This window comes from Pseudanabaena sp. CCNP1317 (genome assembly GCF_034931345.1).
In the GTDB taxonomy this organism is placed as follows: Bacteria; Cyanobacteriota; Cyanobacteriia; order Pseudanabaenales; family Pseudanabaenaceae; genus Pseudanabaena; species Pseudanabaena galeata.
In genome coordinates, this window is the sequence record NZ_JAYGIF010000061.1 from 1 (window position 1) to 57,671 (window position 57,671).

At 42.6% G+C, this 57,671-nt stretch carries 45 protein-coding genes and 1 riboswitch (1 of these 46 running past the window's edge); of the genes, 25 read left to right on the forward strand and 20 right to left on the reverse strand.

What is annotated here, in order from left to right; genetic code table 11:
- Positions 1–112: 112 nt before the first annotated feature.
- From VB775_RS13320 to VB775_RS13330, 3 genes are all read right to left on the reverse strand, one after another.
- Positions 113–295: a hypothetical protein gene (locus VB775_RS13320; RefSeq protein ID WP_281009266.1), complete on the reverse strand. Its 183-nt coding sequence runs from the start codon at positions 293–295 to the stop codon at positions 113–115.
- Positions 296–408: 113 nt separating this feature from the next.
- Complete coding sequence (locus tag VB775_RS13325) at positions 409–981, reverse strand: Uma2 family endonuclease (RefSeq protein ID WP_281009265.1); 573 nt, start codon at positions 979–981, stop codon at positions 409–411.
- A 163-nt stretch (positions 982–1,144) separates the two neighbouring features.
- Positions 1,145–1,741, reverse strand: a complete 597-nt coding sequence (locus VB775_RS13330) for a hypothetical protein (protein WP_281009264.1) — start codon at positions 1,739–1,741, stop codon at positions 1,145–1,147.
- Between the two features lie 226 nt (positions 1,742–1,967).
- Here VB775_RS13330 and ffh point away from each other — a divergent pair, with 226 nt between their 5' ends.
- The 5 genes from ffh to VB775_RS13355 all read left to right on the forward strand — a co-directional run bounded on the left by ffh (position 1,968) and on the right by VB775_RS13355 (position 7,703).
- Entirely contained in the window at positions 1,968–3,401 is a 1,434-nt protein-coding gene (gene ffh, locus VB775_RS13335; protein WP_281009263.1) for a signal recognition particle protein, read from the forward strand.
- A 215-nt stretch (positions 3,402–3,616) separates the two neighbouring features.
- The gene (locus VB775_RS13340) at positions 3,617–4,489 is read left to right on the forward strand and encodes an isoaspartyl peptidase/L-asparaginase (RefSeq protein WP_281009262.1); all 873 of its coding nucleotides are present in this window, start codon (positions 3,617–3,619) and stop codon (positions 4,487–4,489) included.
- A gap of 84 nt (positions 4,490–4,573) precedes the next feature.
- The gene (locus VB775_RS13345) at positions 4,574–5,590 is read left to right on the forward strand and encodes an NAD(P)/FAD-dependent oxidoreductase (RefSeq protein ID WP_281009261.1); all 1,017 of its coding nucleotides are present in this window, start codon (positions 4,574–4,576) and stop codon (positions 5,588–5,590) included.
- Between the two features lie 117 nt (positions 5,591–5,707).
- A complete protein-coding gene (locus VB775_RS13350; protein WP_281009260.1) occupies positions 5,708–7,021 on the forward strand; it encodes an adenylosuccinate synthase in 1,314 nt (437 codons plus the stop codon).
- Positions 7,022–7,151: 130 nt separating this feature from the next.
- Complete coding sequence (locus VB775_RS13355; RefSeq protein ID WP_281009259.1) at positions 7,152–7,703, forward strand: 50S ribosomal protein L25/general stress protein Ctc; 552 nt, start codon at positions 7,152–7,154, stop codon at positions 7,701–7,703.
- Between the two features lie 199 nt (positions 7,704–7,902).
- Here VB775_RS13355 and VB775_RS13360 read toward each other — a convergent pair whose 3' ends face one another.
- Together VB775_RS13360 and VB775_RS13365 are read right to left on the reverse strand one after the other, a co-directional pair.
- Positions 7,903–8,532: a Crp/Fnr family transcriptional regulator gene (locus tag VB775_RS13360; protein WP_281009258.1), complete on the reverse strand. Its 630-nt coding sequence runs from the start codon at positions 8,530–8,532 to the stop codon at positions 7,903–7,905.
- A gap of 424 nt (positions 8,533–8,956) precedes the next feature.
- A complete protein-coding gene (locus VB775_RS13365; protein ID WP_281009257.1) occupies positions 8,957–10,039 on the reverse strand; it encodes a metallophosphoesterase family protein in 1,083 nt (360 codons plus the stop codon).
- Positions 10,040–10,270: 231 nt separating this feature from the next.
- Here VB775_RS13365 and mutS point away from each other — a divergent pair, with 231 nt between their 5' ends.
- The 5 genes from mutS (at position 10,271) to cobG (ending at position 18,578) form a co-directional block, all read left to right on the forward strand.
- Positions 10,271–12,958, forward strand: coding sequence for a DNA mismatch repair protein MutS (gene mutS / locus VB775_RS13370; protein WP_281009256.1), 2,688 nt, complete (start codon positions 10,271–10,273; stop codon positions 12,956–12,958).
- Between the two features lie 459 nt (positions 12,959–13,417).
- Positions 13,418–14,677: a late competence development ComFB family protein gene (locus tag VB775_RS13375; RefSeq protein WP_281009255.1), complete on the forward strand. Its 1,260-nt coding sequence runs from the start codon at positions 13,418–13,420 to the stop codon at positions 14,675–14,677.
- Positions 14,678–14,921: 244 nt separating this feature from the next.
- A riboswitch (cobalamin riboswitch) is annotated at positions 14,922–15,144 on the forward strand.
- 22 nt (positions 15,145–15,166) lie between these two features.
- A complete protein-coding gene (locus VB775_RS13380; RefSeq protein WP_281009254.1) occupies positions 15,167–15,841 on the forward strand; it encodes a HupE/UreJ family protein in 675 nt (224 codons plus the stop codon).
- A gap of 90 nt (positions 15,842–15,931) precedes the next feature.
- The gene (gene cobW / locus VB775_RS13385; protein ID WP_281009253.1) at positions 15,932–16,972 is read left to right on the forward strand and encodes a cobalamin biosynthesis protein CobW; all 1,041 of its coding nucleotides are present in this window, start codon (positions 15,932–15,934) and stop codon (positions 16,970–16,972) included.
- A gap of 127 nt (positions 16,973–17,099) precedes the next feature.
- Entirely contained in the window at positions 17,100–18,578 is a 1,479-nt protein-coding gene (gene cobG / locus VB775_RS13390; RefSeq protein WP_281009252.1) for a precorrin-3B synthase, read from the forward strand.
- Between the two features lie 314 nt (positions 18,579–18,892).
- On the opposite strand, the gene gyrB is transcribed toward cobG, so the two are convergent.
- Positions 18,893–22,132 carry a DNA topoisomerase (ATP-hydrolyzing) subunit B gene (gene gyrB / locus VB775_RS13395; protein WP_281009251.1) on the reverse strand — a complete coding sequence of 1,080 codons (3,240 nt, stop codon included), beginning with the start codon at positions 22,130–22,132 and terminating at the stop codon, positions 18,893–18,895.
- Positions 22,133–22,438: 306 nt separating this feature from the next.
- Between gyrB and ruvC the strand changes: the two genes are divergently transcribed.
- Together ruvC and VB775_RS13405 are read left to right on the forward strand one after the other, a co-directional pair.
- Positions 22,439–22,906, forward strand: coding sequence for a crossover junction endodeoxyribonuclease RuvC (ruvC, locus tag VB775_RS13400; protein WP_281009250.1), 468 nt, complete (start codon positions 22,439–22,441; stop codon positions 22,904–22,906).
- Between the two features lie 221 nt (positions 22,907–23,127).
- Complete coding sequence (locus VB775_RS13405; protein WP_281009249.1) at positions 23,128–23,715, forward strand: cold shock domain-containing protein; 588 nt, start codon at positions 23,128–23,130, stop codon at positions 23,713–23,715.
- A gap of 27 nt (positions 23,716–23,742) precedes the next feature.
- Here the strand turns inward: VB775_RS13405 and VB775_RS13410 are convergent, their stop codons facing one another.
- Positions 23,743–24,750 (reverse strand): glycosyltransferase, encoded by a 1,008-nt coding sequence (locus tag VB775_RS13410; RefSeq protein WP_281009248.1) that lies wholly within the window; start codon positions 24,748–24,750, stop codon positions 23,743–23,745.
- Positions 24,751–24,780: 30 nt separating this feature from the next.
- Here VB775_RS13410 and VB775_RS13415 point away from each other — a divergent pair, with 30 nt between their 5' ends.
- The 4 genes from VB775_RS13415 to VB775_RS13430 all read left to right on the forward strand — a co-directional run bounded on the left by VB775_RS13415 (position 24,781) and on the right by VB775_RS13430 (position 30,842).
- The gene (locus VB775_RS13415; protein WP_281009247.1) at positions 24,781–25,365 is read left to right on the forward strand and encodes a hypothetical protein; all 585 of its coding nucleotides are present in this window, start codon (positions 24,781–24,783) and stop codon (positions 25,363–25,365) included.
- A gap of 94 nt (positions 25,366–25,459) precedes the next feature.
- Positions 25,460–27,409 (forward strand): ABC-F family ATP-binding cassette domain-containing protein, encoded by a 1,950-nt coding sequence (locus VB775_RS13420; RefSeq protein WP_190578363.1) that lies wholly within the window; start codon positions 25,460–25,462, stop codon positions 27,407–27,409.
- Positions 27,410–27,486: 77 nt separating this feature from the next.
- Positions 27,487–29,976, forward strand: a complete 2,490-nt coding sequence (locus tag VB775_RS13425; protein WP_281009246.1) for an MASE1 domain-containing protein — start codon at positions 27,487–27,489, stop codon at positions 29,974–29,976.
- Positions 29,977–30,011: 35 nt separating this feature from the next.
- The gene (locus tag VB775_RS13430) at positions 30,012–30,842 is read left to right on the forward strand and encodes a response regulator (protein ID WP_281009245.1); all 831 of its coding nucleotides are present in this window, start codon (positions 30,012–30,014) and stop codon (positions 30,840–30,842) included.
- Between the two features lie 300 nt (positions 30,843–31,142).
- Here the strand turns inward: VB775_RS13430 and VB775_RS13435 are convergent, their stop codons facing one another.
- Positions 31,143–32,201: a thiamine phosphate synthase gene (locus VB775_RS13435; protein WP_281009244.1), complete on the reverse strand. Its 1,059-nt coding sequence runs from the start codon at positions 32,199–32,201 to the stop codon at positions 31,143–31,145.
- A gap of 241 nt (positions 32,202–32,442) precedes the next feature.
- Positions 32,443–34,125, reverse strand: coding sequence for a DUF6930 domain-containing protein (locus VB775_RS13440; protein WP_281009243.1), 1,683 nt, complete (start codon positions 34,123–34,125; stop codon positions 32,443–32,445).
- 319 nt (positions 34,126–34,444) lie between these two features.
- Between VB775_RS13440 and VB775_RS13445 the strand changes: the two genes are divergently transcribed.
- From VB775_RS13445 to VB775_RS13455, 3 genes are all read left to right on the forward strand, one after another.
- Positions 34,445–34,651 carry a hypothetical protein gene (locus VB775_RS13445; RefSeq protein WP_199310483.1) on the forward strand — a complete coding sequence of 69 codons (207 nt, stop codon included), beginning with the start codon at positions 34,445–34,447 and terminating at the stop codon, positions 34,649–34,651.
- A gap of 217 nt (positions 34,652–34,868) precedes the next feature.
- Entirely contained in the window at positions 34,869–35,525 is a 657-nt protein-coding gene (gene plsY / locus VB775_RS13450) for a glycerol-3-phosphate 1-O-acyltransferase PlsY (RefSeq protein WP_281009242.1), read from the forward strand.
- Between the two features lie 204 nt (positions 35,526–35,729).
- A complete protein-coding gene (locus VB775_RS13455) occupies positions 35,730–36,119 on the forward strand; it encodes a transposase family protein (protein WP_281009241.1) in 390 nt (129 codons plus the stop codon).
- A 379-nt stretch (positions 36,120–36,498) separates the two neighbouring features.
- On the opposite strand, the gene rnhA is transcribed toward VB775_RS13455, so the two are convergent.
- The gene (gene rnhA / locus VB775_RS13460; protein WP_281009240.1) at positions 36,499–37,413 is read right to left on the reverse strand and encodes a ribonuclease HI; all 915 of its coding nucleotides are present in this window, start codon (positions 37,411–37,413) and stop codon (positions 36,499–36,501) included.
- 380 nt (positions 37,414–37,793) lie between these two features.
- Positions 37,794–38,435: a response regulator gene (locus tag VB775_RS13465; protein ID WP_281009239.1), complete on the reverse strand. Its 642-nt coding sequence runs from the start codon at positions 38,433–38,435 to the stop codon at positions 37,794–37,796.
- Positions 38,436–38,863: 428 nt separating this feature from the next.
- On the opposite strand from VB775_RS13465, the gene VB775_RS13470 reads away from it, so the two are divergent.
- The 3 genes from VB775_RS13470 (at position 38,864) to VB775_RS13480 (ending at position 41,864) form a co-directional block, all read left to right on the forward strand.
- Positions 38,864–39,232, forward strand: coding sequence for a response regulator transcription factor (locus VB775_RS13470; protein WP_281009238.1), 369 nt, complete (start codon positions 38,864–38,866; stop codon positions 39,230–39,232).
- A 224-nt stretch (positions 39,233–39,456) separates the two neighbouring features.
- On the forward strand, positions 39,457–40,794 hold the full coding sequence (locus VB775_RS13475) for a glutamate-5-semialdehyde dehydrogenase (RefSeq protein ID WP_281009237.1): 1,338 nt from the start codon (positions 39,457–39,459) through the stop codon (positions 40,792–40,794).
- 248 nt (positions 40,795–41,042) lie between these two features.
- Positions 41,043–41,864 (forward strand): hypothetical protein, encoded by an 822-nt coding sequence (locus tag VB775_RS13480; RefSeq protein WP_281009236.1) that lies wholly within the window; start codon positions 41,043–41,045, stop codon positions 41,862–41,864.
- 144 nt (positions 41,865–42,008) lie between these two features.
- On the opposite strand, the gene VB775_RS13485 is transcribed toward VB775_RS13480, so the two are convergent.
- Together VB775_RS13485 and VB775_RS13490 are read right to left on the reverse strand one after the other, a co-directional pair.
- Positions 42,009–43,145 (reverse strand): glycosyltransferase, encoded by a 1,137-nt coding sequence (locus tag VB775_RS13485; protein WP_281009235.1) that lies wholly within the window; start codon positions 43,143–43,145, stop codon positions 42,009–42,011.
- A 316-nt stretch (positions 43,146–43,461) separates the two neighbouring features.
- A complete protein-coding gene (locus VB775_RS13490; protein ID WP_281009234.1) occupies positions 43,462–43,974 on the reverse strand; it encodes a Dps family protein in 513 nt (170 codons plus the stop codon).
- A 666-nt stretch (positions 43,975–44,640) separates the two neighbouring features.
- Here VB775_RS13490 and VB775_RS13495 point away from each other — a divergent pair.
- Positions 44,641–48,714 carry a GAF domain-containing protein gene (locus VB775_RS13495; protein ID WP_281009233.1) on the forward strand — a complete coding sequence of 1,358 codons (4,074 nt, stop codon included), beginning with the start codon at positions 44,641–44,643 and terminating at the stop codon, positions 48,712–48,714.
- Between the two features lie 344 nt (positions 48,715–49,058).
- Here VB775_RS13495 and VB775_RS13500 read toward each other — a convergent pair whose 3' ends face one another.
- The gene (locus VB775_RS13500; RefSeq protein WP_281009232.1) at positions 49,059–50,285 is read right to left on the reverse strand and encodes a chromate transporter; all 1,227 of its coding nucleotides are present in this window, start codon (positions 50,283–50,285) and stop codon (positions 49,059–49,061) included.
- A gap of 165 nt (positions 50,286–50,450) precedes the next feature.
- Between VB775_RS13500 and VB775_RS13505 the strand changes: the two genes are divergently transcribed.
- Positions 50,451–51,026: a gamma-glutamylcyclotransferase gene (locus VB775_RS13505; protein WP_281009231.1), complete on the forward strand. Its 576-nt coding sequence runs from the start codon at positions 50,451–50,453 to the stop codon at positions 51,024–51,026.
- Positions 51,027–51,098: 72 nt separating this feature from the next.
- On the opposite strand, the gene VB775_RS13510 is transcribed toward VB775_RS13505, so the two are convergent.
- The 3 genes from VB775_RS13510 to bfr (VB775_RS13520) all read right to left on the reverse strand — a co-directional run bounded on the left by VB775_RS13510 (position 51,099) and on the right by bfr (VB775_RS13520) (position 52,959).
- Entirely contained in the window at positions 51,099–51,614 is a 516-nt protein-coding gene (locus VB775_RS13510; protein WP_281009230.1) for an MEKHLA domain-containing protein, read from the reverse strand.
- Between the two features lie 347 nt (positions 51,615–51,961).
- Positions 51,962–52,429: a bacterioferritin gene (gene bfr / locus VB775_RS13515; protein ID WP_281009229.1), complete on the reverse strand. Its 468-nt coding sequence runs from the start codon at positions 52,427–52,429 to the stop codon at positions 51,962–51,964.
- A 65-nt stretch (positions 52,430–52,494) separates the two neighbouring features.
- Positions 52,495–52,959, reverse strand: a complete 465-nt coding sequence (bfr, locus tag VB775_RS13520; protein ID WP_281009228.1) for a bacterioferritin — start codon at positions 52,957–52,959, stop codon at positions 52,495–52,497.
- A 274-nt stretch (positions 52,960–53,233) separates the two neighbouring features.
- On the opposite strand from bfr (VB775_RS13520), the gene VB775_RS13525 reads away from it, so the two are divergent.
- Positions 53,234–53,425 (forward strand): (2Fe-2S)-binding protein, encoded by a 192-nt coding sequence (locus VB775_RS13525; RefSeq protein ID WP_281009227.1) that lies wholly within the window; start codon positions 53,234–53,236, stop codon positions 53,423–53,425.
- A gap of 98 nt (positions 53,426–53,523) precedes the next feature.
- Here the strand turns inward: VB775_RS13525 and VB775_RS13530 are convergent, their stop codons facing one another.
- The 3 genes from VB775_RS13530 to VB775_RS13540 all read right to left on the reverse strand — a co-directional run.
- Entirely contained in the window at positions 53,524–54,282 is a 759-nt protein-coding gene (locus VB775_RS13530; RefSeq protein ID WP_281009226.1) for a pentapeptide repeat-containing protein, read from the reverse strand.
- A gap of 180 nt (positions 54,283–54,462) precedes the next feature.
- Positions 54,463–55,380, reverse strand: coding sequence for an NAD(+) kinase (locus tag VB775_RS13535; RefSeq protein ID WP_281009225.1), 918 nt, complete (start codon positions 55,378–55,380; stop codon positions 54,463–54,465).
- A gap of 321 nt (positions 55,381–55,701) precedes the next feature.
- Positions 55,702–57,671, reverse strand: partial view of an McrB family protein gene (locus tag VB775_RS13540; protein WP_281009224.1) — the 3' portion only. Its footprint extends 61 nt past the window's final position; only the last 1,970 of its 2,031 coding nucleotides appear in the window; its start codon lies beyond the right edge, outside the window; its stop codon occupies positions 55,702–55,704.

Consider the following 57,671-nt stretch of genomic DNA (forward strand, 5'->3'; position numbering starts at 1 on the left):
ATTGTAAGTTCGATTTTTACTTTTGTGCCTTCTACACTTATTAACTTTGCCGACATTTTCTTTCTTGATCTCCTTCGTTATTCTTTCATTGTTCTACAATCTTCGTATTATGTCAAGGTCGCACCCCTGAGAAATAGAGTCGCCCTGCATAGTCCACCTCACGACCCATTGCCAAATCAACATGACCGATTAGGCTATTTCCCACTTTAGCACTAGCCCTACGGATAAATATAGTCCCAGATTGGGTGACAAAGTTATAGACACCCGATGCTGTGCGAATTTCTTGATTTGACATTATCTCTATCCATTTGCCATCACGGTAAACCAATCGCGATCTTTGAATAACTTTGGGCAAATCCTCTGGAAATAAATTAGAAAATTTTGCTGACAGAATTTTTGCTCCTAAACCTATTTGTATCTATCAGCCAAAGCCAACATTGCATCTAACTGAGAATCCATCAACAGACATTGTTCCAAATGCCCAATATCCAAATCAGGCAAACATAAACTATGGGAACTCTCCACATAATCCCCATCCTGCAAGCAAAAAATACTAATCTTCCCATCTTCCCAAAACCAAACTTCAGGAACCTCTAGCAATTGATATTTTCTAAGCTTAGCGACATTACCACTCGTCACCACCACCTCAATACACAAATCCGAAATCTCTTTTTCTGTATCAAAGTTATAGGACAAATCTGCTTGAAATTTGGTGCGTCCTTGCAATGACTGCGTATATGCGCCAGTAGACACAAACCGAATGCGCTTGAGCGTGAAATATGAAATTAGCAATGCCCCAAGCAAACTACAGATCATTTCATGCAGTCGTCCAATACCCACAATTTCTAACACTCCCTCACAATAAATCAGGCGCACACCATCAATATCCGCAAAAGCAGATTCTAAGGCTTGAAACTTTTCCCACGTTACGAACTGCCTAACAATATGTTCGTTATTAGACTTAGCTAAAGCTTGGATCATGGCTTGTAGACTCACCGCTTAACGTCATGATTTTAGCTTAAATTTTTAGATACTGTGAGGCGATTTCTTGATTGTTAAGGGATATATATCTCCCTTAGTCATTTGTAGACCGAAGCGTTGATATTGAGAAAATATTTAAGACGACAATCTCATGTGACAGCTTTTAAGTTATTGCCTTTATTGACTCAACATCAGGTAGACTGTCCGTCTCAGCACTTCTGACTAATTTGCGAATACGTGCAACCTCAGCAAAATATTGCTCTATTTGCTTTTCTTCATTATCTCCAAAAGTTTTAGGGCTATCGAGCAATCTTCTATACAAATCATAAAACTCTGATTCTCCAAGCCGAAAAGCTTTCATTCCTTCTGCTACTTTTAGACCTCGGTGAAAACTTAGTGACAGAGCCACATGACTAGAAATTGTCACTAGAAGCCATTTTGCATTTGAATTTCCATCTTGTGGTGTAATTGCGCCAATCAATGGCACTGCCCAAGACGAAAGAATTGTCCAAACAACACAGTAGTAATGAAAAGATGTATAAATTACTGCTTTTTTCTTCCAAAATCTCAGCGTTCCTTGAATTCTTGTAAAATGTTGTTCAAGCTGCTTTCTTGTGTGTTCAGAAAAGTAATCGGAATCACTGAAAGACGATCCTCCAGGATGTAAAGGAACTTTTCCAATAAGATTACGAATAGAAGGGATCAAAGTTACACTTGCTAATGAAACATAGACACAAATCGCTGCAATCCAGTAATCCATGAAGACTCCAAAAGAATATATTTTAGTGTCTTAGTTTAGCAAGGAATTGTGTATTGAATTTGCGTTGCTATATGCTATGTCAATAGAGAATGGTCATTACTAACGCAAAGTCTAGAGTAAGGTTTACCCATTTTACCAACGCAATTTCCTCAGATTAAGGATCAATGTCACGGTGGTGAATGTAAATTAGTAGGTAGAACCAAAAACAGCAAAAGCAAAACTAGATATGTTTGATGAAATCGCCGATAAATTTGAGGCGGCTTGGAAAAAGTTACGCGGACAGGACAAAATCTCTGACTCCAATATCCAAGGCGCGATTCGCGAAGTACGCAGGGCGCTATTAGAGGCAGATGTCAACCTACAAGTTGTCAAAGAATTTGTCGAAGAAATCTCCAAACAGGCACAAGGCGCTGACGTGATCGCAGGGGTACGCCCCGATCAGCAATTTATCAAGATTGTCTATGACGAATTGGTAAGGACGATGGGCGAGGCAAATGTGCCACTTGCCGAATCTGCCAATGCCCCCACTGTAATTTTGATGGCAGGTTTGCAGGGTACGGGTAAAACTACTGCTACTGCCAAATTAGCTTTGCATTTACGCAAACTAGAGCGCACTACCTTACTCGTAGCCACTGACGTATATCGTCCTGCGGCGATCGACCAGTTGCTCACCCTCGGCAAGCAAATCAATGTGCCAGTCTTTGAAATGGGTGCTGATGCTGACCCTGTAGAGATTGCCCGTCAAGGATTGGCAAAGGCGAAGGAATTAGGCGTTAATACCGTGATCGTCGATACGGCGGGACGCTTGCAGATCGATCGCGACATGATGGATGAACTCAAGCGCGTCAAGGATGCGATTAATCCCGATGAAGTGCTGCTGGTTGTCGATGCGATGACAGGGCAAGAGGCGGCAACATTAACTCGTACATTCCATGATGAGATTGGGGTTACAGGCGCAATCTTGACCAAGATGGATGGCGATACTCGTGGTGGTGCAGCGCTATCGGTGCGACAAATTTCGGGACAGCCGATTAAATTTATCGGTGTCGGTGAAAAAGTTGAGGCGTTGCAACCCTTCTATCCTGAGCGTATGGCTTCGCGGATTTTGGGCATGGGCGATGTGCTGACGCTAGTTGAGAAAGCGCAAGAAGAAATTGATCTTACTGATGCCGCGCAGCTTCAAGAGAAAATTCTGAGCGCTAAGTTTGACTTTGACGACTTCCTAAAGAATACCCGCATGATGAAAAACATGGGTTCCTTCGGTGGAATGTTGAAGATGCTGCCTGGCATGAAAATCAATGATGCCCAAATCCAAGAGGCTGAAAAGCAACTCAAGCGTTGTGAATCGATGATTTCTTCGATGACTAAACAGGAGCGCAAAGATCCCGACCTAATTGCTAAAAGTCCGAGCCGCAAACAACGAATTGCGAACGGCGCTGGTTATAAACTTCAGGATGTGACTAAGCTCGTTGCAGATTTCCAAAAGATGAGAGCCTTGATGCAACAAATGGGACAAGGCAAAATGCCCAACTTCCCTGGAATGCCCAACATGGGCGGCGGCGGATTCCCTGGAATGGGTGGTATGGGCAACCAAGCCCCATCAGGTAATCCTGTTTATGGCAAGAAGAAAAAAAAGAAAAAGGGATTTGGCGAGTTGTAGGGGTTTAGCATTTGCGCGACTATCTCCAAACTCTCCACCAAAACCTCAATTCGCAAATGCTCAACCCTCTTTGCTTTAACTGATCAATTATCCCTGCGTTTTGAGATTAAGGGCAAAGCATTCCCAAATTCAAAGGATCTGAAAATTTATCAATTTCTGCGGGAATGCTTTGCCCCTACATAAATGGCTTAATCAATCATCAATTACCAAACTAAATGCAACCAAAAATCATCATTCATGGCGGTGCGGGTAGCACTGTCGAAAGTAAAGGCGGCTATGAACCTGTCCGCAAATCTCTATTTGCGGTTCTGGAAAACGTTTATCCGATGCTCCTTGATGGCGTGAAAGCGATCGATGCTGTCGTCAAGGCTTGTCAAATGCTCGAAGACGATCCGCGATTTAATGCGGGGACTGGATCGGTTTTACAGTCCGATGGTCAAGTGCGGATGAGTGCTTCGATTATGGACGGCGATCGCCAAAGTTTTAGCGGTGTCATCAATACCGCAAGAGTCAAAAATCCCATTGATCTCGCTAAGCATTTGCAGACTAGCGACGATCGCGTTCTCTCTGATTACGGCTCGGCGGAACTCACTCGCGAATTAGGCATTCCGATTTACAATCCCCTCACCGATGAACGTCTTGCCGAATGGGTAGAGGAGCGCAAAACTAACTTCACTCGCAAAATGGCAGATGTGGCGATGGGAACTATCGGCGCAGTGGTCTTGGATCAATATGGCAGCATTTGCGTGGGGACATCCACAGGTGGACGTGGCTTTGAGCGTATTGGTAGAGTTAGCGACTCGGCAACCCCTGCGGGTAACTATGCCACTAAATTTGCTGGTGTAAGCTGTACGGGTGTCGGTGAAGACATTCTTGATGAAGGCTTTGCGACTAGAGTGGTGGTGCGTGTTACTGATGGTATGACACTTCAGCAAGCTGTCGAAAAATCAATCAATGAAGCGAAAAGTCGCGATCGCGATTTTGGTGCAATTTGTCTGGATGCTACGGGGGCGATCGCATGGGGCAAGACCTGTCCCGTATTGTTCGCTGCATACCATGATGGCGAAAAGATGCAAGATACACTTTAAAGTTAAGGTGAGCGTAGCTCACCTTAACTTTAAAATCACGATCAAGATGAGCTAAGCTCTTCAAGAGGCATGAACTGAAACTGTATGAAAGATGTAATTGTGATCGGCGCAGGGATGGCAGGATTAACCTGCGCTCAACAACTAAAGCAAGCGGGGCTAGATGTCACCATTGTTGAGAAGTCAGCAGGTGTGGGCGGACGAATGGCAACTAGACGTTTGCAAGGTACTTGGGTCGATCATGGCGCACAACTCATATCTGTGAAAAGTGACAGTTTCGGGAGATTTGTTCGCAAACTCCAAGAAAAAGGCATTGTTCAAGAGTGGACGCGCAATGTCTATCAACTATCGTCATCTGGCTTGCGTCCTCCTGATGCCGATGCCAGACATGCACGCTATTGCTGCCCAAGAGGAATGACGGCGATCGCCAAATCCCTTGCCATGGAAATTCCGATCATTAACAATGCTCGCATCGTTGGGGTCAGCCACAACGATACCAAATGGCAATTAGTAACTGATCGCCAAGAAACTCTCGAAACTTCGGCGATTATTTCAACCATACCCGCCCCTCAATTTTTACCTTTATTTGAAGAGGTTCTGACCTTAGCACCGAGCTTTCTGCAAGCTGTCCAATCAGTCAAATTTGCCCCCAGTGTGACGATCATGGCTGGTTACAATGCCAGTAACTCAGTGCCATCCGAGTGGCAAGCAATTAGATGTATCGATGATCCCATTCTTGATTGGATTAGCTACGACAGTAGCAAACATGCAGACAAAGCCATACAACCTGTCTTTGTCTTGCAAAGTACTGCCGAATTTGCCAAACAATCAATGGAGGAGCCTGATTTGGAAATCGCGGGTAAGCCTTTGCTCAATCAAGTGGGGAGACTATTGGCAAAATGGCTAGCTAGCCCCGAATGGTGGCAAGTGCATCGTTGGCGCTACGCGCTCGCCGAAGAGTCTTTAGGGGTTTCTTGCCTATCCACAGCGATTCCTTTGGCGCTTGTCTGTGCAGGTGACTGGTGTGCTGGCAAAAATATTGAAGCTGCTTATCATTCAGGTATTGCCGCCGCAGAGTCAGCGATCGAATTACTCAAAGTTTAAACCTAAAAATAAAGGGCGTGCAAAGCACGCCCTTTATTTTTAGAGAAAGTGATTGACAATCAATACAATCTTTTGTGATAATTGGCAATTGTGAGATTTTATTGAGCAGCAAGACTCTTGGCTAATGTAATTGTTATTGGGGCACAGTGGGGTGATGAAGGTAAAGGCAAAATCACCGATTTGCTGAGCCGCTCCGCAGATGTCGTTGTTCGCTACCAAGGCGGTAATAATGCAGGACATACGGTCGTCGTTGGCGATCGCACCTTTAAGCTACACCTGATTCCTTCGGGAATCCTGTATCCCAAAACGGAATGCATCATTGCCAGTGGCACAGTGATCGATCCGAAGGTGCTTCTTGAAGAAGTGGATCGACTCAAAGATTTGGGTATATCAACAGAAAACCTATTTATTGCCGAAACCGCCCATGTGACCATGCCTTACCATCGTGTGTTAGATCGCGCCTCAGAGGATCAGCGAGCCGAACACAAAATTGGTACAACAGGGCGTGGTATCGGACCTACCTATGCTGACAAATCCGAGCGTGTAGGTATTCGGATGATTGACTTAATGGACGAAAAGCGCCTAGCTAAAAAGCTCCGTTGGGCGATCGAACAGAAAAACATTGTTTTACAAAAGCTATATAATTTAGAACCACTTGATGCCGAAGCGATCATTGAAGAATATCGCGGCTATGCCGATCGCCTCCGTCCCCACGTAGTTGATGCTTCGCTCAAGATCGACGCAGCTATCCGTGAACGTCGCAATATTTTGTTTGAAGGCGCACAGGGAACATTGCTTGACCTCGATCATGGCACATATCCCTACGTCACCTCATCAAATCCCGTTGCAGGTGGTGCTTGCATCGGCGCTGGCGTGGGACCAACCTGCATCGATCGCGTGATTGGTGTAGCCAAAGCATACACAACTCGCGTTGGGGAAGGTCCTTTTCCGACCGAGTTGCACGATGAAATTGGCAATCACATCGGCGAGATTGGTGCAGAATTTGGCACAACCACAGGGCGCAAGCGTCGTTGTGGTTGGTTTGACGGCGTAATCGGTCGTTATGCAGTGCGGATCAATGGGCTGGACTGCCTTGCGGTCACCAAGCTTGATGTACTCGACGATCTCGAAGAAATCAAAGTTTGTACCGCCTACGAACTCGATGGCAAAGTTACCCGTGACTTCCCCAGTGACGCACGAGCTTTTGCTAGAGCGATCCCCATCTATGAAACCTTACCTGGATGGAAGCGATCTACTAGCGAATGTAAAACCGTTGAAGAGTTACCCACCGAAGCCAAGGAATATCTTAAGTTTCTAGCTGACTTGACTGGGACTCCGATCGCGATCATCTCTCTAGGCGCAAGCCGAGGACAAACCATTATCGTGGAAGACCCCATTCATGGTCCAAAACGCGGTTTGTTGAGAGCTTAGATTTAGCACTCAGCTTCTAGCTTTTAGCTTTTAGCTTCTGGGTTAAATCTAGGCAATGACAACTACAAATTAAAAGCCAATAGCTAATCGCTAACGGCTAAAAGCCATTAAGCAATCACCAATTACCAAAATGCAACTACAAATTAACGCTACTACTCGTCCCCCAGCCAACAATCGCGCTCTTCGTCGCGGTGGTCAAATCCCTGCGACTGTATATGGACACAAAGGATCTGAGTCAATCTCGATCGCTCTAGATGCTAAAGAAGCAACTACCTTACTTCGCGAAGCTACGATCAATAACACAATGATCGAAGTAAATGTAACCGATGGTGATTTCAAAGGCAAAACACTATTGCGTGAAGTTCAAAATCATCCTTACAAAAACTCTATTTATCACCTTAGCTTTTTTGCGATCGAGGCTCAGTCGAAGATCGAAGTAGACATTCCTTTGCACTTCGTAGGCGTACCTGTAGGCGTAAAAGTTGGCGGTGGCTCCGTGGACACAATCAAGAATTATGTGCGTGTATCTTGCGCTCCAAGCAATATCCCTGAAAGCTTTGAAATCGATATTACCCCTCTGGAAATCGGTAAGGGTGTGCATGTTAGCGAAATTAACTACCCTGAAGGCGTTAAACCTGTAACCGAAAGCACTGCTCTCGTTGTTACCATTCTCAAGAAATAAAAAAAAGGGGCGCTTCGCGCCCTTTTTTTTATTTCTTTAAAAGTTGATAGGCGGCGCTTCGCGCCGCCTATCAACTTTTATACCAAAACAAAAAATGGCGTAGCCATTTTTTGTTTTTAAAACCCTTACTGGGTTTGGTTTTCAATTCACAAAAGTGTTGCTACGCTTTCGTGAATTGGTATTAGAGGGTTTATGATTGCTATACAAGAACGATATGCCGATCGCGATCGACTTTTAACCATCCTTCATCCTGTAATAATTTCATCGCTCTAGTAACAGTGACGCGGGTACTGCTAATCGCACTAGCAAGGTGCTGGTGCGTAAGACGCACAGTCAGGCGAGTTCCACCGTCAACAGGGATGCCAACTTCTTGCTTAAGCAGAAGCAGAATTTGGCGGAGACGCTCTTCTACCCGTTTATTACTAACTAGCGCTAGCAAAGCTTCCGTTTGCTGAAGTCGACGATTGAGATGTTGCAAAATGCCATGATAAAGCTGAGGTGATTGTTCTAGCTCAATTAAGGTAAACCTCATTAAGTCAACATCTGATAGGGAAATCGCTTGATAAGGTTCAAGGTTTGTTAATGGCAAGCCAAAGGGCATTGCTTGTACTGCAAAGCCAACCAAAACTTCATCGCCTGACGGATGCAGGGTATTTAGTTGCACAACACCACGACAAACCACCCATACTTCATGCGGATACATGGGAATAATTTGTCCACTCTTGTAAGTGTGCATGGTACGACCGCGATAAATCTCTTCGAGCGATCGCCGCCAATCGGTTACAGAATGGGTGGAGTTAAGATCAAAACTTGAGAACGTATATGTCATAAAAGCGTGAGGTACACATTAGTGATCCTATGTGCTTCTCGACACTATCGGGTTAAGCCTAGTTTATCTAATCAATAAATTATTCTTAAATTCTTGCAGAATGTGAAGGGGTGCTTTGCACCGCTTCACACTTTATTATTTAATAACTGATGTTACGTGGAAGGAATTCTTGCGATGGCGTAAGTCTAGGGCTGGCACGGGGGCGCAGCCCCTACAAGATCTAAAATTTACAGGTAGGGGCAAGCCCCCCGTGGTTGCCCTGTTAACGTCAGTTCGACGAAAGCGAAAAATGGTAAGAATCGCTAAGCGATTCTTACCATTTTTCGCCATTTGCGGCGTGCGAAGCACGCCGCAAATGGCTATATCGAACTCACGTCCTGTTATGCTAGCAGCAAGAGGTTCATTATCTGAGTTCCATGTAACATCAGTTAAGAACTAGCGTAATGTTGTTGTCTTTGGGTGGAATATCGCTAAATGCTTCAAAATACTCTTTAGCTACTGGCGGAAAGTTAGGAAACTCAAATTTGGCATCACCATCAGCAATATATGCCCAAAAATAACGAAGTTGTGGTGTTAAGGTTTCCGCTAACTCTACAGGCAAATTGAGAGGCGGATGAGTTAGTAATCTCAGAACAAACGGATGGGAATGATTTCCCATCCATTCCCGTGAGAAATGTAATAGATCAGCTTGCTCAGGAATTGACTTGACGCGAAAAGATTCTATTTCTAGGCGATCGCCTGCTGCATCAGAAATGTAATTGAGAACGCGGTAAGGGTGAGGATAGCTCACCAGAGAACCCGTAGTGATGTCATAGAGATCGTAGCGATCGCTATAGGTAACATCCTGCACATGGAGATGCCCAGTAAAGACTAACTTCACATTTGCCTGATGTAAAACTTTGCATAGCCGCTCATTATTGCCCAGCATATAGCGCTTACCGAGAGCATTGCGGGATTGGTCATGCATGTGTTCCAACACATTATGATGAATTGTCACTAAGTTCAATTCATAGTCTTGATTTTCAAGAACCGATTGCAACCAAATTAACTGCTCATCATCGATCCAGCCAATTTGTTGTCCATCAGCATCAAATTGATTAGAGTTCAATCCAATTAGACGAACTTTAGGTAATACTTCGCATTCATAATAAAGTTTATTTGGTTCACTAAGTCCATGCTCAAAGCCAAACTTGGTATAGTGAGGAGAGAATTTATCAAAGGTATCGATTCTTGGTACATCATGGTTTCCCGCAATCACATAGACAGGATAGGGAAGTTTCGCGAGTCGCTCCGATAACCATTGATGGTTCTCTGGTTCTCCATGCTGGGTGAGATCCCCTGGTAAAAGTAGAAAGTCTAAGTCTAGGTTAGCCAGTTGCGACAGCACTTCTTCAAAGGCGGAGATGCTGTACTCAACGAGGTGAAATCGCGCAGGATGTTGCCAAATCGTATGGGGCAATGCGATATGCAAATCGGAGGCGATCGCAAATTTAAACTTAAGTGCCACCTAGATCCAAACCATGAGTAATTACCCTTTGATTATAGAGTATAGCTAGATATAGGCGATCGCAAGATCGCCGTTATATAGCTTTCACCATTTGTATTAGAGACGAGTTGCGGCGCGAAGCGCCGCAACTCGTCTTTTGGGTTTGCGTCTTAACAAGACTGGCGACAGCTATACAAAGACAAAATGCCGTTTACAATGGTTTGGTTACATTGTTTCAAGATCCAAATTTGAATGGCTGAACTAGCTCTATCGTCGGCTCTAGTTAATCGTGCTGCCCTCACACCAATGATGCTGCACTATATCGAAATGAAGGAGCAATATCCCCATGCGGTGATGTTGTATCGATTGGGAGATTTCTTTGAAGCATTTTTTGAGGATGCAGAACTAATTTCGCGGGAATTGGAATTAGTGCTAACGGGGCGTGATGGTGGTAAAGCGATCGGGCGCATCGCCATGGCAGGAATTCCGCACCATGCCCTCGATCGCTATGCTAATCAGTTAGTTGAAAAAGGCTACTCGATCGCCGTTTGCGATCAGATGGAAGCAGCTTCAGAGGCACAAGGTCTAGTAAGGCGCGAAGTTACAAGGGTAATTACCCCCGGAACCGTGATCGAAGAGGGAATGCTGGCGGCGAAAAAAAATAATTTTTTGGTGGCGATCGCTAATGGGGGCGAAAATTGGGGCTTAGCCTATACCGATATTTCCACAGGTGAGTTTTCGGTCACCCAGTTAAATAGCACTGAACATTTAATTCAAGAATTATTACGTTTACAACCTGCGGAAGTTCTTATTCCCATTGATGTTCCTAATCCACAATTGTTTCGTGGTTATAAGGCGGAGAAAACGCAAGCTTTTTGGGAAGGAATTTCCCAAACAAAACAATCGAGTTTACCTGAACCCTATAACGCCTTACCTGAAAGCTTTTGCTACACGCCGCGATCGCAATCTGCCTTTGCCTTAGCTGAAGCCAAACAGAGAATTCTCGATACCTTTAGAGTGCGATCGCTTGAGGGCTTTGGCTGTAAGTCTTTACCTCTAGCAATTAGAGCCGCAGGAGGGATTTTAGAATATCTGGAATCCACTCAAAAAAGCGTAAAAATGCCATTGCAAGGGATTTCCACCTATGCGATCGCTGATTACTTAATTCTGGATAATCAAACACGCCGCAATCTCGAAATTACGCAAACCGTGCGTGACGGCACTTACTATAGTTCACTCCTATGGGCGCTAGACAAAACCACCACGGGCATGGGTAGCCGAGCCTTGCGCCGTTGGCTATTGCAACCACTTAAAGATATCAACGCGATCAATGAACGTCTCGATACAATTACAGAACTCCTAAAGCAACATTCTCTACGCAAGAACTTAAGAAGTTGTCTGAGTCAAATCTATGACATCGAGCGTTTATGTAGTCGAATTGGTGCAGGTACAGCAAATGGACGCGATTTAATTGCTGTCGCAGTATCACTAGAAAGAATGCGTGATGTTGCGGATGTGGTGGCGAGATCCAATTCTCGATATTTAAAAGCTTTGCAGTCCGTACCATCGGAACTATTACAACTGGGGGATCAATTACAAAGAACTCTCGTTGAAGAACCGCCAATTTACATTACCGAAGGAAATATTATTCGTTCAGGAGTCAATGAACAACTTGATCGCCTGCGCCAACAAAGTCGCGATGATGTGGAATGGTTAGCAACTTTTGAGAAGCAGGAAAAGGAACGCACTGGTATTAATACGCTCAAAGTTGGCTTTAATAAAGCTTTTGGCTATTACATCAGTATCTCTCGTGGCAAGAGTGAACAAGCTCCTGCTGATTACATCCGTAAGCAAACCCTGACTAATGAAGAGCGTTATATTACACCTGAACTAAAAGAGCGCGAAACAAGGATTCTTAATTCCGATAGTGAATTGAAGCAATTGGAATATGATCTGTTTGTGGAGTTAAGGTTACTCACCGCTAAACATATTGAACCAATGCGAACCCTCGCCGCCGCCCTCGCTGCTGCCGATGTGTTGTGTAGTCTCGCTGAAGTTGCTGTGACCTATAACTATTGTCGTCCCCAAATTACCAGCGATCGCGCGATCGCTATTCACAACGGTCGTCATCCCGTAGTTGAGCAGTCCCTTCCCGCAGGTTTCTTTGTTCCTAATTCTACCTATTTAGGTCATGAAGTCCAGAATCCAGACTGCCCAGATTTAATCGTCTTAACAGGGCCAAACATGAGCGGCAAAAGTATCTATTTGCGGCAAGTGGGACTAATTCAATTAATGGCGCAAGTAGGCAGTTTTGTCCCTGCGGAATCCGCAACGTTAGGTGTATGCGATCGCATATTTACCCGTGTCGGTGCAGTGGATGATCTTGCCACAGGTCAATCCACTTTCATGGTGGAAATGAATGAAACCGCAAATATTCTCAATCATGCAAAGGATCATTCATTGGTATTACTCGATGAAATTGGGCGCGGTACTTCCACCTTTGATGGCATGGCGATCGCTTGGTCAGTCGCTGAATATATCGCCAATAAGATCAAAGCACGCGGTATTTTTGCTACCCATTACCATGAACTCAATGAACTCGCGAGTCTGCTTCCCAATGTTGCCAATTTCCAAGTTACGGTCAAAGAACTAGAAGATGAAATCATTTTCTTACATCAAGTCCAAGAAGGCGGCGCAGATCGTTCCTATGGTATTGAGGTGGGGCGTTTAGCAGGGTTGCCTGCGAGTGTGATTAGTCGTGCTAAGCAAGTTTTAGAACAAATTGCTAAAAATAGTCACATTGCTACGGGCTTGAGATCAGGTGGATCGACTAAAGCAAATAGTCAATCAGGCGATCGCTCACCAAAGTCTTCATTAAAATTGGCTAAAGATTTACCCCAAGAAGCGCAAATGACAATTTTTGATACTCATTCTCCATAGACTAAATATGATAGTTTGAGTAAGATTCATCCATCTCTACTTTTCGAGACTTTTAAAGTTTGCTATAAATTGCTATAAATTTGGGCAAGTTAGTATTAGATATATTTTAATAGCTCAGTTTAATTGTCTTAAAAAAATCATTTAAATCAACATATAGCGCTTTTCAAGTAAGCGAGGTAAACAGGTTTGTTTCCCCGCCGAAGGTGGGGAAACAAACCCGTACTTCACTAGACTTAATAAACGCTATGTAAAACATAATAAATGACTAATTACAGTAATTTCTGCTGAAGGAATGGATATATTTTGTTGAAAGTATCTCTTTTGTAGTACGTTCAATAAAATCTAATTATTGATCCGATCATAAATTACTATAAATTATTCATCAATTTGATACTGACTTGATACTGACATTAATATTTATACAGGCTATCAAACGTAAAATTTCTAGCAGCAAAACCTATGACTAGCCTCAAAAATGTCCTTGAGGAGATCGTTGTCGTAGAGGTGCAAGAACAACTCAAGCACCTCAGCCCCACCGCCCGCGAAGCAATTAGCATTAGCGAGGTAGCAGCCTTTGCCCTCAATCGCTTGCCAGTACTCTATGCAAGTACGAGTCGAGGATGGCTGCAACAGCGCAAACGCGCCTACAACGAACTACAGCAGCAGACTGTTAGCGCAGTACAGCAAGCCCTGCTGGGCGTAAAGCGTGATCCTTTGCGGAAATCAACCAAAATTGAGGCTAGTAAAGTTGAAACCCCTGCCCATATTCTGGCAAAGCTACAAAAACTTTTTAGCAAGTCTTCTTTGCAATGGCAGGGTGTCCCACAAGCTTTTCAGGAAGCACTCACATTAGTTAGTCACACACCAGAATATGCGAGTCTAAGTATTAACGATCGCCATCGATTACGAGAAATTAAGGGCTATTTACAGCGTAAAGAATCCCATCAGACTGATCTCCAGTCTTGGCAAAACAACGTAGAATTACCCAATCCTGAACTAAAATCCTATATTCTTTCCGCTTCTTATTTCCTAATCAATGTTTTAGAAGATTTAGTAAAACAAGAAGTAAAAAGTCAATTGACCCACATGGCAAATGTTATGCCACGAAAAGTGGGAATTGATGATGTATGTGCATACGTACTAAATCGTCTACCCGCTTTGTATGCTACCTCTGAACAAGGTGTAATCTGGCAAACTAAAAAGGTTAAAGAGCAGCTATCTAGTCAGATTGAATCAACTGTGATTCAGTCACTCATGACTTTAGGAAAAACCCCTCGTCGTCTCGCCGATCCGATTCCATTACTCAAGTTTGAAGAAGAATGTGAACAAGCTATTAGTGAACTACGTTTAATTTTTCAAAGGGAAGATATTACATGGCGGAATATCGCAAACCTAGCGGAATATGCGATCGATCATGAGAGGCAGGGAATGACTTATTGGCGACAACAATGGCGAATGTTGGGTCAAATTTATAGTGAAATGTATTTACGTCCGGGGGATGCTGAGCTATCTCTTAGCCATAATTCAGAGGGAGAGGTCTTAATAGTACGCGCACATACTAAAGAAGCTTTTGGTTGGCTAGCAGATAACCCAAAAAACTTGGGTGTCAGTACTTTACGCCTTTTCCCTGCGGTTGCTGAGATTGAGCTTTATGGTTTTTTCTTAGATTTTTCGATTAATTACACCCGCGAAGAAATGGCTGCTGATGGAATTATATAAATTGTTAAATTGTGCGTTCTTCATCATACGTAATACCAATTCATAGCAAAACACAAAATGGCGTAGCTATTTTGTGTTTTGCTATGAATTGGGTTTTGTTTTTAATTCACGAAAGTGTAGCAACACTTTTGTGAATTGGTATAAATCTGTGAAGATTTGTTCGTAAGGTATACGACTTATTGTAGAGTCATAGGGCTGTTCTAGCTTTAACGGGGATCAGCCGTTAAAAAAGTGAAATTAAGTAGATTATTTGTATTTGCTTAGTTTTAATCATGGGGAAAGTTTGGTGAAAGTCCAACGCTGTACCGCAACTGTAAAGGTACTTAAGGGGTTTTGAAATTAGCTAACGCTAATTTCAAAACCAGACAACAAATTCTAAATATGTTGTTTTTAAGTTGATTTTCCCTTCAGGAAAATCAACTCAGGTACTTAAAGTCAGGATGCCCGCTAGAACTAGTTTAATTTGTCCATATCTGCGAGTTACAGAGTATGAATTTATCTAAAATTTTTGCCTCAGTTCAAGCTAAAGCATTAGCGATCGCCTTTGGTTTTAGCTTTTTAGTATTTGCTAGCCCTGCATCAGCGCACCATCCGATGGGCGGACGAGTTCCTAGCAACTTTTTTGAGGGCTTCATGTCAGGATTGGCTCACCCTGTAATTGGGCTTGACCACCTTGCTTTTATTGTGGCTGTAGGTTTATTTGCAGCAGTCAAGCCTCAAGGTTTCTTAATTCCCCTATTCTTTGTTTTATCGGCAATGCTTGGTACTGGACTGCACCTCATGGGTGTTAATTTGCCCGTAGTCGAGCTAGTGGTTCCAGCTTCGATTTTGCTATTTGGCGTTTTTCTAACCACCAAAAATAGCCCTAATGCATTAGTGATGATTGCTTTATCCGCAGTCTCAGGGCTATTTCATGGTCATGCCTATGGGGAAGCAATTTTTGGCGCACAGACTACCGCTTTAGTTTCCTATTTAGTTGGGTTTACCTTAATTCAACTAGTTATTTCGGGTTCCGCTTTTTTGGTTGGTCAGAAAGTCCTCAAAGGTGATTTCTCTCAAGTATCACCTAGCCTCAAATCAGCAGGTCTAGTCATTTGCGGAATTGGAGCTACATTTTTAGCCTCGAATATTTCTGCTCTACTGCTCCCTGTGCCTAAGGGTTAGATTATTTTGCGAAGTAGGGGCAATTCGTGAATTGCCCCTACTTCGCAATCTATAAAAATGTGGGCTTTTTAAAATTCTTAGAGACAAATTATGGCAGCGAAAATACCTGTAACTGTGATTACTGGCTTTTTAGGTAGTGGCAAAACTACCCTCATTCGAGAGCAGTTACAAAATAATCAAGGTCGGCGCATTGCTGTACTGGTGAATGAATTTGGCGAGATCGGCATTGATGGTGATTTGCTGCGTTCTTGTCGCGTTTGCGATGAAGATGGCACAGAGGTTACACCGAATATTGTGGAATTGACCAATGGCTGTCTTTGCTGCACCGTGCAGGAAGAGTTTCTGCCAACGATGCAGGAACTATTGAAAAGACGCGATCGCATTGATTGTATTCTCATCGAAACATCTGGTTTAGCATTACCCAAACCCTTAATCCAAGCCTTCCGTTGGCAAGAGATTCGTAATGGTGCAACGGTTGATGGTGTGATCGCCGTTGTGGATTGCGAGGCAGTTGCTAGTGGCAAATTGGTAGGCGATCTGGATGCGCTCAATGCTCAACGTCAGGAAGATCCCAATCTTGATCATGAAACTCCCATTGAAGAACTATTTGAAGATCAGTTAGCCTGTGCCGATTTGGTTTTATTAACGAAAACTGATTTGGTGGATGCTGACGCTCAAAATAAAGTCCATTCATGGCTCAAGCAAGAATTGCGCGATGGCGTTAAGGTAATTGCTTGTGATGAAGGCAAAATTAGCTCTGAGATTCTATTGGGCTTCAATGCTGCGGTTGAGGATAATCTCGATTCTCGTCCTAGCCATCATGACCATGAAGAAGAACATGAGCATGATGATGATATTAATTCGATTAATATCGTGACCGATCGCGCCTTTGAGCCGACTCAGTTATTAACATCGCTAAAACAAGCGATTGCCGATCAGGAAATCTATCGCATTAAGGGATTTGTCAATGTCCCGAATAAGCCGATGCGAATGGTGTTGCAAGGCGTAGGCGATCGCCTTGAGACTTCCTATGATCGCCTATGGGCTAGTGATGAAACTCGCCAAACCCGTTTGGTATTTATCGGTCAATCTTTAGAGCGATCGCAAATTGAAGCGGCGCTAAGTTTATAAGACCCTCACCCCCCTGCCCCCTCTCCCATTGGGAGAGGGGGAGAAATAGCTTTTCATGTTCCCCTCTCCCATTGGGAGAGGGGCTAGGGGTGAGGGCGACATCTATATTTTTTTGGAATATTCTCAATTGCAATCTACTACAGCTATTTGTCCCAGTCTCTTTAATGCCACCACTGCTCAAGATGGCATTCTTTCGCGTATCCGTTTACCTGCGGGATTAATTACTTCTACTCAGTGCGAAGCGCTACTACAGGTAGTCAATCAATTTGGTAATGACGAAATCCAAATTACTAATCGTGCAAATCTGCAAATCCGCACTAGTCAAGCTTTGCCCGAAGAAGTGCTACTAGATTTTCAAGATTATGGACTTGCTTCTAGCACCCAAAGCACCGACGGCTTGCGGAATATGATGGCTAGTCCTAGCGCTGGGATTGATGCTCACGCAAAAATCAATACAATTCCATTGGTTAAAGCATGGAATTTCTATCTATTACAGCATCCCGAACTAGCGATTCTTTCTAATAAATTTAGTATTTGTTTTGATGGTGGTGAAGCGATTAGGGTTAGCGATCTCCCTAATGATATTTGTTTGGTAGCGGTTGAAATTGATCAAGAGATTTATTTTGATTTGCTTTTAGGATTAGGCGATCGCGGCGATTCGCCAGCATCAGTGAATGTGTTAATCCCTGAAAACCAAGTCTTAGAAGTTCTTGCGGCACTAACAGAAGTTTATCGAGAATATACGCAGCAACAGCTAGAGCAGAAAACACATTCGCGATCGCGTCCTCCGAGATTACGAGAATTGCTGCATGATTGGGGCGTGGAAAAGTATCTTGATCTAGTTGAAGAGAAACTAAGATCCCCCCTACCCCCCTTGGGAAGGGGGGCTTTAGAAGTTCCCCTTCCCAAGGGGGATGCCGAAGGCAGGGGGATCACACCTCTAAACGAAGCAATAAGTTCCCACTTAGAGAGAGAGTCTTTTCAACATTTGGGAATTCATTCTCAAAAACAATCGGGGCTTTTCTATATTGGTGTGGTTGTTCCATTGGGAAGGTTAACTTCTCAGCAACTCACTGGTCTAAGTAATCTTGCTAAACAATATGGTGGTGGAGCTTTGCGGTTAACGCCTTGGCAAAATCTGCTGATTACGGATATTGCGGAAGCTGATCTTGAGCAGGTAACGCAGGAGATCTTGAATTTAGGCTTATATATTTCGGCTCATCATCCCTATGCTGCGATCGCTGCTTGTTCTGGTTATAAAGGATGTAAATCTGCTCATACTGATACCCAGTCAGATGCTAAGAAGATTGCCACTTATCTAGAAAGCTGTATGCAACTTGATCAACCGATCAATATCCATGTTTCAGGCTGTGAAAAGTCTTGCGCTCAGCACCATCCCAGTGATATTGCTGTGGTTGGAATGGGCGGAACTAATACAGAGACTTATAGAGTTTATGTAGGTGATGGTGATTCTAATTTTGGTAGAGAAGTATATGCGGAATATCCTGCTGACAAATTACCTGAGTTAGTAGAACAGCTATTGCGGAACTATCAAACTCAGCGTCAAAATTCTACACAAACTTTTAGAGGATTTATCAATCACTGATGTTATACCAAAACACAAAATGGCGTAGCCATTTTGTGTTTTTAAAACCCTTACTGGGTTTGGTTTTTAATTCACAAAAGTGTTGCCACACTTTCGTGAATTGGTATTACGTGGATAGAATTCCTACGATCATCTAAGTCTAGGGCTGGCACGGGGGCACAGCCCCTACAAAAATCTAAATTATTGGAGTAGGGGCAATCCCCCCGTGGTTGCCCTGCTTCGCTATTAGCTAGCAGCAAGAGGTTCATTATCTGAGTTCCACGTAACATCAGTCAATCAATAAAAAAGGCGGCGCATTGCGCCGCCTTTTTTATTTAGATATCCAAGTCCGCAAGTCCTAGTTTGGAACCATAGGTTTCAATAAACTCACGGCGTGGCGCAACTTTATCACCCATCAAAATCGTGAAGATGCGATCGGCTTCGGCAGCATCTTCGATGGTGAGACGTTTGAGCGATCGCGTGGCTGGGTTCATTGTCGTTTCCCATAGCTGTTGAGGCATCATTTCGCCTAAACCTTTAAAGCGCTGAATGTTGTAATTCGCATTGGGTGGGAAGGTGGCAATTAATTTCTGTAAGTCGTTATCGCTATAGCAGTACTGAGCGGTTTTACCACGCTCTAATTTATATAGTGGAGGACATCCAATATAGATAAAGCCGCGATCAAGCAATTCTCGCTGATAGCGATAGAAGAATGTCAGCAACAATGTCCGAATGTGCGCTCCGTCAACGTCCGCATCAGCAAGGAGGATGATTTTGTGGTAGCGCAGTTGGGACTCATTAAAGTCTTCACCTTTAATCCCCAACCCGCAACCTGTAATCAGGGCTTGGATTTCATTGTTTTTATAAATCTTGCTGTCATCGGCTCTCTCAATGTTGAGAACTTTACCACGCAATGGAAGAATTGCCTGATAGTGGCGATCGCGTCCTTGCTTAGCGCTGTTATGTACAAATACACCACTAGCAAGCGCAAAGTTGTGAGTGTTTGGCACTTCGATGTCATAAACATCAATGCGCTCGGTTAGATTCTCAATCTTGACAATGCGGTGATTGTAATTAGCAACCGCCTCAATCGCAAGTTCAGAATTACCTTCAAAATAGCGATCGCAGAATGTCTCAAATTTCAGAAGAGATTTATCGCGGGTATCAATCCGATGAGCACGATAGGCATCTAAATCAAGACAACCATTCTCAATTGCAACTTGCTTAAGGGCAGCTAAGGTTTTGCGGTAGTAGGTTTGTTGCAAGGCAGCTTTACGTTTCGCCCTAAAGCTATCTGTCCATTGCTCTTGAGTTTTTACACGCCGCCAATCGATCAAATCGCTATCTTGCCATTGTTGTTGGGCAATTTCTGATAAACGTTGTTTTGCTTCAGGATTTTGGGCGAAAAATTCTTTTGTTCTTGTAGATTGCTGCTGACGATGTTCAGGATTGCTCCAATATTCGCGCTGACTTTGATCTAACTGCTGGTAATTTTGTTGTTTATAATCAGGATTGCCCTCATAAAATTCACGCCACTTCGCAGTCATATAGGCTTTGTATTCAGCATCTTGCCACTGTGCTTTTGCCTGTTGCGAGAGGATTTCTCTGGTTGCAGGTTCTTGCATTCTCTGACTCATGTGATCGCGAAATTCCGCCGTAGTTTTTAATTGACGACATTTCTCGATGACTTCAGGACGATGCAAGGTTTTGGCAATGTGAACTTGATGCAATTGCAAATGCTCTAACTTTGGTAAACGTTTGAGATTAGTTGGATTGTTATTAAGTTTATTGAAATCAAGATGATGACAATGTTCTCCATCTTCGGCTTGGTAAGCACCTTGATAGCGGTTATACCAATCTGCGATCATGTGCGTGAACAACCAACCATCAGATTTGGGATTCCACACCATCTCGTAACCATCAATGGTAATACCCTTATCTGCTTTACTGGAAAGCTTGCGATAGAGCGGCATTAAAGAATCTTCAGTTGTCAGTTCAGCCGCCGCCCTGTAGGTGCGATCGCGCAGCATAAAAGGATGATCAGGCGTACAAATTAGCTGCTTACCATTATCTAAAGTGACACGAATTACCTCAGCATTTTGCTTAGTAATTCTGGCATTGATAATCCGCTCAACTCCAATCGTGCCATCGTTGCGAATCGTATAGCAGAAGTTTTGCTTGCCAGACTGTTCTTCTTCTACCAGTTGCTTGAAACTAATATTTCGTCCGTCAGCTAAGGCAACGAGCGTGTCACCCTCAAAACAGCCGCCTGCAGAATCTCCCTCAACAATGAAGATTTCGGATTCTTTGGGATCGCGAGAACTACAATCGGCAAGCTTTCCAGGTAAGGTCGAAGACTCTAGGGCGGATTTCCGACGGACTAGCTCACGGGCGCGACGGGCGGCTTCCGCAGCGTTAAAGGCTTGTAGCGCTTTCTCAATAATCGAAGTTGCCACCGCAGGATGAAACTCAAGATATTCATTGAGAACTTCACCCACAAAGGAATCAACAATACCTCTCACTTCAGTATTGCCTAGTTTAGTTTTAGTTTGCCCTTCAAATTCTGGATCGCCAACTTTGACCGAAATCACCGCCGTTAGACCTTCACGGACGTTTTCCCCAGCCAGATTTGAGTCGCCATCTTTGAGCTTTTTCAGCTTGCGTGCTGTGGCATTCATTGTGCGGGTCAAAACCGTTTTTAGACCCTCAAGGTGCGTACCACCATCAATGGTGCGGATGTTATTGGCAAAACCGAGAACATTATCGTTGTAGGAGTCAATGCACCATTGCAAAGCAACTTCCACCACCACATTATCGCGTTCACCATTCACATAAATAATGTCAGTATGAATCGGTTCCTTGTCGCGGGTCATGTAGGCGACGTATTCGCGAATACCACCTTCATAACAATAGATATCGGTGCGAAGTTCTGCACCACGGCGATCGCAATATTCGATTTTTACGCCAGCATTGAGATAGGCAAGCTCTTTGAGGCGGCTAGCGAGAATGTCGTATTCAAATTCAGTTTGAGTAGTGAAGATTTGCGGATCAGGCTTGAAACGCACCTGTGTACCGCGCCTTGTTTCTTGACTCTTGCTAGGGATGAGATCGCTAACAGGAAAACCGCGCTCAAATCTTTGGGTATAGACTGTATCCAAGCGCCATACTGATACCTCCACCCATTCCGATAGGGCATTAACTACGGAAATTCCGACACCATGTAAACCACCTGATACTTTATAGCCGCCATCGCCGAATTTACCACCAGCGTGGAGAACAGTCAGTACAGTTTCGAGGGCTGATTTACCAGTTTTGGGGTGAATGTCAATGGGGATACCGCGCCCATTGTCGGAGACTTGTACAGAGCCATCGGGCAGAAGCTCAACTAAAATGCGATCGCAATGTCCTGCAAGGGCTTCGTCTACGCTGTTGTCAACGACCTCAAAAACGAGGTGATGTAATCCTTTTGGCCCAGTTGTGCCGATATACATCCCAGGTCGTTTACGAACTGCTTCTAGACCCTCAAGTACTTGGATCTGATTGGCATTGTAAGTTTCTGTAACGATCTCAGGCATGAAGGTAAACAACTCCAAAAATTATGTCGCTTTTATGGATTTTTTTAAAGCTCTAAAAAATGATTTTAGGGGCGCTTTTGATGGTGTTTTAGGATGTCTTTTGAATAAAGACTCAAAAACACTCTGCCATTATAGCTTAAAAGCCTTACAGATATCTCAAAACCATCTTAGATTAAGTTTTTACACGACACATGTAGACAATAAAAATCTCAATCTAGATCTTTAAGACTGATAGTGAGGTTTCGCAAGACCTTCTGTTTTGAGGATTTATGTGTTGTGGGCAAAGATTCTGCTAGGATTGCTAATATGAAAATTTTAGGGATTGATCCAGGATTGGCAATTGTGGGGTTTGGCTTAATTGAGGTTGACAAACCTGCCACACCAAAACTCTTAGAATTTGGCACAATTGTGACACCGAAGCAAACACCGATTGGCGATCGCCTTAAGACTATTTATGAAGATATGCATACGCTGATCGAGCAGTTCCAACCGCAAGTGGTGGGAATGGAAAAGTTATTCTTTTATCGAATGGGAAACTTGGTAAATGTGGCTCAAGCTAGAGGCGTAATCGTATTAGTTCTCAATCAACACAATATTGAACCGATTGAGTTTTCTCCACCACAGATCAAGCAAGCTCTCACTGGTCATGGCAATGCTGATAAAAGTGATGTACAGGAAGCAGTAAAGCGGGAGTTAAGTCTTGATGCGATTCCACGTCCTGATGATGCGGCGGATGCGATCGCGGCGGCACTCACTTGTTGGCTAATTGCTTAGGGGAAAAAGTATAAGTCCCTATACAAGCAGCAATTCTCTTTATAAAAATTGTTTTTGCAAGTCCGCCAATGGCTGACTTGCAAAAACCGACTTTAGAGTTTACATCGCCAAAGTAAACTCTAAAGTCGGTTTCATAATGATAATTACTGCTATTACTAAGGTAATTATCACAAATTGACATTTTGGGTTAATCTAGAAAAAAGACAAAATAACGATATTTTATGCAATCTTTTCCACATCAGGGGCAATTAACAACTTGGAAAGATGATCGAGGGTTTGGATTTATTAAACCTGATGATGGGAGTAAAGAAGTTTTCTTACATATCAGTGTGTTAAAAGGTGCAAGTCGTCGTCCCATCGTGGGAGATACTATCTTTTACGAAAAAGTTACCGAAGAAAACGGAAAAATACGGGCTTCTAAAGCTTCAATTCAAGGTGTACTCAACCAACCTACAGGATCAAATCAAAGATTGCGTAATTCTAATCAAACGTCTAATAAGCAATCTACAGGTAAACAAATAAATAGAAATACACAAATCAACAAGCTCAATACGCATGGAGCAATACAGAAGGTGATCCCTGTCATATTTTTGATTGGCTTAGGGATTAGCTTAATTTCTCCTGCCATGAACTTTATGCGTGGTTGCAATATTAAAGGCAATATTTCTGTCAGTTCAGGGAGTAAGTTATATCATCTGCCAAACATGGAAGATTACGCTATAACCAACATTGATGTCAGCAAAGGAGAGCGATGGTTCTGCACAGAGGCTGAGGCGATCGCTAATGGTTGGAAGAAAGCACCGAGATAAAAGAAGCCAAAACTAGACATCGGCAAACTAAAATTTAAGTCTCTTTTTGATTTTTGCCAATATTCTCTGCGATCGCAGGTTCATTACTTGCCAATAACCCAAGCTGGGAATATTACTTTGGTATAACTGCTTGTGATCAAAAAACTCATTTAATTCCGTCAAAATTACCTGTAACCGCTTGATGATATTTTCAGCACGATACTCATCTAATAATGTTGGCGACAAAGATAACTTTTGATTGGTCTGAATCACTCTGAGAATCCTTTGCATATCAAACTCTTGTGAATATCCTGCAATCTTGTAACAGTTAAAAGCAGGATCTAAATAATCTGATAAGCCATGATTGACACTCGAAAAAACTTGGCAGCCACAGGCTAAAGCTTCCATTGGTTGTAGCCCAAATCCTTCGGTAACACCTTGAACTGCCCAATATTCTGCGGAATCATATAGATAGACCTTAGCGCGATTAAACAATCCTTCTAAATCTTCAACATAATAATCAATTACTTCTAAGCGGCATTTTTGCTGGAGCGAAGGAATCAATTGGCGCATCAGATAACTAGATGATTTGCGAGCCTGAACCAGTACATCTATATCGCGATCGCCTTGCCAATTTTGAAACTTGTCGGAAATCTCGTTTGGTAAATAATAAATTAACGAATGCGGCGATCGCTGTCCCCAATATCCGAGCGTATTACGACTGACGGTAATAATTGGCACGCTAGCGGGTAAATTAAATCCATAACCTGCGCTATGGGCATGGTAAATCGCATTTAAACGTTTTAGTTTAGGAGCTAGCTTGGCAACATCAAACCCCCAACTCATCACAAAAATCACATCATCCAAAGCTTGAAATGTATCACCACCCTTCAGCAAATCATCTAGCCATAAATGTCCTTGCTCTCGTTGACGATAGGTGACTACTTCCGCAGGACAAACTTTTTTAACTAATTCCAGCGTTTTTAGCTCAGCCCATAAGCCCCCACAAGCAAATTTATCAGTCGTCCCTGGTAATAAAAAGTATAGTCTTCTCATTTATTAAGCTCAAATATTAGGCTCAAATCCTTGTTAAACAAGTTTAGGTTAAAAGCGATAACCAGCAAAAAACTCCATTGGAGTTTCTTGCCTCTGTGGACTGTGGCTACATCTCTCAGTTATGCAGGTGGAGGCAGAGTTAGCGCTTTTGTTACAGATTATATAACAGGCGATTTTGGGGTGTTTCTGAGTTTTGCTGTGATGAGTTTGGCGATCGCCATAGCCCAGTGGTTAGTGATCAGGCGATATATTGGCGGCTTGGGATGGTTATGGACGACTTTAGTCGGTGGTGCTGTGGGCGGAGGGCTAAGTTCTTGGGCGAGTTTTCAATTAGCTATTACCTATGGCGAAGCAGTAGATTTATTAGCGATTTATGCTTGTTTACGGGGTTTTTCGACGGGATTTATGCAATGGACAATAATGAAACACCACTTTAAGCGATCGGGTTGGTGGATTGCGGGTACTACGGGCAGTTGGTATGTGGGCGTAATGGTGGGGAGTTTAATGATCAAGCAGTTGGGATATTTTTTAACGCTGGTGGTCGGGGGGATTTACGGATTTTTGACAGGGATCACCTTGCTTTTATTTTTCTGGGATCGGTTTAATTCCAAATAAATGAAGGCGGCGCGAAGCGCCGCCTTCATTTATTTGGACATTTTCTAGGCGCACTGAAGTTAAACTAAGACATAAGTTCATATGATGATTAGGCATGGCACTTTTTACACTGCGATCGCTCCGCAAAGATTTTGGCATCAAGGAAATCCTCAAGGATGCTAGTTTTAGCCTCGATGAAGGCGATAAAGTCGGGCTGATCGGTACAAATGGTTCGGGTAAATCCACATTACTTAAAATGATCGCGGGGCTAGAGCATAGTGATGGCGGTGAACTTTGGGTAAATTCCAGCGCCAAAATTATCTATTTACCACAGCAGCCAGACCTGAATGAAGAAAATACGGTCTTAGAACAAGTATTTGCCGATAGCGGCGAGCAAATGTCCCTAGTCAAGGAATATGAAGAAATTTCCGATAAGTTAACCCACGGACATGGCGATATGGATCGGTTGCTAGAGCAACTATCGCGAGTATCTGAACGCATGGATCAGACGGGGGCTTGGGATTTGGAGACTAACGCCAAAATTGTGTTAACTAAATTAGGAATTGATGATTTAGAAGCAAAAATCGGTAGCCTTTCAGGTGGGTATCGCAAACGAATTGCGATCGCCTCAGCATTACTCTCTGCACCTGATGTGCTTCTGATGGATGAGCCGACTAACCATCTTGACGCACTCTCGGTGGAATGGTTACAGAGCTATCTCAATCGCTATCGTGGTGCTTTATTGCTGATTACCCACGATCGCTATTTTCTAGATCGCGTTACCAATCGCATTATTGAAATTGATCGCGGCGATTTGTATTCCTATTCAGGCAATTATTCCTATTATTTAGAGAAAAAAGCGGAAGCAGAAGAGTCATCACTGAGTACGCAGCGTAAACATGCAGGACTATTACGGCGGGAATTGGAATGGTTGAAAAAAGGACCTAAGGCGCGGAGTACCAAGCAAAAGGCACGCATTGATCGCGCCCATGCTCTGCAAGCCACAGAATTTAAACAAGCCAATGCCAAGGTTGATATCACCACCGCAGGACGACGCATCGGCAAAAAAGTAGTGGAACTTGATCGCATCGGTAAATCCTATGGCGATCGCACTCTGATCAAAGACTTTTCCTATAACTTTACGCCTGAAGATCGCATCGGTATTATCGGCAGTAATGGCGCGGGTAAATCTACGCTGATGAATATTGTGACGGGACGTTTACAGCCCGACGAAGGCACGGTGGAAATCGGCACGACGATCCATTTTGGTTACTTCGATCAACATTCCGATGATCTTGCTGAACATGGTAATCAGCGAGTAATTGACTATCTCAAGGATGTTGCTGAATTGGTGAAAACCTCTGATGGAAGCATCATCACTGCTTCGCAAATGCTCGAGCGATTTCTCTTCCCTGGTAATACCCAATATGCGCCGATCAACAAACTGTCAGGTGGTGAAAAGCGGCGCTTATTCCTGCTGAAAGTATTGATGGCGGCTCCCAATGTCTTGATCCTCGATGAACCGACGAATGATCTCGATGTGCAGACCCTCGCTGTATTAGAAGAATATCTCGAAGAATTTAACGGCTGTGTAATTGTTGTTTCCCACGATCGCTATTTCCTTGATCGGACTGTTGAGATGGTTTTTTCCTTTGAAGCCGAAGGTGAAGTGCGCCTGTATCCTGGAAACTATTCTATCTATTTAGAATACAAGAAAGACGAGGCTGAGAAAGAATCTAGTGATGCAAAGGAGCAAGCTGCTAATAAAGCAACTAAAGAGCAGAAGTCCAGTAATATCGCACCATCTGCTCCTGAAACTGCTAAATCCAAAGTGGAATCCAAAAAAACTTCGCAACTTTCTTACAAAGAGAAGCGCGAATATGAGGAGTTAGAAGCAAAAATCCCCAAACTAGAAGCAGAAAAGACTCAAATCGAGAAGAATCTTTATCACAATCCGCCTAGTGGTCATACGGAATTACAGAAGCTATCCGCTCGCTTAGCCGAACTAACTATGGAGATCAATACATCCACTGAGCGCTGGCTAGAACTTGCCGAGCGAATTTAGAGAACAACAAAGGCAGCCCCAAACGTCCATCTTTGCTCTATTAAAAACTTGTCTTTAGTTGAAAAGGAATAGCTGCAATGGAAAGCAACAAATTTTCTACTCAAAAAACCAATAGCTCTCCGTTGGGTCTGTCAAAACTAGGTATAGAAGTACATAACCCACGCTGGTGGGTTGAGTCAGCTTGTATTATAGTTGCCTATTTTATTTCATCTTGGTTTGCAGCTAACACCATTTTCTCAACCCTTGGACCTTCTCCTGTTTGGCCGGGTTCTGGGCTAAATGCGGGCTTACTTCTATTCTTTGGGCGATCGCGATGGTTGGGAATGTTTTGCGGAATATTGCTGTATAACTTACACAGAAACTGGTGGAGAGTTTTGATACCTGCATCAGGAGCAGCGATCGGTTCCACAATCGGCACATTGATCACAGTTTCTCTGATTTTAAAGTTTACCCATACTACATACCCATTCCTTAAAGTTCGCCATGTAGTCACATTTGTACTTTGTTCGATATTTAGTGGAACGATTCTGCAAACTATAACTGGGGTTGGTATCTATGCCCTAACTAGGAGATATGAAGGTGCTAACTTTATTACAAACTTCTTACTTCCTTGGTGGATTGGTGATTCGGTTGGTGTTTTAATCTTTGCTTCGCTGGCTCTAACATGGCTAAAACCAAATCAGAAAGAAGAAAGCAACCCTTATCTTAGTTGGGAAGTAGTGGTGGCTTTCATAAGCATAATTGTGGTGTCCTATTTTTCTTTTTATGAAGCCCAACCCCTTGAGTACCTTCTGTTACCACCATTGATTTGGTCAGCTTTTCGCTTTGGTCATAGACTAACGACTTTGTTTGTCATGTTTATATCGATGACAGCTTCGATCGCTACTGCCAATAAGTTTGGGATATTTTATAAAGCAATTGCTACGGGCGATTCACTCCTGCTATTACAAATTTTTATGGGGGTGATTTCGATTATGACCTTGGCGATCTTGGCGATCGTTGAGGAAAATAAGCAAGCGAATTTGAGTTTGCAGAGAGCTAATACTGACCTAGAAAAGCGCGTTCTAGATCGAACGATAGACTTACAACAAAGTGAAGCAAAAGCTCTAGAACTTGCTGCTAAAGCCGAGTCCGCAAACCAAGCTAAAAGTACTTTTATCGCAAATATGAGTCATGAATTGCGATCGCCACTAAATGCAGTTCTTGGCTTCTCTCAGTTAATGATGCGAGCTAACAACCTCGCAAAAGAACATTACGAAAATGCCAGTATTATTAACCGCAGTGGTGATTATTTATTGACATTAATTAATAATATTCTCGATCTATCAAAAATTGAAGCAGGCAAGACTACACTCTATATTCAAAATTTTGATCTCGATCATTTGTTGGAGGATATTGAAGACATGCTCCAATTACGGGTCGCCAATGCGGGTTTAGACCTCTTCTTTGAGCGCGATCCTAAAGTACCTCGCTATATCTGCACTGATGAAGTAAAACTGCGTCAAGTTTTACTTAACTTAATTGGCAATGCAATTAAATTCACCAAAGAGGGTTTAGTCGTTATTACTTTGACCAATGCTGCCACAAGTACCGTAGAAAATGCAGTCAATATAGTTAGCGATAAATGTATCCTCAATTTCAGCATTCGAGATACAGGCGTAGGTATTGCAGAAGCAGAACTACCTCAACTATTTGCATCCTTTTCTCAGGCTCAGGCTGGTCGCGAAAAACAAGAAGGTACAGGCTTAGGGTTAGCGATTAGCCGCAGGTTTGTACAGTTGATGGGTGGAGATATTTCTGTCACTAGCGAACTTGGGAAAGGCACAACTTTCCAGTTTCAGATTCAAGCCCAAATTGGTACACCTTTAATTAGTGATCCAAGCCAAAAAAGGCGCACATTAGCTCTTGCACCTGATCAGCCCAACTACAGAATTTTAGTGGTTGATGATAAGCCCATTAATAGCCAGTTGCTAGTCAAGATGCTAAGTCCAATGGGCTTTGAAGTTCAAGAAGCTAGTAATGGACTAGAGGCGATCGCTATTTGGGATCAGTGGGAACCACACCTAATTTGGATGGATATGCGAATGCCCATAATGGATGGCTACGAGGCAACTAAGCACATTAAGTCCACCGTTAAAGGTAATGCCACCGCCGTGATCGCCTTAACTGCTAGTGTTTTAGAAGAAGAGAAAGCGATCGTGCTTTCAGCAGGGTGTGACGATTTTGTGCGTAAACCCTTTAGCGAACAAACTATTTTTGATACCCTAGCTAAACATCTTGGCGTGAAGTATACATACGAAAACATACAGCTTTATGAGCATGATAGTGATATTTCCGAGGAGATATCGTTAAATTCTGAAAATTTAAAAATTATGCCAGATAGCTGGATTATGCAATTATATAGATCGGCTCTTGAAGCTGACAAAAATATTGTTATAAACTTAATTGGGGAAATTCCAGACACAGAAATTTTCTTAGTTCGATCGCTAACTAAACTAGTGCGTAATTTCCAATTTGAGAAATTAATTGATCTCACCGAGCCATTACTTTGCACACATATCGAATAGCGCTCTGCACTCTGCTTATATTGGCAACATAATTCATGATTTACCATCCTTCGCTTGAATTAACAGGCAATATCCTCTTAGTAGATGATCTTCCAGAAAATTTGCAGCTACTTAGTGACCTATTGCTAACCCTTGGCTATACCGTCCGCAGTGTAACTAGCGGAAGAATGGCTCTCAAAACAGCAAAGGTAAAACGCCCTGATCTGATTCTTTTGGATATCAAGATGCCAGAAATGGATGGATATCAAGTCTGCCAAGCCCTCAAAGAGGATGAGGATTTACGTGATATCCCAGTGATATTTATTAGCTCTTTAGATGATGTTTTTGATAAGGTAAAAGCTTTTTGGTCTGGGGGGGTTGACTATATTTGTAAACCTTTTCAAAGCGAAGAAGTATTAGTCCGTCTCGAAAACCAATTGACAATTCAGCGTCAGAAACGGTTACTACTAGACGAAATCGCTAGGCACAAAGAAACCGAAGAAATGCTCTATCAATCGCGGGCTTTAATTACCAGCGTTTTAAATAGTGTTTCCGATGGTATTGCTGCCATGCAGGCTGTTCGCGATCCGATTACAGGTAATATTATCGATTTCCGTTGCTTAGTATTGAATCCGATGATATCGAGGATATTTGATCGCAGTCGCGAAGATTTAATTGGTAAATTAGTGCTAAGAAGGTTTCTAGAAAAGTTTAATCGCCAACTGTTTGAACGCTTAGTTAATGTGGTGGAGACAGGGGTTCCTTTGGATGAAGAGATCTATTACACTTCAGAGCCTGTTGGTTGGTATCGGGTAATAGTGGTCAAGTTGGGCGATGGCTTTACAGTCACGATTAGAGATATTACTTCTAAAAAGCAACCCGAATAAAAAAGGTGTTGCATATATTCTCATAATGAAACGCCTTTTTTAATTGGATGTAGGGGTAGCGCCCCCGTGCCTACCCAGTAGAAATCTGGGCAACCACAGGGGGTTTGCCCCTACCAATAAAATTAGAAATATAGCAAAAAAAGAGTTAGCTAGTACAAACCAAAACCCAAGAATCAAGTGGCGGCGCTTCGCGCCGCCACTCGATTCTTGGGTTTTAAGTCCTAAGCAAACCTTGCTTTGCTATATGTACAATACCGACACCTTTTTTAGACATTAAATAGCGGCGCAACGCGCCGCTATTTAATTTTTGGTTTGTAAAAGCGATCGCATTTGTTTGGCGATGAGATCGGGATGCTCAGCTTTCATTAGGGCGCGGACTACGGCAACTCGTTTTGCTCCCGCCGCGATCGCTGCTGCTAAATTGTGTTCATCCAGCCCACCGATCGCAAACCAAGGAATGTTGATATTTTGAGCAGCATAGTTGACATATTCATGCCCTGAAGCTGCCTTGTTAGGTTTTGTGGGCGTGGCATGGACTGGACCCACACCAACATAATCCACTTGATTATTTAGAGCAATCTCTAATTCTTGGGGATTGGTGGTTGACTGCCCAATGATGTACTGTGAAGCATCGCCGCCGTTAGCATTCAGAATTTGACGGACTACAGAAACTGGTAAATCCGTCTGTCCCACATGGATACCATCGGCTTCCACAGCGATCGCAATATCAACGCGATCGTTAACTAGAAATAAAGCATCGTATTTATGGCAGAGATCACAAAGCTGTTGGGCGATCGCATAGCGAGTGCTATCTTCACCATCCTTTTCTCGATACTGCACGATCTGTACACCACCTTGGAGAGCCGACTCCACAACGGAGACAATATTCTCTACGGGCATCGTCACCAGATATAAATTTGCAGCTTGTAATTTTTGGCGACGGATTTCACCAATATTGGTAACTTCATGGGTCAGTAATTGACTCTCAAGGGTGTAGACCTGATAGCGCATTTGTTTCATCGCTTCTCCCATCGTGGGATCAACGACTTTGCTATATTCTTCTAAAACCCTAAGCGCTTCCTGTAAGCGTCCCATATTCGCTCTGAGGACAGCTTGGACATCAGCACGAATAGATTCATTTGCATGGCTCAACCCTGTGGCGGGATCGTCGGGGGTATTACGGGCGCGACGAAATTCTTCTTTGTGCCATTGAGCGAGTTCTTGGCGCATGTGTTTGCAGCGATCGCATAAGTCCACATCTTCTAAGCCAAAGCGACACCATTCTTCGATGGTTCGTAAGGCTTCACGGGCGCGATCGAGGTTAGCATCGAGGATGCGGTAAATGATTTGTTGAGACATATAAAAACCATATTTTTAAGTGGCGTGCAAAGCACGCCATTAATGGATTTAAGCAGCGTGCTTTGCACGCTATTAATGGAGCGCTAAGCGCTCCGAATTTAAGAAACCATTTAAGAATTGCTTAGATCCCCCCCAGCCCCCCTTAAAAAGGGGGGAGAATTATCTTCTTCCCCCTTTTTAAGGGGGATTGAGGGGGATCTCTTAGAGCGTTTGACCGCAGAAAGTAATTCTTGAATGATTTCTAAAATTCAAAGTCAAAGGCAGGTTCGGCGCGTAACTTGCCTAAGCCTAATTCTTTATCGTCGATGATCTTGATTTCGTAGTAGCCCAAAATATGATGCGGTGCAGGATTAGCGCGAGAAGCCCCAGTGATGCCCATCGCGATAATCACACAGACATTGCCTTTAGTGGTTTTGGCACGTTGTTTCCAACGCTTGTGGTGTTCACCATTAAGAGTTTGTTTGTCAAATTCGCCAAATAGATGAAGATCATCATTACCCATCACCATTAAGCCAAGCTGACAAGCATTACCAAAGATATCCTCAGCAGGATTAAAACATAAAGACTGAATACCATCAAACTCCTTGATTTCTTCGATCAATTCCAATGCTTTAGGACGCGAAGTTTGAATCATTAGCCCTGGTAAGCCTTCACCTTTTCGGGCTGGGGCGATCGCTGAGACTGCCTCAGATAACTGTTGATGAATTGACGCATTGCGTAAAAATTCCACCTGTTCCCAAGGGATGGTCATCATATGGATCAGGGCATTTTCTGGCCAGAGATCCTCATTGATTAAGGGACCATCATCCTCATCGTCATCTTCATCGACTAATTGATGTAACTCATTAGCCAGATCGGGCATAGTCCTAACGACAACCTTGATTGCTTCTTCGACATCACTATCAAGACTCGGTGCATAAATCGTATAAGTGCCTGAGAGACTGCCAAAATTAGAATTCAAGCGCTTATGGTACTGTTCCCAAAATTTATTTAAAGCCTCTAACGCCACCGTCAAGGCGATCGCCTCTTCGTCATAGAGATAGGGTCTACCACCTTCGAGAGGGTGCAAAGCCCCATAAATCGGCTTCATCGGTGTAGTTGCCGCAGGTACAGATCTGATTTTGCCGCGAAATGGAAAAGGAGGAAAATCATCTTCCATTTCTAACTCAGGGGTTTCAAAGAGATTGAATAGGCAGTCTTGATGCAAAAAGGTCTCTTCGATCTCATCTTCAGAGCTACCTGAGACAATCCGATGCCGAAATTTGACTAGCGACTCTTCGGAACGGTAAAAAATTACGCCCTGCTCTAAGCCCATTTTGCCCATAACGATCGCATAGAGGGTGTCGAGATCCCATTGATCAAGCTTGATCGAAATTACTTGATGATCCCACAGGGTATTCCAAGGAGCATTTCGCCATAAATGCTCAGATTGCTTATGCAAGGCTGCGGCAAACTTTTCTGGCACAACAGGCGGATTTGCCGTAAAGCTTTCCAAAATATGGGAGAAAATTTCGTCAATTAAAGGTAAGCGCTCGACATATTCAACCGATATTCCTAAGTCCTGTAGTACGCCACGCAAATAGAACTGGAGTTCGCGATCGCATACCAAGATCTTTTGGGGCAAGGATGGCTGAGCAGGACTTTGAGGATGTTCGATCGCCTGTAGCAACGCGCGGACAAAGGCTTCTTGCCCCACCACCGAATCAACTACGTCCATAGAACGTACCATTCCCATCGAGCCATCTACCCACAAAATGCAATGGGGCTTCGACTCTTCATCATGGGCATGGAGGGGGATAATATTAGAAGAGTCTTGTGGTTGGCGGATCTTGGCTGGTAAGGCACGGCGATCGCCTTCCCAAACCGCAGATGACTGCTTGAGTTTTTTGAGGCGGCGAAGAGTAGATCGGTTTAGCGTGGTCATCGAAAATATTCTCTAGATTTGCCACTCTTGCAGAAATTAGTAAGAGTGCATTGATTGATTTAACTACGATATGGTGAGAAATTGCTAGATTTGATCAGAAATTATAGCAATCACTAGAGTGAAAGTAGCCTAGAGGGATGTAATCCTTTCAACTTTCCAGATTTTAAAGATACAATTGTTATAGGTACGACCTAAAAATTGCAGTGCAAAGCGCTGTAATCATACTCAAAGAACTTTTAAAAAGTCCTTTGTATTCCTTTTGCTTGCAAAAGGCTGTAACCGATAACTAAAACAACCCCAAATATATTTCTGCATTTTTATGGACGAGCTAAAACCGATTTTCAATGAGTTCGTAGGGCAACCCGTTGCTTTCTTTGGTGGACTCGTTTCGGGCTTTCTCAAGCTCGATCTCCAACAAGATCCTCTAAAGGGTTGGCTAGAAAAGCAAGGAGCAACACCAACTACGGGGACTTCTGCTAGCAATAATGGCAAAAATGACGGTCCACAATCTATTTCTATCGATTAAAAAAAGGAGACGCAATGCGTCTCCTTTTTTTAATCGATAGCCAAATAGTGTGAGGCGGCGCTTCGCGCCGCCTCACACTATTTGGGTTTTATGTACTAAAGGGAAACTTTTAAAATTTCCTTTGGTTTTTAGAAAGCGCAAAGCGCTGTAATTACCACAATATTAGAGAATAGGGGTAGCGCTTGCGCTAGCCCCTATTGTTTATGAAATACAGCTTATGTGGTTTCCCTATCTGTTGCTTGCGATCGCCTATCTTTTAGGATCTTTCCCCACAGGTTATTTGGTGGGACGGATGGCGGGTATAGACATTCGTGAGCTTGGCTCAGGCTCGACAGGAGCAACCAATGTCTGGCGCAATGTGGGCAAGTTGGCGGGAATTACTGTATTTGTGACCGATTTTGCGAAGGGGGCGATCGCCATTTACATGATGCAATCGGCGAATTACTTGCAGATGCTCTTGGCTTCAACGTTTGGCTATACTCAAGCACCGATTACTAATAATTTATCCCTATTTGTGATTGGGGCAGGGATGCTAGCGCTGATTGGTCACAGCCGTCCAGTGTGGTTGGGGTTTAAGGGTGGTAAGTCTGTGGCGACAGGGGTGGGAATTTTGTGTATGTTGAATTGGATCGCGGCGATCGCTGCTTTTAGTATTTGGTTGGCAACTATGGCAATTTGGCGTACTGTTTCGATTAGCTCGATCGCTGCCGCCGCCGCCGCCCCTGTTTTCATGTGGACATTGCAAGGGGATATCATTTATTCAAGTTTTGTAACTGTGGGCTGCATCTTTATAATTTGGCTGCATCGCTCTAACATTGAGCGTATTCTCAATGGCACAGAGCTAAGTTTTAAAACTGAAAGCAAACCAGAATAAGCAAAGGGTCGCGAAGCGACCCTTTGCTTATTTAACTCACCTTACGCAGATAGAAAATCTACCCTCATCCCCCAACCCCTTCTCCCAAGAGGCAGGGTGGTTTCATTTTCGGGAAGGGAGAGTGGGCTGAGGTTACAGAAAAACAAGTAGCCAAAATAGTAAAAAATGGTCTGGTAAAAGCTAAGCAAAAAGCAAGACCAGACCATGAACTTTATAGAACAATTAAAGCAGATCCCAGACCATCGAAAAAGCAAAGGTAAACGCCATCCACTATGGTTAGTAATGTGCTTAACCTTGCTGGAAGTATTGTGTGGCTATCACGGATATCGCCCATTAGCCGATTTTTGTGAGAAACATTGGGGAACCCTGCAAACAATGCTAGAGCTACCAACCGAGAGCCGAATCCCGTCATATTCAACCTTTCGCCGTGTCATTCAGGGAGTAGAAATCGAACCACTCGTGAAACTGTTTAACGAGTGGTGTAAAAATAGCCAGACAGGAGAATCAGGACAATGGCTGGCGATGGATGGCAAAAGCATCAAATGTACTGTGACCAATCAGACTGACTCTAAGCAGAAGGTGCTGACTATCTAAGCTTTGGAGATGAGGAAGTAAAAGGGTGGCTTGAGGAGCTAAAGGCAGGAAAAAATCCCATTACCGAAGAGAAATTAGAGGAATGGCGACAACAGGCGAAAAGAGCTAGAGATTCTTAATGGTCATTCCTGCAATCAAAAGTAACCTGTAACTGCCCAGATCCCCGACTTTTTCTTTGCTATCAAAAGTGATTTGCAAATTCTCAAAAAAAGTCGGGGATCTTAATCTCTGGACTTCAGGTTTGGCGATAGGCGATCGCGCTACAAACTATAGAGGCAAAAGCTAAGCTTTACAATGATTTCCAAGCGTGAGGCAACCAAAAATGAGCAACTTCACTTCTACAGAAACCTGTTGCCACACCTTCGTGAATAGGTATAACTTACATATACTTGGCAGTGTAGCTGCGAGCGATCGCATCGCATCGCTCATTATCAGGATCTCCAGAATGTCCTTCTACCCAATGCCATCGAATATTTGCAGTATTGAGAGGATCGAGTTGTTGCCAAAACTCTTGATTCTTGACGGGCTTATTATCCTTAGTTTTCCAACCATTCTTTTTCCAACCCTTGATCCATTTGGTAATGCCATCTAGAACATATTTACTATCAGTGTAGAGATCGACAGGCGTGGATTGTTTATGGCTGGCGAGAAATTCTAGAGCTGCGATCGCTCCTTGTAGTTCCATTTGATTATTAGTAGTTTCACGAATACCGCCGCCCAGTTCTTTAGTACTACCATCAGAGAAATGAACAACTACACCCCAACCCCCAGGCCCTGGATTTTTGGAACAGGCTCCATCAGTGTGGATGCTGATGATTTTAGCTTCGGTTGAACTGGGGATTGGGAATTGGGCGTTAGGGATTGTTTTGGGTTGAGGAAAATTTATGGATTCTGGTGCTGATTCTAATTTTGTAGTTGCATTTTTAGAGGTGATTTGAGAACGCGATCGCACAATTTCCACAGCAACTGAACCTAAGAAATTTGGAATTGGCGGATGCTTGATGACCTTCACCTCGACCTGAGAGATTTTTGTGTCTTCGAGTAGGCTGTCAGCGATCGCCCCAACCAATCTCTCAATCAATTTAAATTTCTGCGTCTGAATTAAAGTCTCAATCTTGCGAATACAGGAAATATAGTTAACCGTATCTTCAATTTCATCGCTATGGGTAGATTGCTCAAAATCTACCCATAGGGTACCCTCCACCTCAAACCACTGCCCCAATACATTTTCTTCAGGAAGATATCCTACATATCCATAGGCTCTTACGCCTTTTAAATAAATTTTGCTTGTCATTTGGTTGATGCTAATTGAAAATAAACCAAAAACTCAAGTTCTTGGCTAGAAGCTAAAGTCTACTTTAGTGAACTACAGAATACTATTACAGAGTTTTGAGCCCAAACACAAATCAAAATATTTTTTGAAAGTGTTGCAAAGCAACACTTTCAAAAAATATTTTGATTTGTTTGATTGATGATTTCTGTAAGTTTGAGAGTGCGCCCCGAAGGGGCGCACTCTCACAACCTATTTAGGATTGCTATATGTTGATCAAGATTAGATTTTGTGCCATGTAATAAGTAGATAAGTAAACTCAAAACTTAGAAAGCTGTGCCGCCTGCGTTGCGGGCGGCATAGCTTCTGGTTTTAGGTTTTAATTATGGTGAGCTACTTATCAGTTACGAATAGTTAAGAATCGAAGTAACTAAGATCGCAATCTGAGTTCTGTTGCGTAAATTTAGCTGACTCAAAATATTGGTAATGTGATTTTTGACAGTTCTTGTGGATATATAAAGCTGATTAGCTATTTCATCATTATTTGCGCCAGTAGCGATTAATTTTACTATTTGTTGCTCTCTAGGAGTGAGTTTATCCCAATCAGTTGTAGATACTTCGGAAATCTCAGGAATTCGGGCAATTACTTTTCGACCTAAGTTTAAGTCTAAGTGCATATAGCCTCGATAGACAGCTTGAATTGCGAATGATAATTCTTCGGGAGACGTATTCTTTAAGATATATCCTGATGCTCCATATTTCAAAGCTTGTGAAACATATTCTTCTGTATCATCAACGGTGAGAATTAGAACTTTTGTTTCGGGGAAGCGATCGCAAATTTGTTTAGTGGCTTCCACTCCATCCATAAGAGGCATTTGGATATCCATGAGAACAACATCTGGCTGGAGGCTCTCTACTTGGGCGATCGCTAAGTTTCCATTTTCGGCTTCTCCAACAATTTCCAAAGAAGATTCATCGCCAAGAGAAATCTTCAGGGCGCGACGAATAAATGCATGATCATCAACAAGTAAAATGCGGATTGTCATGGGAATTACCTATGCTTTGGGCGATCGCCCTGCACTCAAGTACTCATACCAATTCACGAAAGTATTGCCACACTTTTGTGAATTACAAACCAAACCCAGTAAGGGTTTTTAAAGCACAAAATGGCGTAGCCATTTTGTGCTTTGGTATCAAATACGAGCTAAAAGCGCAAACCTGTTGAAACGGTTTAATTAGAAGTATTCTTCAGACTGCATCAGCAGACTTGAGCTTTTAACCAAGAGCTTGAGTTCTTGGTTTATTTGTGCAGATTGGTATTACCTTAAATTAGCTGTTTATATATTAACGAACAAGTAGCGATAGTCCCAATTTTGAATGGGACTAAAGTACTAGTAAATTCAGGACTTAGTCTTCATGTGCAATTTCTACCTCAGTTCTAGGATGAAAATGTAGAACTTAGAGGATTTCTTCGATGTCCAAAATTCTTGTTGTTGAAGATAGTAAGACTCAGAGGGAAATGATAGCTAATTTACTTCAAAACAATCAGTTTGAAGTTGTGACTGCTAAGAATGGGGTGGAAGCGATCGCCCAAGCTGAGGTGTTACATCCTGATCTCGCGATTTTAGATATTGTAATGCCTGAAATGAATGGCTATGAGCTTTGTCGGAAACTGAGAGACAATCCTGAAACTTGGAATATCAGCATCGTTATATGTTCGTCTAAATGTACCAAAGCTGATCGCCATTGGGGATATCGACAAGGGGCAAATGCTTATATTGGCAAGCCTTTTCTCCCAGATGAATTGATGAATACAGTAAGGACTTTATTGAGAATATCGTAGGGTTACTAGCAATTTTCATTATCTAAATCGGTTTTATAAAAGCCCGCCGTTGGCGGGCTTTATAGTGAGCAGAGTGGCGGAGCAAAGCTCCGCCACTCTGCTTTTGGGTTTTATGCCCTAAGCAAGGCTTGCATTGCTATAAGATAAGACTTACGCAGTAGCCCTACACTCAAAGGCGATGCCCAAAGCTCAAATGTAATCCACGAAAAGTAATAGAGATTAACGTGTCTGGGAATGTATCTATAGATTTGTCACAGGATTTGCCACAAGATTTATTAGAGTCGATCCAACGCACTCGCACGGCTACGATCGCCTTAGCGAAATTGCCGTCTGCTTCCAAAAATGCTGCTTTAGAAGCGATCGCAATTGCTCTAGAGCAACAAACTGAAATGATTTTGGTAGCTAATCAAAAGGATATCGCTGCGGCTAATGCGAACCAATTGTCCAGCGCCTTGATCGCCCGCCTCAAACTGGATGCCAATAAACTGAAGGGCATGATCGCAGGTGTGCGCGATGTAATTCGCCTTGAAGATCCCATTGGCGATCGCCAAATTCATCGTGAGCTAGATGCAGGCTTAGTATTAGAGCGTTTGTCTTGCCCATTGGGCGTAATCGGGGTAATTTTTGAAGCGCGTCCTGATGCTGTTACCCAAATTGCAGCGCTAGGTATTAAGTCAGGTAACGGCGTGATTCTCAAAGGTGGTAGTGAAGCAGTACATTCCTGTGAAGCGATCGCTTTGGTCATGTACAAAGCGTTAGAAGAGCTATTTACAAAACAGGGTGGCGTATCGCCAAATGTGGTGCAGCTATTGACCACCCGCGCCGAAACCTTGGCTATTTTAAAGATGGATAAACTGATCGATCTGATTATTCCTAGAGGTTCTAATCAGTTTGTGCGCTACATCCAAGACAATACGCATATTCCCGTTCTCGGTCATGCCGATGGAGTCTGCCATTTATATGTAGATGAGTCGGCGGATTTGGAAAAAGCTGTAGCGATCGCAGTCGATAGCAAAACCCAATATCCTGCGGCTTGTAATGCGATCGAGACGATGTTAGTACATAAAGCGATCGCCTCTAAATTCTTGCCTTTAGCTTTACCTGCTTTGCAAGAGCGTGGTGTAGAGCTACGTGGCTGCGATCGCTCTCTGGAAATCATGGCGATCAATCCTGCAAAAGCATCCGACTGGTCAACGGAATATTGTGATTTGATTTTGTCCATCAAAATTGTTGATTCTTTAGATGAGGCGATCACCCATATCACTATCTACGGCTCGAAACATACCGAAGCGATCGTCACCGAAAATCAAGCGATCGCCGAGATATTTATGAGCGATATCGATGCTGCTGGGGTATTTCACAACTGTTCAACCAGATTTGCTGACGGTTTCCGCTATGGCTTTGGTGCAGAAGTGGGCATTAGCACCAGCAAAATGCCGCCTCGTGGGCCAGTGGGTTTAGAAGGGCTAGTTACTTATAAGTATCGCCTTGTGGGTGATGGTCATATCGTGGCTAACTACACAGGTGCAAAGGCTAAAGCCTTTACCCATCGCGATTTATAGTGAAGGGCGGCGCAAAGCGCCGCCCTTCAAGCTATTTTCTCATTATGAAACCGATTTTGGTGTTTCCAGCGCCTTCGGCGCTAGAAACACCAAAATCGGTTTTTTGAAAGCCCGCCAACGGCGGGCTTTCAAAAAACCGATTTTTATAATGAGAATTGCTGTTTGAAACTAAAGGAGATTACGTGAGTCTTGTAGAGTATGGTACAATCGCGCCCAATTTCATTTTTTGCTACCTTCAGCTCAAGCATATGAGACTCCACACACAAAACACTCTTCGCAACGTTTCCCTTGGACTAGTATCTCTGTTGAGTATTAGCACCACTGCGATCAACGACTTTAGCGCCAACGCCCAGTCTTTCCCAAATGACTCCTTCCCAGTAGCGGTCCCCACCAATGCCAGCAGCACGCAGTACCTTGTCTATTTACCCAATGTGGCAAATGTACAACAAGCTAAAGTGTTAGCGCCCGACGCATTTGTCAGTCGCTTAGCCACAGGTGAGCAGGTGGTGCAACTAGGACGCTTCAATAACTTAAATCTTGCACAACGCCGTGCTGCTCAGTTTAGTCAAGCAGGGCTAAATCCCCAAATCCAAACTGTACAAAGTAAATTTGCAACTTTTCCTTCAGCGCCTGTAAGTTCGATCCCAGCTATTCCCAATCCACCCATTTCATCCGCGCCAATTCCTGTGGAATCGATTCCAACAGTACGGATAGATGAGCCATTACCCAACGTGCCTAACTCAGGGTTTCCTAGTAACAATGCGATCGAAATTGTGCGATCGCCTCAAGCGCTTCCCCCACAAAGTCAGTCTTTCCCGACTCAAAGTATTCCGCCGATCACCGCTCAAAATCCACCCTCTGGCACACAATTACGCTACTTCGTGATTATTCCCACGGGTTTAGTATCGGAGTTGCAACGAGTCCAAGCGATCGCACCTAATGCTCAATTACGCTCTTCCTATCGTGGCACTTATATCGAAGTGCAGGGCTATCCTGATCGCAGTAGTGCTGAGACTTTGAGCCAAACTATTCGTCGTCAAGGATTTGATAGTCGTGTTGCATTTTTCTAGCTTCAAGCAGCGCTCAGCGTATAGCCCCAAACCAAGAAGAATTTTGAAAGCGTTGCCTTGCGACGCTTTCAAAATTCTTCTTGGGGGTTTGTTACAGCAAGATTTGCGATAACAATGGGCTTAAGCCCATTGTCTGATGTGGTCTTATGAGTAAGTGCGCCCGCGCCAACTTTTGGGTTTGGTGAGTGCGGAAATCCAGATCCGCATTACGGCAAAGGGATCAGCTAGAGGAGATAGCCAAAACCAAAAGCCCACTTCGGTGTAACTAGTACGAATGCCAAATACTAGTAAGCAGCGAATAAATATGAGAAAGGCATTGAGCCAAAACCAGATATTCATCAGTAGCGATGGTACAGGTTGCCAAATTGACAGAGCCATTAGCAAAGGTATCGGTAAACCTTGAACAGACGTAAGTAAGAGGCAATCAGCAAAGGTTTGTGTTGGAGTTGAGGCATCCTTAAGATCAAGCGATCGCCCCCATTCGCGCCATGTTTCCGCCATTGATGTATACATTCGCACCTGCATCAATGCTGCCCCATCGAGAAAGCCCACCTTTGCGCCACGTTGGGCGGCGGCTCTTGCAAGGGTAACATCATCGCAAAATGAAGACTTGGCAAGTTCATAGCCATTTAGTTCGACCAGCTTGGCACGCTTGGATAAAAAACATTGACCATTTGCCATCACCCGATCTTCAGTAAATTGGGTGCGATCGCCTGTTGCTCCAAATCGAAAAATCAGGGTAATTAATAGGGCAGGTTGTAACCATTGTTCACCTGCGGTTTTGAGAATAAACTTCGGTGATAGGGAAACAATATCAAAATTGTCCTCAGTGGCTTGCTGCACAAAACTAGCTACTAGTCCCTTTTGCGGCAAGGTGTCAGCATCGATACCCAGCACCCATTCACTAGTTGGATCACTATGCAAAAATCCTGTATGTAAAGCCCAAGGACGACCCACCCAACCTTCGGGCAGAGGATCGTCGGTAATTAGTTTGAGGGGAATAGGAAACTCTTTTTGCAATTTCTGCACATATTCGGGTGTGCCATCCTGCGATCGGCTATCCACCACAATAATTTCTTTGGCAGCTTGATCTCGTAATCCTTCTAAACAAGTCGGTAAGCGATCGATCTCATTGAGTGTAGGGATGACTATCGAAACTTTAGGCGATTGCTTGGCTAATTCTTCGGTTGCTGGCTCAAGGGGAAGTAACGGTGATGTGCGATCGCGGGCTGTGCTAAGGCGTTTTAGTAGTACAAGTGTCGCGGGGACTTGTAAAAGCAAAAAAAATATCGGGAAACCTATCAAAAAAAGCGGATTATTCAACTTCGATGGAGATGCTTATATTCTAAAAACTTATCCTATCTTAAATTAACGTCAGTTCGATGAAAGCAAAAAATGGTAAGAATCGCTTAGCGATTCTTACCATTTTTTGCCATTAGCGTCGTACTTCGCACGACACTAATGGCGATATCGAACTCACGTTAAATTAAGCCGCGCATTCAAATTTACCCCAAGGAAGTTTTTAAAAGCGTTGCTTTGCAACGCTTTTAAAAACTTCCTTGGCTTGGATTTAAGTGCAAAGCGCTCTAATTTATGATTATTCTTCTAACAAACTTCTCAACATCCATGCAGTTTTTTCATGGACTTGCATCCGTTGAGTCAAGAGATCGGCTGTAGGTTCATCACTTGATTTTTCTGCGATCGGGAAAATGGAACGAGCAGTACGTGTTACCGCTTCTTGTCCTTCGACTAGCAACTTGATCATTTCTGTCGCTTTAGGAACTCCTTCAGTTTCAGGAATCGAAGTGAGTGTTGCATAGGCTGAATAGGTTCCAGGGGCAGGAATGCCAAGGGAGCGAATGCGTTCGGCAATGAGATCGACAGCGAGGGCAAGCTCTGTATATTGTGCTTCAAACATCAGGTGCAATGTATTAAACATTGGTCCTGTCACATTCCAGTGAAAATTATGGGTCTTGAGATAAAGGGTATAGGTATCAGCAAGCAATCGCGATAGTCCTTCAGCGATCGCAGTCCGATCTTCTTCAGAAATCCCAATATTAATCGAGCCAGATAGCTCTTTATCAGTTGACTTTTCCTTGTTTTTGCCCATTATAATTATCCTGATTATTACTTTCTGTATGTATTATATCAAATCTGAAAAAGATAGTTCAGAATGGCGGCGCAAAGCGCCGCCATTCTGAGAGATGGTTTGAGAAGTCTTCTATCTAGCATAAATTTATGCTTTCCCCCTTTAATCCCCTTTTATACCAAAACTCCTCAAACACGCTCTAAACTATCTTTTTGCAATCTGTCTAAATCGGATTTAATATTATAACTATCTTGAATATAGAAATCCTAAATAGGTTGTGTTGGTGCGCCCCTTCGGGGCGTACCAACACTCAAAATCTTACAACTCATTTAGGAGCGCTATAGGGCTTTTTAAGCAAGCGAGGTACAAAGGATTGTTTCCCCGCCGAAGGCGGGGAAACAATCCCGTACTTCACTAGACTGTGAACCGCTATATAGGCATAAGTAAACTAAAAATCTAGAAAGCTGTCCCGCTCGCGTAACGGGCGATACGGCTTCTGGCTTTAGGTTTTAATTATGGTCAGCTACTTAGCAGACATCCTTCATTTGTGAGAAAGGCAAGGGACTTAAGCCTCTTGTTATAAGCTTCTATTTTTCATGACTCATTTAGGATTACTGCTATAGTTACAAGCGTTTTGATGAAACGGGGGATAAGCGAGGAATAAAAGTATTTATTTGGTTTAACTTTATGCAAAAGCCTCAAATACCATTGAATGAAAGCGATCGCCAAGCAGCCCTTGAGAGATATAACATCCTCGATACATTGCCAGAGCAGGAATACGATGACTTGACGCAACTGGCTGCTAGTATCTGCGGCACACCGATCGCTTTGATATCGTTAATCGATCGCGATCGGCAATGGTTTAAGTCCTGTATTGGCGTTGATATATCAGAGACACCACGCGACATTTCCTTTTGCGCCCATGTAGTTGCCAACGAGACCATGTTGCTAGTAACCGATACACTTCAAGATCCTCGTTTTGTCAATAATCCCTTGGTGGTTGGTAATCCGCAAATTCGCTTTTATGCTGGTATACCCTTAAAAACTTCTGATAATTTCACATTAGGAACATTATGCGTCATCGATCTCCAGCCGCAGACCCTAACATCTATCCAAATTCAACAACTCGAAGCCCTTAGTCGTATAGTCATCAGCCAATTAGAGTTAAGACGCAACAATGAATCTTCAAAGCTCCTTGTGTCTGTACTTGAGTCATCAAAGAAAGTATCGATGCTCCAACAAGCGATTTTAGATAGCGTTAATTTGGCAATTATTGCCACTGACTTGCAAGGTACTATTCAATCCTTCAACTCAGAAGCAGAGTTGATGTTGGGATATAAAGCATCGGAGGTGATTGGCAAAATCCCTGTAATCTTCCATGACATTACAGAAATCAATGAACGATCGCAGCAATTATCAGTCGAATTAAAACAACCGATTGATGTTGGCTTTGAAGTGTTGACAGCTAAGGTAAAGTTGGGGGAAGTATTTGAGAAGGACTGGACTTATATTTGTAAGAATGGCGATCGCATTCCTGTCTTACTATCGATTACAGCCATTCGTAACGAGCAGAAAGAGATTACGGGATTTCTATGCGTTGCGAAAGATATTACTTCTCAAAAAGAAGCTGAAAAGGATCGGTTTCATCGTCAACAAACCGAAAAACTGGTAACTGCCCAAAATCAAATAGCACGAGTTCTTGGAGAATCTTCTAGCTTTAGTAGCGCTGCAATTCGCATCTTACGCATACTATGCGAACAATTATCTTGGGATATTGCAGAACTGTGGCTTACCAGTAGCTATCCTCACACTTTGAACCTCATGACAAGTTATACCAACCCCGCTATTAATGCAACAGAACTGATCCAAACTCATCAACTAATGTCAGTTAAGTATGGATCTGGGTTGATTGGTTCAGTTTGGGCTGAGGGATGTGCTAAGTGTGTGGAGATTGAGCAATATCCTAATTTCTATAAATCAGAAGCTGTTAAAAAATTAGGGCTCAACTATGCGTTAAGTTTTCCTGTCTGTGGCGAGAATGAGACCACTTTGGCTGTGGTTACGATGTTTAGCCGTCAATGCCAAAATCCCAGTCCTGAACTACTTAATGTAGTCACAGCGATCAGTAGACAGATCGGTCAATTCATGGAAAAGCGTAAGGTTGAAAGAGATTTACACAAACAGAACTGGCGATCGCTGTTGCTTTCCGATATTGCTTTGCGTATTCGGCAATCCTTAAACCTTACAGAAATACTTAATACTTCCGTTAGTGAGATCCGCAAATTAATTCGAGCTGATCGTGTCCTCATTTACCGATTTCATCCCGATTGGAGTGGATCTGTAGAAGTAGAATCAATCAATCCGAAATGGCGCTCCACACTGAATACTGATATTCAAGATACTTGCTTTCAATCAGGGCATTGGCAAGTCTATCAACAAGGACGAAAGGTGGCGATCGATCATATAGCTGAGTCGGATCTCAGTGAATGTCACAAGGGACTTTTGACCAGTTTCCAAGTGCAAGCAAATCTGGTTGTTCCCATTCTTGAGAATGAGCAGTTGTGGGGGCTACTGATCGCCCATCAATGTTCAGCACCAAGACATTGGGAATCCTTTGAGATTAGTCTCATGAGTCAGCTTGCCGATCAAATTGGAATCGCGATCGCTCAGTCAAGGCTGCTGGCTCAACAAAAAGAACAACTAAAACTCTTACAGGAGCAAAATATTGCTTTGGAAGCGGCTCGTTTAGAAGCAGAACAAGCTACATTAGCTAAGAGTTCGTTCTTGGCAACTATGAGTCATGAGATTCGCACCCCAATGAACGCCGTGATCGGGATGACAGGACTGTTACTGGATAGCGATCTTGATGCTCGTCAGAGGGACTTTGCCGACACTATCCGTTCTAGTGGCGATCATTTATTAAATTTAATTAATGAAATTCTGGATTTCTCTAAATTAGAAGCTGGTGAAATGCAATTAGAGAGTCTTGACTTTGACTTAGATATTATCATCGAAGAAATTACAGAAATTCTTGCTCCATCAGCTTATTTTAAAAATATTGAACTAGCTTCATTTATTCATCCTAATGTTCCTAAATGGTTGCGAGGCGATGTCAGTCGTTTACGCCAAGTTTTGCTAAATTTGGCTAACAATGCCATCAAGTTTACATCTAAAGGAGAAGTCGTAATTGAAGTTACACTGCAATCTGAGACTGATAGTGATGCTGTTTTAAAATTTGCGATTATTGATACTGGTATTGGTATTTCTCCATCAGTCCAAACAAAGTTGTTTCAGCCATTTACTCAAGTTGACACCTCAACAACTCGTCAATATGGGGGAACTGGACTCGGATTAGCGATATGCAAGCAAATTGTAGAGTTAATGGGGGGCGAAATCCATCTACAAAGTGAAGAGAATAAGGGTTCGACATTTTGGTTTATAGTTACCTTCCAGAAACAGAAAAACTGCCCTCGCAATGATGTGGGTGCTGAAATTTTAGAAGGGTTGAGAGTACTTGTAGTTGACGATAGTATTACTAATTGCAATATTCTTTACCATCAACTTAGTAGCTTTGGGATGCGTGTTGATACGATTCAGCAATCTAAGTTGACTTTAACTTATCTAGAAAGGGCGATCGCGGCAACTGATCCATATCAAATTGCCATTCTTGATAAGCAAATGCCTGAAATTGATGGTGAGCAACTGGGGAGACAAATTAAAAGCTCTACCAAACTCAAATATATCCACTTAGTGATGTTGACATCTCTCGATCAAAGTGGCGATGCTACTCGCATGATCGAGATTGGCTTTGCCGAGTATCTTCGCAAACCTGTCCGCAAGATGCGTCTTTTACATTGTTTAATTGAAAGCATCTCAGGGAATGCCAAAAAATCAGTTTTTGAGTCTCCCATTTATTCTTTATGTATTCCTTCTTCCGTCTTACCTTCTAATCTAAAGATTTTACTTGTAGAGGATAGTTTAGTTAATCAAAAGGTGGCAATCAATCAACTTCAAAGTTTAGGATATCAGACTGATATTGCGGCAAACGGGCAGGAGGTTTTAGAGCTATTCTCGCAAATTCATTACGATATTATTTTGATGGATTGTCAAATGCCGATCTTAGATGGTTATAGCACTAGCCGCCAAATTCGGGTCTTAGAAGCAGCAGAAGGTTATTCTGCTGCTAAGGTTATTATCATTGCGCTGACGGCTAACGCTATGGAAGAAGATCGCGAGCGCTGTTTAGCGTCAGGGATGGATGATTACCTAAGTAAACCTGTGCGTAAGGAAGATCTAGCCAAAAAACTATCTCATTGGGGACAAGTATTTGCTACTCGCATCTCAACTAAGTTAGATTCTACTGTGGAAGACTGTTTGTTAAATATCCATTCTGCCAGTAATCAAGAGCAAAGTGTCACCAATCCTGAATTGATTATAGAAATAGATTGGGAATATCTTGAGGAAATATCTAGCGGAAATAATGACTTTAAGCAAGAACTTTTACAGGCTTTTGTTAGCTCAATGCCTGAACATATAGAAGCACTAGAAATCGCCATATCTCAACAGGATTATGATAAGGTTGTGCATGAAGCACATTTTATCAAAGGTTCTAGTACTGCGATCGGTGTTACTGGTGTAGCTAAGCGAGCTAGCATATTGGAAGAAACTAGTAAAAAAGGGGAATTACCTCACAATGCCAAAATTCTTTTAGAACACATTATCATCGGTATAGAACAAATCCAAAATTTGAATAAGCGATAGCAATGTAAGTTTTGCTTAGGACATAAACCCTCAAAGATGAGTGGCAGCGATTCGTGCCGCAATTCATCTTTTGGGGTTTGCTTTGTCTTAGCTATCTTTTGCGCTGCTAAATCATTTTTGCTGCTATAGCGATCCTAAATGATTTGTAAGATTTAGAGGGTTGTGAGAGTGCGCCCCGAAGGGGCGCACTCTCACAACCCATATAGGATTGCTATATCTACAATTTAACGTGAGTTCGATATAGCCATTTGCGTCGTGCTTCGCACGCCGCAAATGGCAGAAAATGGTAAGAATCGCTTAGCGATTCTTACCATTTTTCGCTTTCGTCGTACTGACGTTACAATTTATATTGCCTTAAATTTAAGCAGCCAACCGATCGCCCCACCAGCGATGACTAACCAAGCCGAATTAATTTTAGGAAATTTAAGAAAGATTGCCAGACTCGCGATCGCTACAAGAATCGTCCAAATATCAATCAGAGTTCCACGACCTAATTCCCAAGCTACGGCTGCCATCAAACCAATGGAAGCTGCATTCACTCCATCAAGAAAACCTGCTGTCCAAGGGGATTTTCGTAATTTAGAGACAAAGGGATTAATCACAGGAACTAAAATAAAAGCTGGTAAAAAAATGCCAATCGTAGCAGCGATCGCACCCAAATTTCCAGCCAATAAATAACCGATAAATGTGGCGGTGGTTAATACGGGACCGGGGGTAAACTGCCCGATCGCCACCGCATCTAATAACTGTTGAGAAGTCAACCACTGATTGCGATCGACAAATTCCTGCTGAACAAAGGCTAGTAGCACATAGCCACTACCATAGAGAACTGAACCAATTTTTAGAAAGCTTAAAAATACAGCAGTCCAAGGTTTAGGCGCGATTTCGGTAGCAACGACGCTTAAAGGTAAAGGGAAAAAGGAAAAAGGAAAAAGAACGCTAGAGAGGGATTTAGGATTTTTAAGGAAGTTGAGGTTGCGAACTAGGGATACGGCAATACCTGCACCGATCATCAAAGCAATTTCGTTAACTCTGAGAAAATATAAAGCCAATACCAAAATTCCTGCACTCCAAGTTGCGGTATTTTTAAGCCCCGATCGCCCTAATTTCCATAATGCTTGGGTAACAATCGCGATAATTACGGGCTTAACTCCATATAGCAACCATCCAACCGTAGGAATAGTTTGATACTGGACATAAATAATTGCTAATCCCCATACCAATAACATCGCAGGAATAATAAAACTCGCTCCTGCGACGATCGCTCCTAACCATCCTCTTTGCTCTAGTCCTACATGAATTACTAACTCCGTCGAATTAGGTCCTGGGACTAAGTTACTGATACTCAATAAATCTAGTAATTTCTCACGACTCAACCATCGACGATTCTGCACCACTTCCAACTCGATTTGAGCAACATGGGCGGCTGGGCCTCCAAAAGCGATCGTGCCAAGCTTGGCAAAAACTAAAGCTAATTCGGATAATTTGGGCTTTGTCGATAACTGAGTTTTTTGCTCTTGATCATCTAACAAAGATTCTGGTTCTAGATCTTTTTTTGTATATTCGGGCATATTTTTTTTAAATTAGGTGCGACATACTTAATTAGATCAATTAGCAATAGAGTCTTTTTAGCTCAAAAAATTCATCTAATTGTTAACTCTGATGAGCATACACAAAGCCTTATACTTTTGGCAGGTATCCCAGAATACTAAAAAGCTTTTGCCTAACTTACAGATATGGTAGATCCGCTCAAATCACTGCAAATACAACAGTTACAGACTTCAGAAAATTCTGATCTAGAGTTATGTGGTCAATCAGAACCGATGTTTTATTATTTTGCTTACGGTTCCTGTATGTGTCCTGTGGATTTAAAGCGATCGCTTGGGGAGACAGCCCATCATTATGTTGTTGGTGTAGCGCGTTTAAGTGGGTACAGGCTTGGTTTTTATTATCGATCGCCCCATCGTGATTGTGGTTGCTTGGATATTGTCAAAGATCCTAATTCCTATGTGGAAGGTGTTTTATATTGCTTACCGATGCGTCTAAGCGATCAGCTTGATCTGCGTGAAGATGTATCAAGGGGTGGCTATCAGCACGAATTGATTACAGTTAGCGTTGGTCAAACGGTTTACACCAATGTCAGAACCTATAGCGTAGTCAATAAGCTGTCTCGCGAACTTGCGCCCAATGACTGGTATTCCAATGTCGTGTTACGAGGTGCTTCAACCTGTGGGCTAACCGAAAAATATTTTTGGCAATTGTTTTATCATATTTACCAATTGCAGTCATATCACAAACGTCAATACAGTTAACTAATTAGTGGTCGCGCTCCGCGATCACTAATAGTTAACTGGGTTTGCTTAATTGGTAATATTTCATAATTCTTAGTTCCACACTGCGTTTGTTATAGGTGCAGACGAGATCGCTTCCCACTTCCGAAAAGTAGCGGCTTGCCCCCAAAGCTTACCATCGCTGTCTACTACATTCCAGATAATAGCTTGATCGATATAAAAGCGATCGCCTGTACTGGCAATCCGAATCCCGCGATAATCACTAATATATCCCTGAGATTTTGCCTGTGATAACAGTTGTTCTCTTTCACTCCGTTCCATTGGCTCAGCCGTATATCTTGATGGTGTTGCGGTAAAAGTAGTCCAATCCATCTTCCATAAATCAAGTGCTTTTTGATTGCCATAGTTGAGAATTGGATCGATTTGAGTACCGTGGGAAACAACTACAAAATCGGCGTTAAATAACAAATTTGCAATTTCTTGTGGTGTTTGGTGATCGGTAATTGACATGAGAGGTCTGCCAGTCCAATGGTGAAAGCTATAGAGTAACAACTGAATATGTTGTAATAGTTCTCGTTTTAACCAAGGTGGCGATTGATTTGTATTCATAATTTGTCTTAGATTGGCTAAGTCAAATATATAGCAACGAACCACAAGAAAAAATTTGAAAGCGTTGCAAAGCAGCGTTTTCAAATTTTTTCTTGGTTTGGATTTAATCGCAAAGCGCAGTAAGATACCAATCCAGATTTTCCAGAATTAGAGCGAGTTTGAGAAGTTTTTACCCCCTCTAACTCCCCCTTTACAAGGGGGAGAATCTGAGTTTCCCCCCTTTGCAAGGGGGGATTAAGGGGGGGTAAAAGCAGAAATTTACGCTAAATAAGAGACTTCTCAAACACGCTCTTAATGGGGCGGCTTCGCCGCCCCATTAAGAGCGTGTTTTATTAAGCCTTAAGTTCCTAAGCTTGTGATTGGAGATAGTTTGGCAAACCCATCTGGGCAATTAGCTTTAGCTGTTTTTCCAACCAATAAGCATGATCTTGCTCTGTATCGACAAGTATTTTGAGTAAAATGTCACGACTTTGATAATCTTGCTCGTTCTCACACACCGCGATCGCCTCTCTGAGATCATCCATCACCTTGTATTCAAAGTCCAAATCATTCTTTAGCATTTCTGGAACAGTTTTCCCAATATTTATTCCATCTTGCTGGGACAGATCAGGAGTACCTTCCAAAAATAGAATTCTCTCTATCAACCAAGTTGAATGTTGGGTTTCATCCGCCATTTCATGATTGATGCGTTCATACAATTTGTTCAATCCCCAATCTGCGTAGATGCGTGAATGCGTAAAGTATTGATCTCTCGCTGCTAACTCACCTCTCAACAACTTAGACAACTGTTGTAAAACCTTCTCACTGCCTTTCATGATTTTCTCACTTATATTTTTTAAAGGAATCTTATAAATTGCGTTGGCAATCTATTCTTAAAAAGCTAAACCATCGACTGTAAGAAGTTAGGCAAGCCTGAGTTTTCAATCAACCAAATTTGGGACTCTAGCCAATCAACCTGCTCTTCAGTATCTTCAATTAGTTTGGCTAACAAATCACGACTTACATAATCTTGTTGAGTCTCACAAGTAACAACAGATGCTCTCAGTCCGTTCAAAATTTCATTGCATAGAGCCATGTCACAGTCTAGTAATTCAGGTATATTCTCACCAATCCGAAGAGTCCCTAAACTTTGTAAACTGGGCAATCCCTCAAGAAAAAGAACTCTTTCGATCAAAACATCGGCTTGCTTCATTGCCTTGATCGAATAGCGATATTCACGATCATTAAGCTGATTTAACCCCCAGTTTTTGCACATTCGGGCGTGAAGAAAATATTGGTTAATGGCTGTTAGTTGAGCTTTAAGTGCGTCGTTTAGCTGACGTTTTACGTCTAGATTTCCTTGCATAGGGGGTAATCCTAATTTTGTTCATTGTCATTATCCTATTTATTATACTAATCCAAAGTTAAAAATTTTCAGAGTGTAATGTTTATATGACTTGCACCCAAGGTAAAGCAGAGGCAATCTATGATAACTGTCTTTGCTTGCTGTCAAAATTATTCCAAATCTGAGGTTTTTGACTTGACGGATTTAACTTAGATAAGTGACAATAATGACAATAATTTTCAATAAAGTCGATTATTCTTATTACATGTTTTTTAAAAAGGATTAAAATAAAAAGATGTACATTTGTATTTGTAACGCAGTAACTGAGAAAGATATTCAAAAAGCGGTTAGCAAAGGAGCCTGCTCGATCGCCATGCTCTCAGAATTAACGCTGTTGGGTAAGGAATGTGGCTGCTGCACCGAAGAAGCTCATCGGGTTTTGAAGCAATGTTCGGGCAAACCTTCAAGAAGTGATCTTTTGGCGTGAAGCCATAGCGGCTATCAATGATCTAAAGTTTATTCCCAGTAGGATCTTGGAAACCTAGACAAGGATAGGTAGAAAAGGAATAGATTTTCTCTGGTTTTCTATAGTTTACAACGGGATATTTGAGCTTGCTCCCAATCAACGTCAAGCATAATCGCATTAGAAAAATCACAATTAACTAAAGAAGCTTTGTGAAATGAGGCTTTGGTTAGGTCTGCATACTGAAATTTTGTGCCTGTAGTTATACGTGCTGTATTGATTGTGAAACGGAATAAATACAAACTGCCAAAAATTTGTAATGGCTCGATCGCTAAAAATATTAATAGAGCAGTAAAAACATTAAACCTCAACGCACTTGCGATCGCATTAAATGCACCCGCAACGAGTATTTTGCTGAAGGTTGAGCCAAAGAAACCCGTCACAAAGGCTATGGCTAGGGAAATGACGATGGCTGTTAAAGTTCCTTTTCTACCTGAGAGCACAAAACTTGCCGTGAAAGCGATCGCAAAACTAACGGCAAACACGACGATCGCCACAATGGCAACCCAATAAACTGCTTCACGATTGACAAAGGCTAACCCAAAAATGAAAGCAATCACAAAACAGCTCAGCAATATGGTGGCAATCAGTGCCGTACCCGCAAACATTAGTGCCATCACAAATGAGACAATCCCTGCGATCGCTGTTTGACGTTGGCTCGTACCAGTCCGCACATTAGCAAAATTAGCCGCTTTAAGTTGAGAGCGATAAAAGTTGCATCCGCGAATATCCGCGCCGCTAAAGTCAGCACCGACGAGATTTTTACTCTTAAATGAGCGATCGCGCAAATCTTGATTTGCAAAGTTAAGACTTTGACCCATAGCGCCTGTTATATGCTAATAAAGTTAGATAGGCGCTTTGCACCTCTCTAATCCTATGAATTTTAATGTGAATTCGATATAGCCATTTGCGCCGCGCTTCTCGCGGCGCAAATGGCGCAAAATGGTAAAAATCGCTCTGCGATTTTTACCATTTTGCGCGTTCGTCGAATTGACGTAATTTTAAGTCAATTCGCCCAAGGTTGGCTTAGAAATATGTGGTAGTCCCCAGCCTAACTTTTCGCGTAAGACCTTAAAGAACTCACCTTTCTGCAAGCGGATAAACCTTGCAGGGTATTGCGATCGCTCTACTTCAACCCGATAGTCTGGATAGACATAACACCCCGCATTACCATCCACAACTAACACTAAACGATGACGATTAGCAGGTGTGACGATCGCTTTTTCGGTATTGGCAAAGACTAAAGCCCGTGAAGCCATTGAATGGGCGCAAATGGGAATAAGCTGAAATACGGGAATGCCTGGCTCGATCACGGGGCCACCTGCGGAGAGGGCATAGGCAGTTGAGCCTGTAGGTGTGGAAATAATCACTCCATCGGCGGCAATATCGACGGGTAGGTGATGACCAATCTGCACCTCAAAATGACACATACTAGTCAAGGGTTCGCGATGCAGTACCATTTCGTTTAGTGATAGGGCTTCCCAGAGCAGACCTTGGCTATCGTAAACACGCACCGTCATCATCGATCGCTGCTCAACTACATATTGCCCTTCGACGACTTGGGCGATCGCTTCTTCCCAGTCGGTTAAGTAGGTTTCGGTTAAAAAACCCATATGCCCTGTGTTGACATTTAATACTGGCAAACCAAGTGGGGCAATTTGCCGACAGGCGGATAGTACTGTGCCATCGCCGCCCAAAGACACTACAAACATGATCTCGCGATCGAATCCTAATGGCACTAAACTCTCAATCAAGGTGTGACAAACAGGAGCATCTGGCTTGCCATAGCCCAAAATGCCGCCATTTCCCGTCGCCATAACAGTCTGGATACCGCGCTTTTCTAGCCACAACTTCATATCTAGAGCTACACGCTTAGCGACAGGTTTTGAGTCGTTGTATATAATTCCGACTTTTGGCACGCTCAATGACTACCTAGATTATTTCAAAAATTTTTGTCAGTTTTGTAATTATAGCCTTTAGCTCTTGGCTTTTAGCTTGTAATAAGTTGTTGAAATATTAAAGTTTTTCAGGGTTTATTCAGTAATTTCCATTGACTGCTAGAAGTTAGAGCAAAACCCAAATAAAAGAAGGCGGCGCAAAGCGCCGCCTTCTTTTATTTGGGTAGCCACCTGTATCAGGACAAATCAAAACCCAAATAGTGTGAGGCGGCGCTTTGCGCCGCCTCACACTATTTGGGTTTTATGTCCTAAGCAAGACTTGTATTGCTGTAGGTTTAACTTTTAGTCTGTCAATTTTGATAGTGCATCTCTAAACTCATCATCTTCTAATTCTGTGATTTCATACTGAGGTTCAGAAGGGAAGAAGTTACCGAGTGCTTTTTGCAATGCGGAATCTATGGTCATCGCTGGCATAAATTGCTCACCGATCGCTATTCTCAGCATTTCGCTGTTGTGATAGAAGTATTCTTGCAGTAGTGGAATGATGCGGTGATACCAAGTAAATCGCAAGGATTCGATATTATCAACATTCATGAAGTAGCTATGCCCAATTTGGTAATCGCGTCCGATGAGGAGGGTGATGCGTTGGTTGAGTTGGATGAGCAATTGATCTAGTCTGATGCCCTCGATAATTTTCTCTTTGAGTAGTTCGGGATCGGGTTTAAGTTCAATAAAGGTAAATCGGCGGCGGAGGGCAATGTCTAGTAGGGCGATCGAGCGATCGCTTGTATTCATTGTTCCTAATATATATAGATTTTTCGGTACGCCAAATTCTTCTTGGGAGTAAGGCAAGGTAACTTTTAATTCGTTAGGCGCTCCAATCCTTTTATCATCTTCAATTAGCGTAATTAATTCACCAAAAACTTTAGCAATATTTGCTCTGTTGATTTCATCAATAATAATCAAATATTTATTGTCAGGATCTAATTCTGCCTGTCTACAAATCTGTTTGAATACCCCATCAACAACTCTATAACTAACTTCATCTAATTCATTAGTTAAGGGTTTAATTCCTTCTACAAATTCTTCGTAGGCAAATGATTGATGGAAGGTCACAAATCTGAAATATTTTGATATATCCGATTTAATAATGGTTGAACCTTGTAATTCCTTTAATTGTTTAGCTAGGTTTTCTTCAACATATTCCTTGCCTAAATCAGTGAGAGACCAAAATCCGTCTCGATCTTTCCCAAATAGATATGGTAATTGACGTTTTGCTATTTTTACTGTTTCAATACTTGGATCTGTATGTATTTGAAGCGCATAGTGAATAGTATTGCTAAGTTTTTCAGTCTTAGTTGTACTCCAATAAAGCTGTATTAAGTCATTGCCAACTAATTCTGTAACCTTAAATAAACTTTTAGATTGAAAATTGGCATATATAGCTAATGCGATCGCATCATGCCAAGTTAAACCTTTGATTGCATCAAGTTTACGTTGCTCTGGAGTTATAGGAGATTGTAATTGCTTAGATAAAAATAATTTTGCAAATTGGCTAACTGTATAGGTTTTACCTGTACCTGGCGATCCATAAAGAATTATATTTTTAGTTGTTTGAGAAACTTTAAGCAAGTTCTGAGTTGTTTTTGAATTTGATAATGTCACTGTTTTAGCTTCTACTTCTATATCAACATCAGCAATATCTTGTTCTCCTTGTGGCAATAAGTGATACAAAAAATACATCATTTGTACTGTATCAAAACTATGAAATTCATTCTGGCTTTTTAAAAATTCTAAAAGCTGTCTATTTTTTGCGTGTAAACCTTCTTTGGGGATTTGATTAAAATATTTTAGAAAATTATCCAGATGCGTTGGATTAGAAATAGGCAAAAAATCATCTGGGAAATATAAAGAAAGAGGCTTAGCCCGAACCGAGTTTCTGTTCTTTCCTAATCCTTTATCTCCAATTTTATCCAGATCATCAAAATGTTTTAATTTAGCAGAATTAATGAGTTCTATTAATCCATCTTTGATTTTTTGAAAAGCCGACTCTTCATTGTCAGCCTGAAGTATTTGATTCCATTCCCATTTTCCGTATTTAGCGCTCCAAGCAATACCAAACTTAGCTGAACTACCACCGCTAATACTTCCCAATTTTTTTGTTCTAAACTCAATCCAATGACAAAAAGTACTACCAATTTCGCGATCGTGCTTCCCCGCAGCATATTGATCGAGAGTCATTTCTGGTAATTTGTCTATAGGAAAACTTTTAACAAACTCTTCTCTTAGTTGTTTCAAATCATCAGACATCA

Coding starts and splice junctions, on each gene's coding strand:
- VB775_RS13320 (WP_281009266.1), bottom strand. CDS start 295: ATGTCAAATCAAGAAATTCGCACAGCATCGGGTGTCTATAACTTTGTC.
- VB775_RS13325 (WP_281009265.1), bottom strand. CDS start 981: ATGATCCAAGCTTTAGCTAAGTCTAATAACGAACATATTGTTAGGCAG.
- VB775_RS13330 (WP_281009264.1), bottom strand. CDS start 1,741: ATGGATTACTGGATTGCAGCGATTTGTGTCTATGTTTCATTAGCAAGT.
- ffh (WP_281009263.1), top strand. CDS start 1,968: ATGTTTGATGAAATCGCCGATAAATTTGAGGCGGCTTGGAAAAAGTTA.
- VB775_RS13340 (WP_281009262.1), top strand. CDS start 3,617: ATGCAACCAAAAATCATCATTCATGGCGGTGCGGGTAGCACTGTCGAA.
- VB775_RS13345 (WP_281009261.1), top strand. CDS start 4,574: ATGAAAGATGTAATTGTGATCGGCGCAGGGATGGCAGGATTAACCTGC.
- VB775_RS13355 (WP_281009259.1), top strand. CDS start 7,152: ATGCAACTACAAATTAACGCTACTACTCGTCCCCCAGCCAACAATCGC.
- VB775_RS13360 (WP_281009258.1), bottom strand. CDS start 8,532: ATGACATATACGTTCTCAAGTTTTGATCTTAACTCCACCCATTCTGTA.
- mutS (WP_281009256.1), top strand. CDS start 10,271: ATGGCTGAACTAGCTCTATCGTCGGCTCTAGTTAATCGTGCTGCCCTC.
- VB775_RS13375 (WP_281009255.1), top strand. CDS start 13,418: ATGACTAGCCTCAAAAATGTCCTTGAGGAGATCGTTGTCGTAGAGGTG.
- VB775_RS13380 (WP_281009254.1), top strand. CDS start 15,167: ATGAATTTATCTAAAATTTTTGCCTCAGTTCAAGCTAAAGCATTAGCG.
- cobW (WP_281009253.1), top strand. CDS start 15,932: ATGGCAGCGAAAATACCTGTAACTGTGATTACTGGCTTTTTAGGTAGT.
- gyrB (WP_281009251.1), bottom strand. CDS start 22,132: ATGCCTGAGATCGTTACAGAAACTTACAATGCCAATCAGATCCAAGTA.
- ruvC (WP_281009250.1), top strand. CDS start 22,439: ATGAAAATTTTAGGGATTGATCCAGGATTGGCAATTGTGGGGTTTGGC.
- VB775_RS13405 (WP_281009249.1), top strand. CDS start 23,128: ATGCAATCTTTTCCACATCAGGGGCAATTAACAACTTGGAAAGATGAT.
- VB775_RS13410 (WP_281009248.1), bottom strand. CDS start 24,750: ATGAGAAGACTATACTTTTTATTACCAGGGACGACTGATAAATTTGCT.
- VB775_RS13420 (WP_190578363.1), top strand. CDS start 25,460: ATGGCACTTTTTACACTGCGATCGCTCCGCAAAGATTTTGGCATCAAG.
- VB775_RS13425 (WP_281009246.1), top strand. CDS start 27,487: ATGGAAAGCAACAAATTTTCTACTCAAAAAACCAATAGCTCTCCGTTG.
- VB775_RS13430 (WP_281009245.1), top strand. CDS start 30,012: ATGATTTACCATCCTTCGCTTGAATTAACAGGCAATATCCTCTTAGTA.
- VB775_RS13435 (WP_281009244.1), bottom strand. CDS start 32,201: ATGTCTCAACAAATCATTTACCGCATCCTCGATGCTAACCTCGATCGC.
- VB775_RS13440 (WP_281009243.1), bottom strand. CDS start 34,125: ATGACCACGCTAAACCGATCTACTCTTCGCCGCCTCAAAAAACTCAAG.
- VB775_RS13445 (WP_199310483.1), top strand. CDS start 34,445: ATGGACGAGCTAAAACCGATTTTCAATGAGTTCGTAGGGCAACCCGTT.
- plsY (WP_281009242.1), top strand. CDS start 34,869: ATGTGGTTTCCCTATCTGTTGCTTGCGATCGCCTATCTTTTAGGATCT.
- VB775_RS13455 (WP_281009241.1), top strand. CDS start 35,730: ATGAACTTTATAGAACAATTAAAGCAGATCCCAGACCATCGAAAAAGC.
- rnhA (WP_281009240.1), bottom strand. CDS start 37,413: ATGACAAGCAAAATTTATTTAAAAGGCGTAAGAGCCTATGGATATGTA.
- VB775_RS13465 (WP_281009239.1), bottom strand. CDS start 38,435: ATGACAATCCGCATTTTACTTGTTGATGATCATGCATTTATTCGTCGC.
- VB775_RS13470 (WP_281009238.1), top strand. CDS start 38,864: ATGTCCAAAATTCTTGTTGTTGAAGATAGTAAGACTCAGAGGGAAATG.
- VB775_RS13480 (WP_281009236.1), top strand. CDS start 41,043: ATGAGACTCCACACACAAAACACTCTTCGCAACGTTTCCCTTGGACTA.
- VB775_RS13490 (WP_281009234.1), bottom strand. CDS start 43,974: ATGGGCAAAAACAAGGAAAAGTCAACTGATAAAGAGCTATCTGGCTCG.
- VB775_RS13495 (WP_281009233.1), top strand. CDS start 44,641: ATGCAAAAGCCTCAAATACCATTGAATGAAAGCGATCGCCAAGCAGCC.
- VB775_RS13500 (WP_281009232.1), bottom strand. CDS start 50,285: ATGCCCGAATATACAAAAAAAGATCTAGAACCAGAATCTTTGTTAGAT.
- VB775_RS13505 (WP_281009231.1), top strand. CDS start 50,451: ATGGTAGATCCGCTCAAATCACTGCAAATACAACAGTTACAGACTTCA.
- VB775_RS13510 (WP_281009230.1), bottom strand. CDS start 51,614: ATGAATACAAATCAATCGCCACCTTGGTTAAAACGAGAACTATTACAA.
- bfr (WP_281009229.1), bottom strand. CDS start 52,429: ATGAAAGGCAGTGAGAAGGTTTTACAACAGTTGTCTAAGTTGTTGAGA.
- bfr (WP_281009228.1), bottom strand. CDS start 52,959: ATGCAAGGAAATCTAGACGTAAAACGTCAGCTAAACGACGCACTTAAA.
- VB775_RS13525 (WP_281009227.1), top strand. CDS start 53,234: ATGTACATTTGTATTTGTAACGCAGTAACTGAGAAAGATATTCAAAAA.
- VB775_RS13530 (WP_281009226.1), bottom strand. CDS start 54,282: ATGGGTCAAAGTCTTAACTTTGCAAATCAAGATTTGCGCGATCGCTCA.